Raw genomic sequence first — 57,246 nt, 5'->3', positions numbered from 1 at the left:
CGGACGGTCGGCGGCGAGCACCCTGGTCAGCGCGAGGCGCTGGCGTTGACCGAGCGACAGGCCGGCGCCGCCCGCACCGACGACGGTGTCCCAGCGCTGCGGCAGCTCGTCCAGCACGGCGTCGAATCCGGTGGCGGCGCAGGCTGCTTCGAGGGCCGCCCCGCGATCCGCGTCGGCGGCGGCCCGCGCGCCGAGTAGTTCCAGGTTCTCCCGCAAGGTGCCCGGCACCAGCACCGGCCGCTGCGGCAGCCAGGCCACCCGCGCCCACCACGACTCGGCGTCCAGCTCTCGCACATCGGTACCGTCGACGAGCACGCTCCCGATCTCCGGCCGCACGAGACCGAGCACGGCGAGCAGCGCCGTGGACTTCCCGCTCCCATTGGGACCGGTCAGGACGGTCACCGCGCCCGGACGCAAGACCGCCGCGAGCCCCTCCGGAGCCAAGCCGTCCCGTGTGCGCACACCCAAGTCGCGAATCGCTATGCGACCGAGCGTCTTTCGCTCCTGCGTCGGGCCGGTGGGCAACTCCTGCTCACTCGGTCTGCCTGCGCTTCCGACATCAGGACGGACGCCCGCCCCACCCTCGGCAGCGCCGCCCGAATGCGCGGGACGGTCGACCACCGAGTCGGGGACTCGTTCCACATCGGCGGGCTCGATGCCAACGGCCGCCGCCGACGCGCCATCGGCGCCGCCGATACCCGCCGAACCCTCGGCAGCATCATCCGCGCCCGCCGACCCGTGGACCGATTCCACCCGTCGGATAGGCGCGCTGCCTGCGGCCGCCGCCGAGCCGCGCGCTTCGCCCGGCTCCAGAATCGCGAACGCCTTGTCGGCCGCCGCCATCCCGTCCTGTGCCGCGTGAAACCGCTCGCCGACCATCCGCAACGGCAGGTACACCTCCGGCGCGAGAATGAGCGCGACCAACCCGGCGTAGAGGCTCATCCCGCCGTAAACCAGGCGCAAGCCGATGGACACCGCGATCAACGCCACGCTCAGCGTCGCGAGCAGCTCCAGCACCATCGAGGACAGGAACGCGATCCGCAGCGCCCGCATGGTGCGCGATCGCAGCGCGTCGCCGAGCTCGTGGACGCGCTGCGCCATGGTGCGACCTCGCGCCGAATCACGGCCGCCCGCATGATTCACGCCGACCGAGCCCACATCCCGCTGCGCCGACTCCGCGTCCTGCTGCGCACGAGCCGAACCGGTCCCCGGTCGAGCCACCGCAGGACCGGCGTCCGACCGGGCCGCGTGGTCCACGCCGCCCTCCCGCCCCAGCGCGCGCAACGTCGGCATCCCGGCGAACAGATCCAGCAGCTGATCCGACAACCGCGTCGTCGCCGCCAGCGTCGCCGCAGCGCGTCCCTGCGTGAGCAACCCGATCAGCACCATGAAGATCGGAATGAGCGGCAGCGTGACCAGCGCGATCCCACCGGAAACCAGATCGTGCATCGCGATGACGGCCAGCACGATCGGCGGCACCAGCACCGCGAGCAGCAGCGCGGGCAGGTAGCCGCTCAGATACCCGCGCAACCCGGACAGACCCGTGCCGACCACCACCGCGAGTTCGGTTCTCCGGCTCTCCAATTCACGCGGAGCCAGCCGGGCACCGGCCGCGAGCACTTCCGTCTCGAGCTCCGCGACGACATCCGCCGCGGCCCGGTGCGCCACCCTGGCCTGCACCCAGGTCGCCAGCACCCGGGCGCCGATCGAGCCCGCCAGCACCGCGATTTCGACCGTCCACGAACCGAATCCGCGCGCACCCGGGTCGGTGATGACGCCGGCCAGCACCCTGGCCAACGTCACCGCGGTGACCACGATCGACACCGTGATCACCCCGGACAATCCGACGCTCAGCACCAGATACCTGCGGGCCGAGCGGGCATATCGCCACAGGCGCGGGTCGAAGGGCGGACGTGCCATGGCCGATCAGTCCTTCACCGGCCCCAGCGGCAGCCCGGTGTGCGCCGGAATCTGCTCCACCGTCAGGCGTTTGCGGAATACCCAGTAGGTCCACGCCTGGTACCCGAGCACCACGGGCGTGACGATCACCGCGGCCCAGCTCATCACCTTCAGCGTGTAAGGCGTCGAAGAGGCGTTGTCGATGGTGAGGTGGAACGCGTCGCTGATGGTGGAGGGCAGCACATTCGGAAACAGCGAGCCGAACAGCAGCACCGTCGCGGCGCCGATGGCGAAAGTCGTTCCGGTGAACGCCCACCCGTCGCGTCCGGCGAACACGGCGACGGCCGCGACGACCAATCCGAGCACCGCGACCCCCAACGGAATCCAGGTCCACCCGGCGCCGTAGGCGAGCTGCGTCCAGACGCCGAACCCGGCGACGACCAGCGCGGTCGGGGCGAGCAGCAGCCGCGCGAGGCGCACCGAATCGGCCCGCACCTCGCCACCGGTCTTGAGGCTGACGAAGATCGCGCCGTGCAGCAGGAACAGCAGACCGGTGGTCAGCGCGCCCAGCAGCGCGTACGGGCTGAACAGATCCGCCGCCGAGCCGACGATCTGCTTGTCCGCGTCCAGCGGCACCCCGCGCACGATGTTGGCGAACACCCAGCCCCAGGCGAACGCGGGCAGCCAGGAGCCGATGCCGATGCCGATGTCGCAGCGGGCCCGCCAGGCGGGATCGTCGATCTTGGCGCGGTATTCGATGGCGCAGATGCGCAGGATCAGCGCGACGAGGATCAGCAACAGCACGAAGTAGAACCCGGAGAACAGGCTGGCGTACCACTCAGGGAACGCCGCGAACATCGCGCCCGCCGCGGTGATCAACCACACCTCGTTGCCGTCCCACACCGGGCCGATGGTGTTGAGCACCACGCGCCGCCTGGTGTCGCTGCCCTTGCCGAGGATCGGCATCAGCATGCCGACGCCGAAGTCGAAACCCTCCAGCACGAAGTAGCCGGTGAACAGGACGCCGATCAGGACGAACCAGAACTCTTGCAGACTCATCGTCGGGCTCCTCAGTACGCGAACGAAAGCTGTTCGACGGCAGGTTCTTCGGTGCGCCCGCGCTCACCGGGGCCACCGGTGTCGCCGGGGCCCGCCGGCTTGTGCGTTGGCTGCTCCGGCCCGGCGATCACGTACCGCCGCATCAGGTAGAACCACACCACCGCTAGCACGCCGTAGAGCAGGGTGAACACCACCAGCGAGGCGACCACGGTGCCCGCCGCGTGGTCGGAGACGCCCTGCTGCACCGTCATTCGCAGGGCGGGGTCACCGGTCGGGTTCGGCACCACCACCCAGGGCTGGCGGCCCATTTCGGTGAACACCCAACCCGCGCTGTTGGCCAGGAACGGCGTCGGAATGGCCAACAGGCTCAGCCACGAGTACCAGCGCTGATCGGGCACCCTGCCGCGCCTGGTGAGCCACAGTCCGACGAGCACCAACACCATCGAGCCCGCGGCGAGACCGATCATGGCTCGGAACGACCAGTAGGTGACGAAGAGGTTGGGCCGGTAATCGCCGGGGCCGAACTTTTCGATGTAGGCCTTTTGCAGATCTTGGACGCCGTCGAGGGTGACGTCGGTGAACTCGCCCTCGGCCAGGTACGGCAGCACGTACGGCACTTCGATCACGTGGGTGACGCTGTCGCAGTTGTTGTGCGTACCGACGGTGAGCACCGAGAAGTGCGGATCGGTCGCGGTGTGGCACAGCGATTCGGCCGAGGCCATCTTCATCGGCTGCTGCTCGAACATCAGCTTGCCCTGGACGTCGCCGGTGAGCACCAGCGCGATGCCGGAGACCACGATCACCCACATGCCCGCGCGTCCGGCGGGGCGCCACATGGTGCGCGCTTCGGTGGCCTTGGCCGGATCGCCGCTGCGCGCGTTACGCACCATCCACCAGCCCGCGATGCCCGCCACGAAGGTGCCCGCGGTGAGGAACGCGCCGGCGACCACGTGCGGGAAGGCAGCCAGCGCGGTGTTGTTGGTCAGCACCTCCCAGATGCTGGTCAGCTCGGCGCGCCCGCGCTCGGGGTTGTACCTGGCGCCGACCGGGTGCTGCATGAACGAGTTGGCGGCGACGATGAAGAAGGCGGAGGCGTTCACGCCGATGGCGACCATCCAGATCGCGCCCAGGTGAAGCAGTTTCGGCAATCGCGTCCAGCCGAAGATCCACAGGCCGATGAAGGTCGACTCGAGGAAGAAGGCGACCAGCGCCTCCAGCGCCAGCGGCGCGCCGAACACGTCGCCGACGAAGCGGGAGTACTCGCTCCAGTTCATGCCGAACTGGAATTCCTGCACGATGCCGGTGGCGACGCCGAGCGCGAAGTTGATCAGGAACAGTTTGCCGAAGAACTTCGTCAGCCGGTACCAATGGTCCTTGCCGGTGATCACCCACGCCGTCTGCATGCCCGCCACGAGCGGCGCGAGACCGATGGTGAGCGGGACGAATATGAAGTGGTAGACGGTCGTGATGCCGAACTGCCAACGTGAGATGTCCAGAACACTCATCCGACCCTCCAGCCTTACTACGACGTGTCGTAGTAAATGCTACGCGGCGGGGTCCGGCAATCAACGTGCGTTAGGACACGACACGCATGGGGAGCAGGCGGCTGTCCGCCTCGGCGAGGCGGACGTCACCTCACCAATCGCCGATGGCGCCCGCCCGATCGATACCGCGATCGACCAGCTCGATGATCTCCTCCGCGTTGTCCGGCGCCGACATACGCAAACCGTCCAGCGAATTCACCCGCGCGGCAAGGCTGATGCTGGAGACCAGCCAGATACTGTCGCAGGTCAGCAAATCCGCGGTGAAGAGCAGTTCGTAGCTGCACGTCCACCCGGCCTTCTGCGCCTCGCTGAACAGCGCGCGCTGCGTGACGCCGGGCAGCACACCGTTCTTCGCGGGCGGCGTGATCAGCTTCTTGTCGCGCGCGATCACCACCGTGGAACGCGGACCCTCCAGCACCCGGTTCTCGGTGCTGGTGAAGATCACGTCGTCGGCGCCCATCCGGTGCGCGAAACGCAGTGCGGCCATGTTCGTCGCGTAGGACAGCGTCTTGGCGCCGAGCAGCTGCCACGGCGCGGCCTGGGCCAGGTCGATCGAGATGCCGCGCGGCAGCGTCACCACCGAGATGCCCTCGGTGCGCGCCTTCGCCACCCGATCGGGCACCGGCACCACCAGCACATAGCAGGTCGGCACCGGGACCGCCGCGGCCAGATCGCCCGAGGTGACGCTGGATCGCGCGCCGGAGAGTTCGGAGTCCCGGCCGCGGGTCAGCACCAAGCGCATCATGCCCTCGCGCTCACTGCCCCACTCCTTCGCGGCGGTCTCGACGGCCTCGCGCCAGCGGCTCAGTTCGGGCTCGGGTAGCTCCAGCGCCTGCGCCGAGCGCCGTAGCCGGCCGAGGTGGAATTCGAGTGCACACGCGGTCCCGCCGCGCACCAGCACTGTTTCGAAGACGCCGTCGCCGCGCAGCACTCCGATGTCATCGGCGAACAGCAACGGCGCGTCCGCATCCTGGACGACACCGTCGAGTGTGACAAGAACCCGATCTACCATGCGTCGAGCGTAGGCGGTATGCGCTGCACTTGCCTATGTTTGCCGCCGCCTCGCGCGTGTCCGCGAGTCATCGGCGGACACGCCGCGCGCCGCGCCGTTCCGGCGGCGCTGCAACGGCCGCGACCAGGCGTCCACGGACCGAGTCCGGCACTACCACTACAGTGGAGAACGTGTCCGTGGTCGATGCACCCAGCCCTCTGCTTTCCCTTCCGGGCGCCGTCGCGGGTCCGCCCGGCACTCCGGACGCCACCGTCGCGTGGCATTACGGCAATCCCTTCGGCGAGCAGAAGGCCGCCGCGGAACGCGTCGCGGTCATCGATCGCTCGCACCGCTTCGTCCTGAGCATCACCGGCGCCGAGCGATTGAGCTGGCTGCACACCATCACCAGCCAGCACGTCGCCGACCTCGCCGACGGACGGTCCGCGGAGAATCTCGACCTCGATCTCAACGGTCGCGTGCAGCACCACTTCGTGCTCACCGACCTGGACGGCACGGTATGGGCCGACACCGAAGCCGATCACGGTCCGGCCCTGCTGGATTTCCTGCGCAAGATGGTGTTCTGGGCCGACGCCCAACCGCGCGAGGCCACCGACCACGCCGTGCTCAGCCTGCTCGGACCTCGGGTGCGCGAGCTGACGGACGCACTGGGCGTGGCCGATCTGCCCGGCGTCTACGCGGCCGTGCCGCTGACGGGCGGCGGCTTCCTGCGTCGCATGCCGTGGCCGACCACCGACTCCTTCGATCTGGTGATCCCCCGCGAGCGGCTGTCCGAGTGGTGGTCGAAACTCACCGAAGCGGGCGCCGAGCCCGCGGGCATGTGGGCCTTCGAGGCGCTGCGGGTGGCCGCGCTGCGCCCGCGCATCGGCCTGGACACCGACGAGCGCACCATCCCGCACGAGGCCCGCTGGATCGGCGGCGTCGACGAACACGGCGCCGTGCACCTGGACAAGGGCTGCTACCGCGGCCAAGAGACCGTGGCCAGGGTGCACAACCTGGGCAAGCCGCCGCGCCACCTGGTCCTGCTGCACCTCGACGGTTCCGCCGACGAGCGCCCCGCGCCCGGCGAGAACGTCACCGCGGGCGGTCGCACCGTGGGCAGGCTCGGCACCGTGGTCGACCACTACGAGCTCGGCCCGATCGCGCTGGCCCTGATCAAGCGCACGATTCCGGCCGACACCGCGCTCGTTGCCGGTCCGTGCGCCGCCGCCATCGACCCCGACTCGGTCCCCGCCGACGACGAGCCGCAAGCAGGCCGTCTCGCCGTCGACCGGCTACGCGGACGGTGATCCGCCCCACCTCGCTCGACGCCGAGCCTCGCGATTCCCACCAACTCGACGAAGGGAGCGGCGCCGATGCGCAGCGATGACACCGCCCGAGTGCTGGCGGTCTGCGTGGTGCACGCCGATCTGGAGGTGCCGACCAGGGTCGGCCGCACCGCCATCGACAAGCGACCCGTCGCGGGCCGAGTCGGCGTCCGCGCCCTCGGACTGGACGGCGACCACGTCTGCGACACCAAGCACCACGGCGGCGTGCATCAGGCGGTCTACGCCTACGCCGAGCACGACGCGCAGCGCTGGGCCGACGAACTCGGCAGGGAGCTGCCCGCGGGCTGGTTCGGCGAGAACCTGCGCATCAGCGGCCTCGAGGTGAGCGACGCCGTGATCGGCGCCCGCTGGGCGATCGGCGACACCCTGCTCGAGGTGAGCGCGCCGCGGGTGCCGTGCGCGACCTTCCAGCACTGGTCCGGCGAGGCGCAGTGGGTCAAGCGCTTCACGCTGCGCAGCAATACCGGCGCCTACCTGCGCGTCCTCACCGAGGGCACGATCGGCGCAGGCGATACCGTCGAGGTGGTGCACGTCCCCGGCCACGGCGTCACCGTGCGCGACGTGTTCACCGGCGCCGACATGGATCGCCTCGCCACCCTCCTCGAACACGAATCCACCATCTCCGACGACATCCGGATGCAGATCGACCGGCACGCCCGCCGGTACACCAACGCCGCCCGCGCCGCCGAACGGCGCGGCGATCTCTCGACGGGAGCCGCGCGATGAGCGAGCGAATCATGTGCCAGCACGCTTCGCGCATGCCGGAGTCGAGCGCCAGCGAGGTGAAGGCATGAGCGAACGCAGTGAGCGAATCATGTGCCAGCGCGCTTCGCGCATGCCGGAGCCGAGCGCCAGCGAGGTGGAGGCATGAGCGTCGAACTGGTCGAGGTCGTCCGCTCCGGATTCCGCGAATGCGTGCACCGCGGTTCCCTGGTGATCCTCGGCGCCGACGGCGAGCCGACGCATCAACTCGGCGAGGTGCACGTGCCGATCTTCCCGCGCTCGACCAACAAGCCCATGCAGGCGATCACCCTGTTGCGCAACGGTTTCGAGCCGGTCGACGACGCCGAGCTGGCCATCGCCACCGCGTCGCACTTCGGCGAACCCGATCACATCGCCCTGGTCGAGCGGCTGCTCGACCGGTTCGGTTTCCCCGAGACGGCGCTGGAGTGCCCGCCCGATCTGCCCTTCGAGGAGCGGGCCCGTGCCGCCGCGCTGACCCGTGAAGAACCGCGCCGGATCTACATGAACTGCTCCGGCAAGCACGCGGCGATGCTGGCGACCTGCGCGATCAACGGCTGGCCGACCGAGGGCTATCTCGACGAGGCGCACCCCTTGCAGCGGGCGTGTATCGCGAACGTCATCGAGATCACCGGCGAGCCGGAGACCGATCTCGGCATCGACGGCTGCGGCCTGCCCATCGTCCCGGTTTCGCTGATCAACCTGGCCCGCGCCTTCGCGACCATGGCCACCGCCGAGCCGGGCACGCCGCCGCGCCGAGTCGCCGACGCGATGCGCGCCAATCCGCGAGTGATTTCGGGCACGAACGCACCCGATTTGCTGGCCATGGCCGCGACTCCCGGCCTGGTGTGCAAGATCGGCGCCGATGGCGTGCACGCGGGTGCGTTGCCCGACGGCAGGGCCTTCGCGTACAAGATCGACGACGGGCACGACCGCGCGCGGATGCCCCTGACGCTGGCGATTCTGCAACGGATGGGCGTCGAGTGGACCGAGGCGCACACCGACCTTGCGGCCCAGCCGGTACTCGGCGGCGGCGCTCGAGTCGGGGTGATCCGGACAATTCCCGGCGTACTCTAACGACCGGACACACGGCGACAACCGGGCAAACGGGGTCCGTTCGGGAGTTCTTCCCCTACTCCTGGAAGCGCGACCGCCGGACACACGCTAAAGTGTCTGTCAGGAAGAGTATTAATTCGAACGGGGCCGCCAACAAACCCCAGGCCGCCCCGCAGTGACGCGAGGGGGTCAGCCATGGGCCGTGGCCGGGCTAAGGCAAAGCAGACCAAGGTCGCACGCGAGCTGAAGTACAGCTCAGCGCCGACCGACTTCGCGAGCCTTCAGCGCGAGCTCTCGGGAAGCCCCACCACCCAACGCAGTGGCGGTGTGCTGTCCGATGAGCATGACGCGGACGCGTCCTCGTCCCGCTGGGACGAGGACGATGACTACGACGACTGGCGCCGCTGACTCGGATAAAACGTCACGAAGGGGGAGGCCATCCGGGCCTCCCCCTTCGAACGTTGACACCGAGACAGGGACATCGCCTTAGAGGCTTGCCATACAACGAGATCAGCGTCCCGCATCCGATGGTGCGGGACGCTGATGTCGTATGAGCCGGGTACCACCGGCCGCGCGCCGATGATCCGAGCCGGCTGCCGAAGCCGCGGAGTCTCACGGCAGCCGGCGGCTACGGTCAGAAGCGCGGGTGCTCGCCGAGCAGCACGGCGCGGGCGGCGTCGGACTCCTTGGCCTTCTTCACGGTGCCGAGGGTCCAGCACTCGATGTGCCGGGCGGTGAGCACCGCGAGGGCGCGATCGACGTCTTCCGGAGCGACGACCGCGACCATGCCGACGCCCATGTTGAACGTCTTCTCCATCTCGGCCCGCTCCACCCGGCCGCGCTGGGCGATCATCTTGAACACCGGCGCCGGATTCCAGGTGCCGCGATCCAGCTCGGCCACCATGCCCGCCGGAATGACGCGCGCCAGGTTCGCCGCCAGCCCACCGCCGGTGACGTGCGCGAAGGTGCGCACATCGGTCTCGGCGACCAGCGCGAGGCAGTCCTTGGCGTAGATACGGGTCGGCTCGAGCAGCTCCTCACCGAGGGTGCGGCCGAACTCCTCCACATGCCCGGTCAGCGACATCCGGTCGATGTCGAGCAGCACCTTGCGCGCCAGGCTGTAGCCATTCGAGTGCAGACCCGAGGAACCCATCGCGATCACCACGTCGCCGGGACGCACCCGGTCCGGGCCGAGCACCGCGTCGGCCTCGACCACGCCGACACCGGTCGCGGACAGGTCGTAGTCGTCGGGATCCATCAGACCGGGGTGTTCCGCGGTCTCGCCGCCGAGCAGCGCGCAGCCCGCACGGACGCAGCCCTCGGCGATGCCGGAGACCAGCTCGGCGACCTTCTCCGGGACAACCTTGCCGATGGCGATGTAGTCCTGCAGGAACAGCGGCTCGGCGCCGCAGACGACGAGATCGTCGACAACCATCGCGACCAGGTCGAGGCCGACGGTGTCGTGCTTGTCCAACGCCTGCGCGACCGCGATCTTGGTGCCGACGCCGTCGGTGGAGGCCGCAAGCAGCGGTTCACGGTAGCCACCCTTGAGCGCGAACAACCCGGCGAAGCCGCCGAGCCCACCCTGAACCTCGGGACGGGTGGCCTTCTTCGCCAATGGCCCGAACAACTCGACTGCGCGGTCACCTGCCTCGATGTCCACGCCTGCCGCGGCGTACGAGGCACCACCAGTGGGGGTCTGTTCAGTCATTTTCGGTGAAAGCTCCAAACCGAATCGGCGGATAGATGCCTGCTCACGCTAGCCTATCCGCCTCTCCGAGCCTCTTGCCGGTCTTCAGTGCCGTAATCCTTGTGATGCCGGGCCGGCGGTTGGGGTCGGTGGCCGGGTTCTGGGCGTACCCGGTGAGTTACCCGGATTCTTACGAAATCAGTTGTCGCGTTTTCGTTCCTGTTCGCCGCTGATCATTGTGCCCGGTCCTTGGGGAAAACGGGGTGTGTTGGGCACGCTTCGGCGTCATGTGGCCGGCTCGGTGGGGTCCGGGTGAACGGTGCGTCCGATCCGGGTCCGATGACGCGGAGCCCGTTCCATCGGGTCCTGGCGGCGGGCCTGCCGAGCGCGCCCTCCGGGCGGCGCGGTTCACTCCGGCGGTCCAGGGGCGAACAGTGCGGCGGCCTCGGCTCGGCGTCTGCGCTGTTCGACCGGATCGGGCACTGGAACGGCGGCGACCAAGCGCCGGGTGTAGTCCTGGCGTGGGGATCGCAGGATCGCGTCTCGGTCACCCTGTTCGACTACCGCACCATCGCGCAGCACCACGATGCGGTCGGCGAGTTGGTCGACAACGGCCAGGTCGTGACTGATGAACAGGCACGCCCACCCGCACTCGCGCTGGAGTTGGGCGAACAACTCCAGCACCGCGGCCTGCACCGAGACGTCCAGCGCGCTCGTCGGTTCGTCGGCGACGAGCAGATCGGGGTCGAGCGCCAGCGCGCGCGCCAGGCTGGCCCGCTGACGTTGGCCGCCGGACAGTTCGTGCGGATAGCGCCGTTCCACGCCCGCGGGCAGGCGCACGTCGTCGAGCAGCGTGCGGACCCTGGCGCGGATCACCGCCTGTGTGCCGATCTTGTGCACGATCATCGGCTCGGCGACACAATCGCCCACGGTCATCCGGGGATTCAGCGAACTGGCCGGATCCTGGAAGACGAAACCGAACCGCCGCCGAATCGGCCGCAGCCGCCGCTGCGAGAGACCCGCGATGTCCTGGCCACGCACCCGCACCACCCCCGACGTGGGTCGCTGCAATGCCGCGACGCACCGGCCGATCGTGGACTTGCCCGACCCTGACTCCCCCACCAGCCCCACCGTCTCCCCCGCGGCGATGGACAGATTCACCCCGTCCACCGCACGGAACCGCGGGCGGCCGAAGGGTCCGGGAAACTCCACCACGAGATCGCAGACCTCGAGCACCGGTACTCGCGCACCGAGCCCGCTGGTCCCAGCCTCGACGTCGGCCCCGGCGCCTCCTCGGGTTCCGCCGCCCGCGACAGTCCCACCACTCGTGGCAGTCCCAGGCTCCGCAGCAGGCTCACCGCGCGCAGCACTCCCGGCGCCCGACGCGATCCCTGCGCCTTGGGCAGGCTCGGCGTCCGCGGCCGGTTCCGGCGATTGCGACGTATCGACCTGCGGCTCACTGCTTTTCACCCGCCGCGCGCCCAAATGCGGCACCGCCGCGAGCAACGCGCGGGTGTAGTCAGCCTTCGGCTCGGCGAAGAGTTCGTCCACCGGAGCCTGTTCGACGACCCGGCCCTCGCGCATCACGACCACCCGGTCCGCGAGATCCGCCACCACGCCCATGTTGTGGGTGATGAGGACGATCGCGCTGCCGAGGCGGTCGCGCAGATCGCGCAGCAGGTTCAGGATCTCGGCCTGCACGGTGACATCCAGAGCGGTGGTCGGCTCGTCGGCGATGATCACCTTGGGCTCGCAGGCGATGGCGATGGCGATCACCACGCGCTGCTTCTGCCCGCCGGAGAGCTGGTGCGGGTAGTAGTCGACGCGGTGCTCGGGATCGGGCAGACCGACCAGCCGCAGCAATTCGACGGCGCGCGCCGCGGCCGCCTTGCGCGACAGGTCGGTGTGCGCCCGCAGCGCCTCGGCGATCTGGAAGCCCACCGTGAACAGCGGGTCCAGCGCCAGCCCCGGCTCCTGGAACACCATGGCGATCGCCCCGCCGCGCAGCGCGGTGAGCTGGCGTTCGGACATCCCGGTGATCTGCTGTGCGCCGAGTGTCACCAGTCCGCGCACCCGCGCGGTCGACGGCAGCAGCCCCATGGCGGTGCGCGAGCTCACCGACTTGCCCGACCCCGACTCCCCCACGATCGCGAGCACCTCGCCGGGGAACACCTCGTAGGACACGTCGGCCACCGCGTGCACCGGGCCCGCGTCGGTGGCGAAGGTGACCGACAGCGCCTCGATGGACAGCGCGGGCCGCCGCTCGTCGCGCACTTCAGGCATGGTCGCCCTCCAGTCTCCTCGAATCTTCGTTCAGGGCAGCGGGTTCCGTCGGCTCGGCGCCGCCCGACTGCTCGGCATCGACGCTGTCCTGCACCGGCATCTCCGGTTCCCCGGTCGCGCCGATCACCACGTCGCTGCCCACCGCCACCGGCGCCGCGGTACGCCGGGTGCGCAGCAGTGGGTTGAGCACCTCGTTCAGGCTCTCGCCGACGAGCGTCATCCCGAGCACGACGAGCACGATGGCGGTGCCGGGGAAGACCGCCGTCCACCAGATTCCGTTGGACACCGCGGCCAGCGACTTGTTCAAGTCGAAACCCCACTCCGCTGCCTGGGTCGACTCGATGCCGAAGCCGAGGAAGCCGAGCCCGGCCAGCGTCAGGATGGCCTCGGCCCCGTTGAGCGTGACAATCACCGGCAGCGACTGGGTGACGTTGGCGAGGATGTGCCGGAACAGAATCCGCGCCGTCGACGCGCCGGTGACCCGGGCGGCGTCCACGTACGGCTCCTGCTTCACCGCCACGGTGGCGTTGCGCACCACCCGGAAGTACTGCGGCACGAAGATGGTCGTGATCGCCACGGCAGCGGAGAGCACGCCGCCGAACCCGCTGGACTCCCCGCCCGACACCACGATGGACACCACGATCGCCAGCAGCAGCGTCGGGAACGCGTACAGCGCGTCCATGACGGTCACCAGTACCCGGTCCACCCAACGCCCGACGTACCCGGACACCAGACCGAGCGGCACACCGACGAACAGCGAGAGCACGAGCGACACCACGATCACCCACAGCGCCGTTCGCGCGCCGTAGAGCACTCTCGAGAACACGTCCTCCTGCGCGACGGTGGTGCCGAACCAGTGCTGCGCCGAAGGAGGTTGGTACTGACCGAAACTCACGCCGTCCTCGGCCGTCTGCGCCAACCCGTAGGGCGCGAGCAGCGGCGCGAACACCGCGACGAACAGGAATCCCGCGATCAACACCAGACCGACGATCAGCGTGACGCGCTGCAAGCCCGCGGTCATCGAGAACAACCGAAGGCCGGGAAGTCCCCGGCGCGGCGCGAGCACGGGGGCGGGCTCGGTCACCAGTTCCGGAGCGGTCATCAGAACCTCACCCTCGGATCGATCAGCGCGACAAGGGCATCCACCACGAAGCTCATCACCGCGACGACCAGCGCGATGAACGCGACGATGCCCTGCACCGCAATGAAGTCGCGTGCCTTGAGGTATTCGGCGAGCTCGAAGCCGAGTCCCTTCCATTCGAAGGTCATCTCGGTGAGCACCGCGCCGCCGAGCATCATGGCGATGTACATGCCCATCACCGTGACGATCGGGATCATGGCGTTGCGCACGGCATGCCTGCCGGTGACCACCCGTGCGGACAGGCCACGCGCCCGCGCCGCGTCCACGTAGTCGCTGCGCAAGGTCTGGATCAGGTTGATCCGCACCAGCCGCAGAAACACCCCCGCGGTCAGCAAGCCCAGCGCGATCGCGGGCAGCACCGCGTGTTTCAGCACGTCGATCAGATAGGCGCTGTCGCCGTAGAGGATCGCGTCGACCACCATGATGTCGGTCTTCGGCGAGACGTGCTGCAGCCGCAGTTCCACGTCGGCGCTCGCCCGACCGGAGACCGGCAGCCAGCCGAGCCGCACCGCGAACAAAAGCTTGAGCAACAGTCCGACGAAGAACACCGGCGCCGCGTAGGCCAGGATGGCGAACAACCGCAGGGTCGCATCGCGCGCCGAATCCCGGTGCGTCGCGGCGTATCTGCCGAGCGGGACGCCGATCGCGAAGGCGACGAGCAGCGCCCAGCAGACCAGTTCCAGGGTCGCCGCGCCGCGGGTGGCGATGACGTCGGCGACCATCCGGTGGTCCTGGGTCTGCCCGAAATCACCGCGCGCGAGGCCCGAGAGATACTCCCAGTACTGCACGAGTATCGGCCGGTTCAAGCCCGCCGCCTCACGCCGCTGCTCGATCTGGTCCGGCGGCAGCCGCCCGCCCAGCGAGGCCTCGATCGGATCGCCGATCACTCGCATCAGGAAGAACACCGCGGTCACCAGGATCCAGGCCGTCACCGGGATCAGCAGCAGCCGCACCCCCAGGTACCTGGCCAGTGCCGGCCCGCGGGAATCCCCACCCGCCCGCGGCAGCGTGAACCGCCGGGCCCGCGGCGCGATCGCCGCGGGCCCGGTCCCCTCCGACGTCACTTGCTCAGCACCGTGTAGCGGAACTTGAACGACAGATCCAGCGTCTCCTCCATCCCCTGCACGCCGTTGGCCGCGACGCCGATCTGCTTGCCGGACAACAGCGGAACGATCGGCAGGAAGTTCTGCGCCAGATCGCGCTGCACCTGCTGGATCTGCTGGAGCCTGCGATCCCGGTCCGGCTGGGTCGCCTCACCGACCAGCTGCGCGGTGATGGCGGGATCCTCGAAGTGCGACTGCAGGAAGTTGTTGGGGCCGAAGAACGGCGAGAGGTAGTTGTCCGGGTCCGGGAAGTCGGGGAACCACCCGAACTGGTAGAGCGGATACGCGTCGCGCGCCCGTTCCCGTTGGTAGCTCACCCATTCCGTGGACTGGAGGTTCACCCGGAACAGGCCGGTGCCCTCCAGCTGCGCCTTGATCGCCTTGTATTCCTCGGTGCTGCTGGAGCCGTAGTGGTCGGGGTTGTACTGGAGGTTGAGCTCCACCGGTGCCGCGACGCCCGCGTCGGCGAGGAATTTCGCGGCCGCGTCCTTGTTCGGGCCCGCGCCGTAGATCTCCTTGAACGGTTCGGCGGCGCCCGGAATACCCTGCGGCACGGACGAATACGCCGGAACATAGGTGTCCTTGTATACGTCGCGTGCCAGCGCGGCCCGGTCCAGGGACGACGCGACCGCCTTGCGCACCGCCAGCTTCTGCTCCGGTGTGCCGCCGGGCATGGTGTTCATGTTGAAGACGATGTAGCGCAACTCGCCGCCGGGACCGTCCAGCACCTTGACCTTGTCGCTGCCGCGCAGACCCTCGATGTCGGTGGGCGTCAGCGAGCGGTAGCCTGCGTCGATCGCACCGCTCTGCAGGTCCAGCTTCATGTTGTCGGTGGTGGCGTAGTACTTCGCCGAGATGCGCGGCGTCTTCGGGGTGCCGAGAATGCCGCGGTAATCCGGATTCGCCTGGTACTCGACCAGTTTGTTCTTGTCGTAGCTGGTGATCGTGTACGGGCCGGAGTAGCCCTTGGCGCGCACCACGTCCTCGTCGGCCATCACCTTGTCGGCCGGGAAGACCTGCTCGTCCACGATCGGCCCCGCCTGGGTGGGCAGGATCGCCGGGAAGGTCTGGTCGTTGGGGACCTTCAGCGTGAAGGCGACGGTGCGGTCGTCGACCACATCGGTTTTGTCCAGGTTGCCGAGCAGCGAGGCGGGGCCGTTCGGGTCGTTGATGCCGAGCATGCGGTCGAAGGAGAACTTGACGCTCTTGGCGGTCAACGGATTTCCGTTGGCGAACTTCAGCCCGGCCTGCAACGTGCAGGTGTACACCGTCGGCGTGGTGAACTCGCACTTCTCGGCCGCGTCCGGTTTCGGGGTCGGGTCGCCGGGCGCGAAATTCAGCAGGTACTGGTAGATCTGCGTCTCGGCGACCAGCGATCCGTTGTCGTAGGCGGCGGCAGGATCGAGCGAGAAGATCTTGTCCGTGGTGCCGACGATCAGCCCGGCGCCGTCGTCTCCGTCGCCCGTCCGCCCAGATCCACAGCCCGCGAGCAGCGACGCCACCAGCGCCGCGAGCCCGACCGCCGCAATGCCTTTCGCTCGTCTCCGCCCGCCCGGCGTCCTCGAAACCCTCATCATCCGGCCCCACTTCTTCGAGCGCGCCGCACCGCGACACCTGGATCACAGGCCCGGTCCGGACGCGGTGAACTTCCGATATAGCTGGCGACCGTACCCACGAACCATTTCCGGCACATTGCATTTTCAAAAGAAAAATCACCGGGCTGCTATCGCCCGTCGCGAACCGTGCACGGCCACACCGGCATCGCCCGGTCGAATGTCCAAGAACGCGGAAAGAACGAGGTCGCGGCGTCTCGAGCATGCCAAGTCACACCGACGGACACCGTTGCGGCCTTACCCATTTCGGCGCTGAGCCAAACCTCGAGCAGTCGAACCCTCGAGCAGTCAAACCCTCGCGCGGCCGAACCATGACCGGCCGAACCACTGAGTGCGCCGGATCCCCGTCGCTATGCTCTCCGCACGGGGGATGGCGGACGACGCGCGGGAACTACGTCGCGCCGAGGCCGCGCGGGCCGCGAACCGACAGCGCGGGCTCGCCGGGAACTTCGCCGCCGTCACTGCCATGATCGACGCCCGCGTTCGGCGAATTCGCCGCAGCAGCGGAACTCGGCATCGGCACCGAGGGCGCGCTGTTCGACCGCTACTGGCTGGTCGAACTACGCCTCGCGGCCGCGATGCCCGCCGTGCTGAAGGTGCGCAAGAACGGCGCCTGGCAGTTCATCCGCTACGCCTACGACCATCTGCCGCGGATGGACATCCCGAAGGTGGGCCGGGAACCGGTCCCCACCGCCACGGAGCTCGACGCCGCGTTCGCGCGGTGGCTCGCCGATCACCTTCCGCGCTGAGCGGCCTTACGGCCTGCTGAGCGCGCTCGCGTTGGCGTTGTCGCCGAGCAGCACCGATTCCGGCTGACCCGTCAGCATGCCCTCCAGCAGGTTCTTGCCGATCGAGGCCTCCTGCGGCAGCGGGATCGGGTAGGTGCCGTCGAAGCACGCGCTACACAGGCGGGTGCGCGGCTGCTCGGTCGCGGCGATCATGCCCTCGGTGGAGATGTAGCCGAGGCTGTCGGCGCCGATCGAGCGGCGCACGTTCTCGACCATGTCGTCGTAGCTGTCGTCGGCGCCCGCGCCGTTGGCGATCAGCTCCGCACGCGAGGCGAAGTCGATGCCGTAGAAGCAAGGCCACTTCACCGGCGGCGAGGCGATCCGCACGTGGATCTCCACCGCGCCCGCCTCGCGCAGCATCCGCACCAGGGCGCGCTGGGTGTTGCCGCGCACGATCGAGTCGTCCACCACGATCAGCCGCTTGCCGCGGATCACCTCGCGCAGCGGGTTCAGCTTGAGCCGGATGCCGAGCTGGCGGATGGTCTGGCTCGGCTGGATGAAGGTGCGGCCCACGTAGGCGTTCTTCATCAGGCCCTGCCCGTAGGGCACGCCGGAACCCTGCGCGTAACCGACGGCGGCCGGGGTGCCCGATTCCGGCACCGGGATCACCAGGTCGGCCTCGACCGGATGCTCCTTGGCCAGCCTGCGGCCGATCTCGACGCGGGTCGCGTGCACCGAACGGCCCGCGATGGTGGAATCTGGCCTGGCCAGGTACACGTATTCGAAGACGCAGCCCTTGGGCTCGGGGTTGGCGAAGCGCATCGAACGCACGCCATCGGCGTCGATCGCCAGCAGTTCGCCCGGCTCGATCTCACGGACGAAGGCCGCGCCGACGATGTCGAGCGCCGCCGTCTCGCTGGCAACGACCCAGCCACGCTCGAGCCTGCCGAGGCAGAGCGGACGCACGCCGTGCGGGTCGCGCGCGGCGTAGAGGGTGTGCTCGTCCATGAAGGTCAGGCAGAAGGCGCCCTTCAGGGTGGGCAGCAGCTTCATGGCCGCCTGCTCGATGCTGGAGTCGGCGGCGGCGTGCGCGAGCAGCGCGGTCATCACGTCGGAGTCGGAGGTCGCGCCGACCGGCTGCGGGCGGCCACCGGAGACCGGATTGCCGATCAGCCCGAGTTCCCGTGCGCGGCTTGCCAGTTCGGCGGTGTTGACCAGATTGCCGTTGTGTCCAAGCGCGAGCCCGGAACCGACCGCGGTGGTGCGGAAGATCGGCTGCGCGTTCTCCCACGTCACACCGCCGGTGGTGGAGTAGCGGCAGTGGCCGACGGCGATGTGGCCAGGCATGGCGGCCAGCGTCTGCTCGTCGAACACCTGCGAGACCAGCCCGAGATCCTTGAAGACCAAGATCTGCTGACCGTCCGATACCGCGATGCCCGCCGCCTCCTGGCCGCGGTGTTGCAGGGCATAGAGGCCGTAATACGTGAGCTTGGCCACGTCCTCGCTCGGCGCCCAGACACCGAAGACACCACACTCCTCGCGCGGCTCGTTCTCGTCCTCATCGGGGGTGGCTGCGAGGTTGTCGACCGATACTTCGGCGTTGGTCACCGTTTGCTCCCTGTTCGGGCGGGCTGGGGGCACCAGTCATTCTACGGGTGAAAGTTCGAGGGCGATCACGGCCACTGCATCCCGGCAGCAATTCCCGTGTCGATCACCCGAAAGCCCAGGGCGACGGCGGTACCGTCCATTCGTGGCGACCCCGGACAGCACCAGCGGTACGGAACCGAACGCTCGGCGGCTCGACCGTCGTTCACTACTGCGCATGGTGGCCTCCCCCGTGGTGGTGCTCACCCTGCTGACCACCCTGCTCGGCATCATGTACCTGGATTACGTCATCGATCCCGAGCAGAATCTGCACGACTTCCCCATCGCGCTCGTCAACCAGGACGTCGGCGAGACGATGGGCGCGCCGGGGCAGCAACAGCGGGTGAATTTCGGCGACGAAGTGGCCGAGGGGCTGCGCGAGTCCATACCTGCCGACAAATTCGATCTGCGGGTCCTCGGGATCACCGAGGCCGGGCGGCAGATGCAATCCGGCGAGATCTACGGCGCGATCATCATCCCGAGCGACTTCAGCAAGCGACTCGGCATCCTCGGTGTCGGCAGCGTGGTCCCCGGCGACATCGAACAGCCCATCATCACGTTGCAGACCAACCCGCGCATGGGCGCGTACGCCTCCTCGATCGTCATCCGCGTCGGCGACACGGCGTTCCCCCAGGTGAACAAGAAGGTCGGCGAGCAGCTGACCCAGCAGGTGCAGTCCCAGCTCGCGCCGCCTGAGGGCGGGCAGGCGCCGGAACTCAGCGGGGCCACCCGCATCGCGCTGGCCAGCCCGCTACAGCTGATCGTCGAGCAGTACCACCCGCTGCCCGGCCACACCGGACAGGGCCTCACCGCGTTCTTCTACGCACTTTTGCTGCTGCTCGCCGGCGTGATCGGCTCGATGACGATCCACACCATGGTGGACGCCGCCCTCGGCTTCGTGCCCACCGAGTACGGCCCGTGGTACGTCCACTACCCGCCAACCCCGATATCCCGGTTCAAGACCCTGCTGATCAAGTGGGGCGTGATGATCCTCATGGCGAACGTCGTCTCGCTGATCTATCTACTGGTGGCCAAGGGGCTCGGCATGCCGATCAACGAACCGTTTTCACTGTTCGTCTACGGCGCGTTCGCGATCACCGCGGTCGGCATCACCGGCCTGTCGATCCTCGCGGCCATCGGCTCGGCGGGATTGCTGGTGAACCTGATCCTGTTCATCGTGCTCGGCCTGCCGTCCTCGGGCGGCACGGTGCCGATCGAGGCGACGCCCAAGTACTTCGGCTGGCTGGCCCATTTCGAGCCGATGCACCAGGTGTTCCTGGCCGTCCGATCGATCCTGTACTTCGACGCCAGGTGGTCCGCGGGGCTGGCGCGGGGCGTCTGGATGACGTTGGCCGGGCTGATCATCGGGCTCGTCCTCGGGGCGGTCGTCACCCGCTACTACGACTACAAGGGCCTGCACCGCGGCAGTTCCGCACCCGCCACCGCGTAGTTGCCGGTCGTCACTATCGGACGGTCGCGAGCCATACCCGCATGAACTGGGAGCCACCGAGACGCAGTAGGTCGTCCGAGCCGAAAGGCAGTTCGCTCGAATCAGTCGGCCGCTGGGCGCAGGATCGGCAGCCAGTGCGCGACCTCGGCGGCCCGGCTGCCGGAGGCGGTGAGCGCTCCGGAGCGGACCGCGGCGTCGAAATCGAGCAGGCCGGTGGCCAGCAGCAGCCAGGTGCGCGGATCGGTCTCCACCACATTGGGCGGGGTGCCGCGGGTGTGGCGCGGGCCCTCGATGCACTGCACCGCGACGAACGGCGGGACCCGCACCTCGACGGAATGGCCCGGCGCGTTGGCGGCCAGCGTCCGCACAGTTGTCCTGACCGCCGCCGCCAATTCGGGGCGGGTTGGCTGAGCAGCTGTCTCGTCGCGCAGCCACGCGCCCACCGCGGCCACCGCCGACCGCGTCTCCGCCGGATCCACCGTCGCTCGTCGTCCCACAGCGCCGAGATTACCGAGCGAGATCGAGAGCCAGATCGGAGCGCCGCCTCCTGATTTCGCTCAGGAAGCCCAGGGACCGATGCCGCCGACCTTCTCGATCCGGACGCGGGTGAGGAATCCTTCCGGCGCGTCCTCGGGCGGGAAGGGCACGCCGGGTGCCATCGTCCGCGCGAGTTCCTTCAGCAGCTCCGGCGCACCGCCCTCGACGATGCGGGCCGTGCCGGTGACCGTCAGGTACGGCGTCATGATCTCGCCGCGTTCCCTGGAGACGACGGTGAGCGCGACGCGGCCGTCGCGCCGCACGTTGCGGACCTTCTTGTACTCGCCGAGGTGTGCGGTGACGAGCTCGTCGCCCTCGGGAGTCGATTGCAGCGCGACCCAGACCAGGCTCACCTGCGGGCTGCCGTCGGGATTGAGCGTGACCAGCGTGGCGTCGGCACCGGATCCGATCAGTGCGCGCGCGGCGTCATCGAGTTTCACGAGTTGATCCAACACCCACCCGCCGCGTGCATTCCCGATTTCACCGCGCCGACGCGCGGGACTACGGCATGGGCCGTGGGAGCGCGAGGCGGGTCGCGACCACGCCGCCCGCGTTCATCGCCCAGTGCAGCATCGCCGGGGCCGTCGTACTGCCGGTCTTTCTGCGCAGCAGGCCGAGGATCGCGCCGCCGACGGCGGTGACCAGAACCGTCGGCGCGATAGGCTGCAGGCCCGCGCGGGCCGGATGGATGTGCCACAGGCCGAAGGCGGCGGCGCCCAGCAGATGGCCGAGGCGTGAGCCGAAGGTGTCGTCCAGCAAGGGTTCCAGCGTGGAACGGAAGATCAGCTCCTCGCTGTAGACGGTGCCGACCGGGATGTGCACGGCGACCCATTCGAGGTCCGAGACCTCCTGTCCCACGGGAGCGAGGTCGCGCAGCACGTCGCGCAGAGCCGGAATGGACACGGCCGCACCGTAACCGGCGAGAACGAGGGCTCCGGCGCACGCGCCGACCGCGAGCCCACGGCCCGACCACCAGTGGGACCGCCCGCCGAACGCGAGCCCGTATCCGGTCGCGAAGCACGCGTTGGCCGCGGTGCGTCCGCGTTGATCGATTCCGAGACCGGGCAGCATCCGATTGCTCCACAGCAGCGCGAGGCCGATGCCCGCAAGCGCCTTCGACACCGGCCCGAGACTCACTTGGTCTCCCGCTCGAATTCCTCCGCCGACTCCAGCTGGAACCGAATCCGTTCCGCCAGTTGGCCATTCCAACCGGGCGGCGCCGCGATAGCGCCCCAGCCGTCCAGCACCAGGCTGCCGTATCGGTGCCCGTGCCCGTCCGAAACGCCCTGCGCATTGGTGAGATCCGCGGCGACCTGCCAGAAGGTGACGAACGGCGCCCATCGCATCTGCGAGGACACGTCGGCGCCGCGCGGTTCCGAGAGCCAATCCGGTTGGGAGAAGATCAGATCCGTCGACCACCAGACGATCGGATCCGAGGGGTGCATCAGGTAGGCGATGCGCGGCGCCCGCCACTCGGTGTCGGGACGCGCGAGATCGCCTGCGTCGTCGGCGAATCGGACAACCAGCCCGTCGGCGTACACCGGCTCCACCTCCCTCGACCCCGGGTCGCGCCGCTGCACGAACTGCCGCCACAGGCGGTTCGAATTCGGCGGACCGACCCATAGTGCGCCGTCCACCTTGGCGCGCAGATCGGCGAGCCCGTCGAACGCGGCCTCCGACCCCTGTGAGCCGAGGCTCTCGCCATACACCAGCAGCTTCGGTCGCGACTGCGGCGGACGCGCCGACCAGCGCTCGTACACCGCGTCGAAGAGCCCCTTGCTCGCCGCGGCCGCCTTGCCCCGGTCCGCGAGGAACGACAGCACACTGGGCAGATACGAGTACTGGGTCGCGACGATGGCGGTGTCGCCGCCGTACATGTACTCGATCGCGCCCGCCGCCATCGAATTGACCCAGCCGGTGCCCGTGGTGGTGACCACAACGAGCGCCTTGCGGTCGAAGGCTCCGGTGCGCTCCAGCTCGCGCACCGCGAGCGCGTCCTGGTCTGCCTCGCCGTCGGTCGACTCCAGCCCGACATAGACCCGGATCGGTTCGCGCGCCGGCTGCCCGGTGACGGCCGCGATGCGGCTCGCCGACGGTCCGTTCGAGACGAACCAGCGTCCCTCGAAGCCCAGCGTCTCCCATTTCGCCAGCGATGCCGGGCTCCCCGAGCGCTCGGGTTGCTGCGGCTGCACCGCGTTGGCCGAGGTGTGGTCGTTGCGCACGCTGAACGCCGAGTTGGCGACCGTGAAGAAGGCCTCGGTGGCCACGCCGTTGAACAGCGTCACGACCAGCACAACGAGCACCAGCGCCCCCGCGGTAGGGGCCAGCTCGCGCGGCACCCGGACCCATTGGTTGAGCTGCCTGGCCAGGAACAGGATGATCTCGCGCACGGTCCGATAGACGGCGACCACCGCGACGCCCACCGCCACGCTCAACAGTCCGGTGCGCAGATAGGCCGGGGTAGTGGTCCCCTCCATGCCCATCAGCGCGGTGATCTCGCGCTGCCAGCGGGCCGACTGCACCAGCATCAGCGCGGCGGCCACCGCGGAGGAGACGAGCACCGCGGACTTCAGCGCGTAACGCACCCGGGTCGGCGGCCCCGGAATCTTCAGCCGCGGCCGCACCCAGAGCCGGAACAGCCATTCGAACATGCACCCGAGGCCGTAGCCGATCGCCGCGTTGACGCCCGAGATCAGGCCCTGGAACAGCCAGTCCCTCGGCACCAGCGAGGGCGTCACCGACAGCGCGAAGAAGACGGTGGCCACGATCAGACCGACGTAGTTCAGGTCGATGATGTCCTCGGCGCGCCGCACCACGACGACGCCGCGGGTACGCAGCTTCGTCAGGGTGTCGGCCTTCTCGAGCACTCGAACAGTATGGCGCTCCGCACCGACGGCCGGGCGGGTTGCCCGTACCGGCACGCCATGACGCGGGCGCACATCACAGCCGCGTCGCGCGGCGATTACCCACCGCGCTCGAGTAGTTGTACGGGGTCGCGCATGCCGTCCGCCCAGCAGACTCGTTACCTATGAGCACACCTAACGCAGCGCCGAAAGCCACGTCGGCCTACGTCGCGCAGGCCGCGATCGCGTTCGGCATCAGCTTGTTCGGGGCGGGCGTCGGCATCTTCTACCTTCCGCTGGACGTCTGGCAGCGCGGCTTCCTCGGGATGACCGTGCTGTTCCTGGTGACCAGCACCTTCACCCTGGCCAAGGTGGTCCGCGACCAGCACGAGGCCAGCACCACCACTAGCCGCATCGACGCCGCGCGGATGGAAAAGCTGATGGCCGAACACGATCCGTTCAAGAATCCCTGACCGGCGACAGACGACGCCCGCCTGGGCGAGCCCGGCGACGAGGGGTCCGGGCCCGCTCCAGGCGGGCGTTCGTCCTGCTAGCGCTCTCGGCGGGTCAGATCGCGCTGGCTCCGAACAGTTTCGGCAGCGTGCTCTCGTAGGCTTCGCGCAATTCCGCCATGGTCACCGAGAATTGGCCCTGGACCTCGACGGAATCCGAGCCCTGGTCGACGACGCCGATGCGCACCCACGGCAGCTCGCGCGCGTCGCACATCTTGGTGAACCGGGTCTCCTCCGACCGCGGCACCGCGACGAGCACCCGGCCCGCCGACTCGGAGAACAGCGTGACGAACGGGTCCGCGCCCTCGGGAAGCAGAATGCGGCAACCGGTTTCGCCCGCCAGCGCGGCCTCCACCACGGCCTGCGCGAGGCCGCCTTCGGACAGGTCGTGCGCGGCGCTGATCATGCCGTCGCGCGAGCCCGCGGTCAGGATCTCGGCGAGCAGCTGCTCGCGCGCGAAATCGACCTTGGGCGGCTCGCCGCCGAGGTGATCGTGGGCGACCTGCGACCAGATGGAGCCGCCGAACTCGTCGCGGGTCTCGCCGAGCAGGATCAGCGTCTCGCCCGGTTCGAGGCCGAGGCCGGTCGGAATGCGCCGGTGCACGTCGTCGATGACGCCGAGCACGCCGACGACCGGCGTCGGCAGGATGGCGTCCTGGCCGGTCTGGTTGTAGAAGCTGACGTTGCCACCGGTGACCGGAATGCCAAGCGCCACACAGCCGTCCGCGAGGCCGCGCACGGCCTGCTGGAACTGCCACATCACGCCGGGGTCCTCGGGCGAGCCGAAGTTGAGGCAGTTGGTGACGGCCTTCGGGGTCGCGCCGGTGGTGGCGACGTTGCGGTAGGCCTCGGCAAGCGCGAGCTGCGCGCCGGTGTACGGATCCAGCTTGGTGTAGCGGCCGGAGGCGTCGGTGGCCAGCGCGATGCCGCGGCCGGTCTCCTCATCGATCCGGATAACGCCCGCGTCGGCGTGCTCGGCGAGCACCGTGTTGCCGCGCACGTAGCGGTCGTACTGCTCGGTGATCCACTTGCGGCTGCACAGCTGCGGGCTGGAGATCATCTGCAGCAGGGTCGCGCGCAGCTCGTCCGCGGTCTTGGGACGCGAAAGCCGGTCCGGGGTGTCGGCGATCAGCGCGTCCTGGTAGTCCGGGCGCTGCACCGGGCGCTCGTACACCGGGCCCTCGTGCGCGACCGTGCGCGGCGGCACGTCCACCACGGTCTCGCCGTGCCAGGTGACCACGAGGCGGTCGCCATCGGTGACCTCACCGATGACGGTGGCGAGCACGTCCCACTTGTGGCACACCGCCATGAACGCCTCGACGTTCTCGGGAGTGACCACGGCGCACATGCGCTCCTGGGATTCGCTGGACAGGATCTCCGCGGGCGTCATGTTGGCGGCGCGCAGCGGCACCTTGGTCAGGTCGATGTGCATGCCGCCGTCGCCCGCGGCCGCGAGTTCGGAGGTGGCGCAGGACAGCCCGGCGCCGCCGAGGTCCTGGATGCCGACGACCAGCTTGGCCGCGTACAGCTCGAGACAGCACTCGATGAGCACCTTCTCGGTGAACGGGTCGCCGACCTGGACGCTGGGCAGCTTCTTGCGGCCCGCGCCCGACTCGTCACCGGAGAAGGTGTCCGAGGCGAGCACGGACACGCCGCCGATGCCGTCGAGGCCGGTGCGCGCACCGAAGAGAATGATCTTGTTGCCGGTGCCGGAGGCGAAGGCCAGGTGCAGGTCCTCGACCCGCATCACGCCGGCGCACAGCGCGTTGACGAGTGGGTTGCCCTGGTAGGAGGCGTCGAAGACGGTCTCGCCGCCGATATTGGGCAGGCCGAGTGAGTTGCCGTAGCCGCCGACGCCGCGGACCACGCCGTCCACCACACGCCGGGTGTCGGCCGCGTCGGCCGCGCCGAAGCGCAGCTGGTCCATCACCGCGATCGGGCGCGCGCCCATCGCCATGATGTCGCGCACGATGCCGCCGACGCCGGTGGCCGCGCCCTGGTACGGCTCCACGTAGGAGGGGTGGTTGTGGCTCTCCACCTTGAAGGTGACCGCCCAGCCGTCGCCCACGTCGACGACGCCCGCGTTCTCGCCGATGCCCGCGAGCATGGACTCGCGCATCTCGTCGGTGGTGGTCTGGCCGAAGTAGCGCAGGTGCACCTTGGAGGACTTGTAGGAGCAGTGCTCGCTCCACATCACCGAGTACATCGCCAGCTCGGCGTCGGTGGGCCTGCGGCCGAGGATCTCCTTGATGCGGGCGTACTCGTCGTCTTTGAGACCCAGCTCTTTGTACGGTTGCGCCACATCGGGGGTTGCTGCGGCTGCACTGACGGTGTCGACCTGCGGAGTCACGGAGTACCAGGGTCCTTTCGGCCGGGCCTTTGGGGTCGGCAAGCCGGCGGAGCCGGCGGGGTGGGGTTAACACTGTGGGTCGGCAAGCCGGCGGAGCCGGCGGGGTGGGTTGACACGGGGTCGGCAAGGTGGGCGGACGCGCGCGGCGCAGCGACGAGCGTTGTCACTGGTTGCGGCGAGATGCCTGGCACTCAGTCTAGAGGGCGGGTGGCACCGGCCCGCAGGTGAGGGGCTCGGCCGCGATCATGGAGTGGATTGCCGACGACGAGGCGGCGCGGCGACCCGATCCGACTGTGCTCTCGATCATGGTCGCTGGATCGTTGCCCGAGACCGGCGCCCGCACCGATTCGAGCCGCCGATTCCCCTGTCAGCGGGCGAGATCGGCGGGCGGTCGTCGCGGGTTGCGGTGTCCGGGGCGACCCGGAGACCGCCTCGACGCCCCGATACTCTGTCGGGGTGCGTGAACGATCGGGGGTCGCGAATTCGGCCGAGCAGCAGGCTGCCACGGAGGATGCGCGCCCCGGCGTCGCGGATGCCGCGACCGGCTCGTCGCCGCGTTCGCCGCTGTCGTCCGATCAGATGCGCTGGCTGGCCGCCGCGTTCGGGTTGTTCCTGATCTCGGCGGTGGTCTCGCTGCTCGTCCACTGGTGGAACGGGTACATCGATCTCCAGGTCTATCGCAACGGCGCGCGGGTGTGGCTGGACGGCGGCGAGCTGTACGGCCCGATGCCGCCGGTGTTCGGCATCGGCCTTCCTTTCACCTATCCCCCGCTGGCCGCGCTGTTCTTCGCGCCGCTCGCGCTGATGCCGCTGGTATTGGCCGAGGTGCTGGTGCTCGCCACCTCGATCGCCGCACTCGGCATCACGCTGTGGCTGGTACTGGCCAGGATCCGGCCGGAACTCGACCGGCTGACCGTGCTGCCCTTGGTGATCGCCGCCGTCGCGGCGGCGGGCTTCCTCGAGCCGGTGCGCCAGACCTACGGCTTCGGCCAGATCAATCTGGTGCTGATGGCCGCCATCGCGCTGGACTGCCTGGCGCGCAGGCCGTTCTGGCCGCGCGGCATGCTCATCGGAATCGCGGTGTCGGTCAAACTGATTCCCGCGGGCTACCTGCTGTACTTCCTGTTGCGCAAGGATTGGAAGGCGGCGGGCACGCTGGTGGCGTCGGCGATCGGCGCGGTCGGCCTCGGATTCCTGCTGTTCCCGCGCGATTCGGTGGAGTACTGGTTCCGCACGCTGGCCGATACCGGCCGCATCGGCCCGCCGTACTTCGCGGGCAACCAATCACTCAAGGGCATGGCCTTCCGGCTCGGCGTCTCCGATTCCGCGGCCACGCTGATCTGGATCACCCTCTCGCTGGTGGCGATCGCACTGGCCGCGATCTGGATGCGCCGGCTCATCGAGGCGGGAGCGACCGTGGCGGCGCTGCTGGTCAATGCCGCCGCGGTGCTGCTGGTCTCGCCGGTCTCGTGGTCGCACCACTGGGTCTGGGTCGCGCCCGCGCTCCTCGTGGCCGCCGACGCCATCGTGCGAATTCGGGAGGGTCGCGCGCGAACCCCGCGCGGACGCTGGTTCACCACAACCGTCGCCGCCTTCACAGTGCTGTTCCTCATCGGCCCCCAATGGCTGCTGCCCCATTCGAAAGACCGAGAACTCGACTGGGCCTGGTGGCAACAGCTCCTCGGCAGCAGCTACGTCCTCGTGACTTTCGCGGTCTTCGTCGTCGCCGTGATCACCTACCGCCCGGCTGTGACTCGCATCGCCGAAACCGCACCGGCGAAAGCCTGATTCGCATCACGATTCTCGTGGACCTACGACTTCAAAGTTCCCGACTGAAGGCGCCTCGATCATGACTTCGGTGGCATTGCCCGACCGCCTTCGCCCCGACGTCGAAGTGCTGTGGGACTACAACCAGATGCATCAGCGAGTGGGCTCGGCCGACGTCGGGATCGGCCTGGGCAGCCATGATCTGAGCGTGGCCACTTGGGCCGCAGCGCTGTACCGGCAACACACATTCCCGATCGTAGTTTTCAGCGGAGGGAGCTCTCCGACGACGATAGGCGCCTTTCCCCGAGGTGAGGCTGTGCACTATCGCGAGCATGCGATGGACATGGGCGTCCCGGAGAGCGCCATCCTCATCGAACCCGCTGCGGCCAATACCGGCGAGAACATCACGTTCACACGCGCCCTGCTACAACAGAACGGGCGTCTCGACTCGATCGAGTCCGTGGTATTCATCTGCCGCCCATACCAACAGCGCCGCCGAGCCCAGGGTGATAGGTGGGGGCGCGCTGAAGCCCGCCGCGTTCGTCGAGCGAGACGCGCCGACAACAGGTCGCTCAACCCATCAGCTGGTGGAGCAGCTCGCTGAACGACCGGTGTGGGAAGGTCGCCACGTCGCCCGGAACATCGTTGGCTTCATCAGGTCTCGCGCCGAGCACATCGCCAGCTCTGGTCCCGCCCACGGCAAGGCTCAGCCCGCCGGGTGGCGGGCAGCCCACTACTCCACCGGCGTGAGGAACGCCGCCAGCGCCGCCGCGTAGGCGGGAACGTCGTTCGCGCCCATCAACTCTCGCGCCGAATGCATCGCCAGTTGGGGCGCGCCGACGTCGACCGTCGGCATGCCGGTGCGCGCAGCGGTCATCGGGCCGATGGTGGAACCGCAGGGCAGGTCGGCGCGGTGGACGTAGCGCTGCAACGGGACGGCCGCCTGGTCGCACGCCAGGGCGAACGCGCCCGCGCCGGTGGCGTCGGTGGCGTAGCGCAGGTTCTGGTTGACCTTGAGCACCGGCCCGCCGTTGATCTCGATGCGGTGCGCGGGCTCGTGCCGCTCCGGGTAGTTCGGGTGGGTCGCGTGCGCCATATCGCCGGACGCGCAGATCGAACCGGCCAGCGCCGCCAGGTATTCGGCGCGGCCGCCGCCGCGCGCAAGCACGATCCGCTCCAGCACGGCGGGCAGCAGATCGGACTGGGCGCCGCGGTCGGACTGACTGCCGACCTCCTCGTGATCGAACATGGCCAGCACCGGCACCGACGCCCCCGGATCGTCGACGGCGGCCAGGAACGCGCGCAGCCCGGCGTAGCAGGTGCCCTGGTTGTCCAGCCGGGGCGCGCTCACCAGGTCGCTGTCCCGCCCGACCAGGCCGCTCGGCGCCAGCACGTGCGTCATCAGCTCCCAGCCGAGTACCGCGGCCGGGTCCACCTCGACGTGCTCGGCGACGAAGGCGAGGAACGAGCGCGGCACGTCGCCGACGCCCCACACCGCGTTCACGTGCCGCTGCGGGTCCAACGTGACGCCGCGCCGGTCCTCGGAGAGGTGGATGGCCAGCTGCGGCACCCGCAGGATCGGATCATCGATACGAATCAGCTGCTCGCGCAACGAGTTTCCGTCACGCACCGTCAGCCTGCCCGAGATGCCGAGCTCGCGGTCCAGCCACGAGTTCAGCCAGGCGCCGCCGTACGGTTCGAGCCCGACCAGCTGCCACCCCGCGGACGCCAGATCCGGGTGCTGCTTCACCCGCAGGTTCGGGCTGTCGGTGTGCGCTCCGACAACGCGGAACGGTGCCGCGGCATTGCCGGTCCCGACCCAAGCGACCAGCGAACCGCCGCGCACCACATAGCGGCGTCCGGTCGACTCGGCGGGCCACACCGCGGCCTCCTCGAGGCGGGTGAAGCCGTGTGCTTCCAGCTCCAGCGCGACCGTGCGGACCACGTGGAACGGCGAGGGCGAGTCATCGATGAACGCACACAGACCTTCGGCCGTGGCGGCGGTGGTGGAAACGGGCATGGACCGATCCTAGAGAGCCGCCGCGCCGGTCGTAGTCCCGCGCCGTGCGGCACGGGGCGCGCCGTGCGGCAACTTGTTCCGATATCGGACTTATCGGGCAATTGACAGCAGCGGTAATACCGCTGTAGCCCTGCGGTAATCCCGCCGACGCGCCGAAACGAAAATGCGCGAAACGCCGCTAGACTGGCTGACGGCGCGGCGAACGAGAACATCCAGCAAATCTCGCGCGCAGAACGGGGTTCGCATGACATTGTCGGGCGGGCGGCACCACGATGTCGTCGAGATCGTCAACATCGCACCGTTGCGCGGCCCAGGGGCCATCATCGGACCCTCCTGTGTCGCGGCAGCGAACCTGGCCATAGCCGAAATCAACAGCGGGACCGGAATTCTCGGCCGCGAAGTGTGTGTCACCACGATCGACGCCGGCAGCCCGCCGCAGCGCGTGTACGACGAGGTGTCGGCCTTGCTGGCGACCGGCATGGTGCACGCCGTCACCGGAATCCCGATGCCGGAGAATCGCTCCGGCATCATGCGAGCCGCGGCCGGTCGCGCGCCCTGCCTGTTCGGCGTTGGCCACGACGGGCTCGCCGCCGAAGAGCCGGGAGTCTTCATGATCGGCGAGCACCCCGGCATCCAGACCATGGTCGCGGTGGATTGGCTCTATCGGGAGTTCGGCGCCCGGCGCTGGGCGGTGGTGGCCAGCGACTACCTGTGGTCCCGCCGTATCGCGCCGATGCTGCGCGAGATCCTCGCACCACGGCACACGGTGGTCGCCGAACACTTCGTGCCGTTGGGCGCAGAGGATTTCGGCGCGGTGCTCGACGACCCACGACTGGACACGGCCGACGGAGTGATCCTGCTGCTCGTCGGTGCCGACGCCGCCCGATTCAACCGGGCGTTCACCGCGGCGGGACGCGCCGACCGGCAGTTCCGCACCGGCCCAACCATCGACGAAAACGTCCTGCTGGCAGCCGGACTCGACGCGAACCGCAATGTCTACGTGCCCTCCGGCGTGATCCCCGACCGGCACAGCGCCGACGATCGCGATCTGCTGGACCGATACCTGCGGCTGCACCACGGATTCGCCCCCACCTTCAGCCGATTCGCCAACGGCGTCTACCGCTCCCTGCACGCGCTGCGCACCGCGGTCGACACCGCGGGCTCGTTCGAGACGGCGCGCATCCACGGCGCGCTGGCGGACCGCGCGGTGCTCGAAGGGCCTTACGGCGCGTTCACCTTTCGCGGCGATCAGATCGTGCGACCGACCTTCGTGGCTCGTGCGGCGGGCGTCGACTTCGAGACGCTCACCGTAGTGTGACTCAGGCCTCGGCCACCAGCTCCAGCAGCCGCTTCAGCTCGGCGTAGCGCCGCGCGCCGATCTTGGTTTGCAGCTGCCGCTCGGCGATCTCCTCCTCGGCACTCACCGACGCGACCAACTCGGCTCCCAGCCTGCTCAGCCCGATCAGGATGCGCCGCCGATCCTCCTCCGCGGCCACCCGGAAGATCAGGCCGCGCTCGGCGAGGCAGTCGGCGTGCCTGGTGGCCGACGATGGCGCCAATTGCGAACGATTGGCCAATTCGCTCATGGTGATGCCGTTTTCGGTCGACAGGTTGCACAGCATCGACCACTGATCCGGCGAAAGTTGCCGTGCGCTCAGAGCCGCGTCGAGGTGACGTAGCCAACGGCGCTCGGCGGCACGCAGCGCCCCATGCAGCGTGCCATATCCGCTTAGAATGGTCGTCATTGATTTCCCCGCCTGCTTTTGAATTTCGCTCGAACCAGAAGAAGAGTACCGAATGTCAGCGGTCGGCGAGAGCCCAGACGGCGTAATAGAGATCCTGAACATCGTTCCCATGCAGGGACCTGGCGGGATCTTCGCGCCGTCCTGCGATGCGGCCATTTCGCTCGCCGCATCCGAAATCAACCGTGGCACCGGAATTCTGGGACGCGAAATTCGTACCACGAATATCGATGGCGGCAGGCCGCCGGACGAGGTCGCCACCGAGGTGGCCGCCCTGCTGGCCACCGGCATGGTGCAAGCCGTCACCGGCTGGCACACCTCCGCCGTGCGCCGGGCGGTGGCCAAGGCGAACGACGGGCGCGTCCCGTATCTCTTCGCGGTCAGTCACGAGGGCCTGCCCGACGAGCTGCCCGGCGTGCTGCTGGTCGGTGAGCATCCGGCGGGCCACACCGTCGCGGCGGTGCGCTGGCTCGGCAGGGAACTCGGCGTGCGCCGCTGGGCCATCATCGGCAACGACTACATCTGGCCGCGCGAGACGGCGAAAGCGGTGCGGCGCAGCCTGTTCGACCCCGGCGCCGTGGTGCTGGAGCGGTACGTCCCGCTCGGCACGCCGAGCTTCGTCGACTTCCTCAGCCATCCCGATCTGGACCGCGCCGATGGCGTCATCATCCTGATGGTCGGCGCCGACGTCTCGCGTTTCAACCGTCAGTTCTGCGCCACGGGGCGAGCCGCCGACCAACTACGGGTCAGCCCGGCCGTCGACGAGAACGTGCTCCTCGCCGGCGGAGCCGAAGCGAACCACAACCTCTACGTGCCGTCCAGCTTCTTCCTGAACGACAAGCTCGCCGACGGCTTGGACCGCAAGGCCCGCTACCGAAGAATGCACGGCAGTTTCGCGCCCGCGCTCACCACCTTCAGCAACGCCACCTACGAGGCCATCCACGCCCTGCGCGGGCTGGCCGAGACCGTCGGCTCGCTGGACGTGCCGAGCCTGCAGGGCGCGCTGGCCGACGGCGTGCGTTTTCAGACGCCGGGCGGTCCACGGGGGTTCGTCGGCAACCAAGCCATCCAGCCCGGTTACCTGGCGCGGGCCGAAGGCGTCGAGTTCGAGCTCATCGACCGCATCTGGTGAAACGAAAAGACCCGAGCCGACCCGGCTTTCGAAGCGGGTGGGCTCGGGTCGAAGCGTCGCGTCAGGCCGAGACCAGAGTGTCCAGCACCGAGAGGAACAGTCCGAGACCGTCGTCGCTCGGGCCGGTCAGCGGCTCGGTGGCGTGCTCGGGGTGCGGCATCAGGCCGACCACCCGGCCGTTGGCCGAGGCGATGCCCGCGATGCCGCGCTGCGAGCCGTTCGGGTTGTCACCCGAGTAGCGGAAGACCACCCGGCCCTCGCCCTCCAGCTCGTCGAGCACGTCGGCCGAAGCCTGGTAGCGGCCCTCACCCGACTTGAGCGGGACGAGGATCTGCGCGCCCGGCTCGTAGCGGGAGGTCCACGCGGTGGACACCGACTCGACGGTCAGCCATTCGTCGCGGCAGACGAAGTGCAGGCCCTCATTGCGGGTCAGCGCGCCCGGCAGCAGCCCGGCCTCGCACAGCACCTGGAAACCGTTGCAGATGCCGAGCACCGGCATGCCCTTGCCCGCGGCCTGCACGACCTTGCCCATCGCCGGCGCGAACCGGGCGATGGCGCCCGCGCGCAGGTAGTCCCCGTAGGAGAAGCCGCCGGGCACGACCACCGCGTCGACCTCCTTCAGGTCGGCGTCGGCGTGCCACAGGCTGACCGCCTCGGCGCCGGCGAGACGCACCGCGCGCGCGGCGTCGACGTCGTCGAGCGTGCCGGGAAACGTGATGACCCCGATGCGCGCCGTCATGGGAGGCGAACCACCTTCCACTCCTCGATCACGGTGTTGGCGAGCAGGCCTTCAGCGATCTGCTCGAGCTCGGCGTCGCTGACGCTGTCGTCCACGTCGAGCTCGAATCGCTTGCCCTGCCGCACATCAGCGATCCCGGCGAATCCCAGGCGCGGGAGCGCGCCGACAATGGCCTGCCCCTGCGGATCCAGGATCTCGGCCTTCGGCATCACCTCGACCACGACTCGTGCCACGCGTTGCTCCTCAGGTGGTATGCGGGGGTTACCTGAGCAGCGTAGTTGCTCCGGTTGCGCGAGCTACCTGCGGGGTCGGGTGAAAATCGGCACGCTGCCAATAGCATGGCGGCATGCGCATAGCCCATTTCGGCCACTCCTGCATCCTCGTCGAACTGCACGGCACGAAGGTGCTCTTCGATCCGGGCATCTTTTCGCACGGTTTCGAGGGCATCACCGGCCTGGACGCGATCGCGATCACCCACCAGCACCCCGACCACATCGACCCGAACCGCATCGACGCCTTGATCGAGGCCAACCCGAACGCCCGCCTGCTGTCGGACCCGCAGACCGCGACCCAGCGCGGCGACCGGTGGGAGGCCGTGCACGCGGGCAACGTGCTGCGGCTCGGCGATCTGCAGATCACCGGCGGCGGCGGCAGGCACGCGGTGATCCATCCGGACATCCCGGTCATCGACAACACCGTCTTCCAGCTCGGCACCGCCGACGACCCCGCCCAGCTCGTGCACCCAGGCGACTCGCTCTGGGTCCCGCCGGTGCAGGTCGGCGTGCTGGCCATCCCCGCTGCGGCGCCGTGGATGCGGATCAGCGAAGCAGTCGACTACCTGCGCGCCGTCGCCCCGCGCACGGCCCTGCCCATCCACTTCGGCATCATCCACCCGGATGCGCGCGGCATCTACTTCAGCAGACTCACCGAAATGCGCCCCCCCGAAACCGAATTCACCGTCCTCGAACCAGAGCACCAGCGCGACTTCTGACCTTCTTCGCAGACCTTCCACACGCTTCGCAGGGCCTGTGACCTCTGCGAAGCGTGTGAAGTCTCTGCGAGGTCAGCGTCGGTAGGTGGTGAGGAAGAGCGCTTCGGCGAGGGCCATGTGTTCGATCTCGGAGGGAGCCACGCTTTCGTTGGGGGCGTGGATCAGGCACTTCGGCTCCTCGACGCCGATCAGCATGATCTCCGCATCGGGGTAGGTGTCGGCGAAGACGTTGCACAGCGGGATCGAACCGCCCTGGCCCTGGGTGGTGGTCGGCCGACCGTAGGAGGCGGCCAGCGCCGCGTCCATGGCGGCGCGGGCGGGGCCGCCGCTCGCCGACCGGAACGGCGCTCCCATGCCCTCCAGCTCGATCGTGAGCTCGGCGTGCAGCGGGGTGTTCGCCTCCAGGTGCGCGACCAGCGCCCGGTGCGCCGCCTCCGGCGCGATGCCCGGCGGAATGCGCAGGTTCAGCCGGGCGCGGGCCGCGGGCTGGATCGCCGCGGAGGAGCCGACAACCCGCGGCGCGTCGATACCGAGCACGGTGAGAGTCGGCCGGGCCCAGAGCATTTCGGCGACCGTGCCGTCACCCGCCAGGTCCACGCCGCCGAGCACGCCTGCGTCGATGCGGAAACGGTCAGGATCGTATTGCACACCGTCCCAGGGCTGCCGATTGTCCAGCCCGGCCACGGTGGTGTTGCCGTCGGCGTCGCGCAGCGTGGCGAGCACGTGGATCAGCGTGGCGAGCGCGTCCGGCGCGGCTCCGCCGAACATGCCCGAATGCAGCGGCCCGGCAAGGGTTTCCACGGTCACCAGCACGTTGACATTGCCACGCAGCGTCTCGGTGAAGGTCGGCACGCCGAGAGCGAAGTTACCGCAGTCGCCGATCACGATGGCGTCGGCGCGCAGCAGATCCGGGTTGTCGACGACGAATTTCTCCAGCCCGCCGGTGCCCTGCTCCTCCGAGCCCTCGGCGACCAGCGTGACACCAACGGGTAGCTCGGATCCGATGGCGCGCAAGGCCGTCAGGTGCATGACGATATTGCCCTTGCAGTCCGCCGCGCCGCGCCCGTACCAGCGGCCGTCCTTCTCGGTGAGCTCCCAGACCGGCGTGCGCCACGCCGCCTCGTCCAGCGGCGGCTGCACATCGTAATGGCAGTAGAGCAGTACCGTCGGCGCTCCGGGAGGCGCTGGACGCGAGGCGATCACGGCCTTGCTGCCGTCCGCCGTCTCGTGCACCCCCACCCTCGTCAGCCCGACCGCGGCGAACGCGTCGGCCACCCACTGCGCGGCGCGCTCGCACTCCTCCGCGGGGAACTGCCTCGGGTCGGCCACCGACTTGAACGAAACCAATTGGGCCAGATCGCGTTCGGCCTGCGCCATCAGCCCCGCGACGCGCGAGCGCAGATCGGCGGTATGCGGATCGTCGGAAGTCATGGGCAGCGGCCTCGCTTCATCGTGTCGTCCAGCTTCGATTCGCACCTCGTCGAGGTTAGTGCCGAGCCGGTCCGCACGGCGCAGGCCGATTCGACGGCGAACACCGTATCGCGCCCGCAGCTCACCGGCCGGTTGCCGGGCCGGGCGCGCCGTTGGCGATGCCGCCCGATCCGGCGCCGAGCACCGGCGCGTTCACGCCCAGCTGCCGCACGTCTGCCTGGATCCGCCGCAGCCCACGTCGGCCCATCCTCACCGATGCTGTCCGCGAATCTTTGCGAAAGCCCTGGTCAGCACACATCCGTGTGAACACCGCGCCGATACATGCCGGCACGGATATCCGAAGCGGACGAGCGCGGCGGCGAGAGCCGGATATCGGAGCGGCCCGCGCCAGTAGCCGCTCAGCATTCACCACGTCGCCTCGAATTGGCCGCTTGTACAACCCATTCATTGCAGAATGAGGTCGGCAACCGATCCGTGGCAATCTATGAGCAGCCTTGCTGGGAGGCCCTGATGCCCGCTGCACCGGAATTCGACGATCTGTTCGCACTGCCCGCTATCGACCACCCCGCGCCCAAAGAACGCTTCCCCGCGAAGGAGACGATTCCGCAGGTCGCCTATCAGATCGTGCACGACGAACTGCTGCTCGACGGCGTCTCGCGGATGAACCTCGCCACCTTCTGCACCACCTGGGTGGACGACCAGGCGCGCAGGCTGATGAGCGAGTCGCTGGACAAGAACATCGTCGACAAGGACGAGTACCCGCAGACAGCCGAGCTGGAGCGCCGCTGCACGAGCATGCTGGCCGACCTCTGGCATGCCCCGGATCCCACGACCACTCTGGGCACCTCCACCACCGGGTCCAGCGAGGCCGCGATGCTGGGCGGGCTCGCCGCGAAATTCCGCTGGCGCAAGCGCGGCGGCACGGGCACGCCGAACTTCGTGTGCGGACCGGTGCAGGTCTGCTGGGAGAAGTTCGCCCGCTACTTCGACGTCGAGATCCGGCAGGTCCCGCTGCGCGACGACCGGCTCACCTTGCACCCCGACGACGTCGCCGCGCACTGCGACGCGAACACCGTCATGGTGGTGTCCAACTTCGGTCAGACCTACACGGGATTGTTCGAGGACGTCGCTGGCATCGCTCGAGCGCTGGACGACCTGCAAGCCAGTAGCGGCCTGGACATCCCGCTGCACGTCGACGCGGCGAGCGGCGGCTTCCTCGCCCCGTTCACCGCCCCCGACCTGATGTGGGACTTCCGCCTGGAACGGGTGAAATCGATCAACTCCTCCGGCCACAAGACCGGTCTCGCCCCGCTCGGCGCGGGCTGGGCCATCTGGCGCACGGCCGACGATCTGCCCGCGGAGCTGATCTTCGACGTCGACTATCTCGGCGGCAGCATGGCCACCTTCAACCTCAACTTCTCCCGGCCGGGCGGCCAGGTGATCACGCAGTACTACGACTTCATCCGGCTGGGCAGGCTGGGCTACACCCGATTGCAGGAGGCGATCTACCGGGTCGCCGGGCACCTGGCGGACGGGCTGACCGCGTTCGACGGATTCGAGCTGATCCACGATGGCGACCCGAATCGCGGCATCGCGGCGGTGTGCTGGCGGCTCACCGGCACACCGGGTTTCAATCTCTACGACCTGTCCGACCGGCTGCGCACCCGCGGCTGGCTGATCGCGGCGTATCCGCTGCCGCCCGACCGCGGTTCGGAGACGGTGATGCGCGCGGTCGTCCGGCACGGTTTCACCCACGACATGGTCGATCTGCTGCTCGCCGACATCGACCGCTGCGTGCGGCAGCTGGGCAGCCATCCGCTGAAGGTCCCGCTGACCAGGGCCGAGGCGGGCGGCTTCACCCACAACGCGAAACCCAAGGTGCCCGGCACCAAACCCGCCGCGACGACCCCGAACCCGGACTCCGCCCAATAGGCGTACCCCGCCTGCGCTCCGGCTGCGCGCCCGGCCAATGGACTTCGTCCGATAGGCGTACCTCCGCCCGCGACCGGGCCGCACCCAAACTTCCGACGAACCTCGCCGTCAGGCGGAGGTACGCCCGCCGCCGTCGATCGCCAATACCTGGCGGCGGACGTACCTCGGCCCGCGACCCTCAGGCCGCGCGCATCAGGTCGAACGGCTCCCAGCGGTATACCTCGCTGACCGCGCCGTGGAACAGCGCCAGATCCACCGCGTCCAGCATCGCCTGGCGCGGACCCGAGCGCTGCAACTGCGCCGCGGAAACCGCCAAGCGCAACACTCCGCCGCGTCGCGCGATGCGGGCCGCGCCCATCACCAAGGCCCGGCACCACCACGGCTCGGCGCGGAAGCCCTCGCCGATGCCGTAGACGCGCGCCTTCTGCGCCGCGTTGCGCTCCAGGTCGAGGATCGAGGTGAGGCCGAGCGCGACGCGGAAGCCCGTCTCCGGCAGCGCGGCGATGGCGCCCGCCGAGGCGTCCCAGCGCGGCGCGGCGAACAGCCGGGTGCGCAGCTCCACCTGCTCGAGCACCCGGTCCGCGGCGGTGAGCCGCAGCTTGGCCTCGTGCTTGGGCAACGTGGAGAACTCCGCCCTGCGCCGCTTGGTCGCCGCCTGGTCGTAGCCGTGCAGCACGATGGCGTCCCCGCGGGCCCGCCTGCCGCGCAGCCACGCCTGCGTGGCCGGGTCGTCGACCAGCCGGTACTTGCCCTTCAATCGCGGCGCCACCAGCAGCGACAACCGCACGTCGCGACGATCCATCTCGGCGGCGAATTCGATCGCGGCGTCTCGAGTGGTGTCCCGAATCCCCGACACGGACACGATCAGCTCAGCGTTCATGAACCAACGATGCCGGACGCACATGTCATCGACGTGCAGCCCATATGACCAGACGACGAACACCGTCGAACGGTCACACGTGCTCGCTCGCAGCAGGGCGAACATCGTCGTGACCCTACAATCCGGAGGGGTGAAAGCAGCCCTGCTCGCCGCGCTCGCCATGCCGTTCCTGCTCGCGCCCGCGGTAGCGCTCGCGGACCCCGACGCGCCGCCACCGATCTTCAACCAGGACGAGAAGTGCGCGGCGACACAGGGATTCGTCGACAAGGTGCGCGAGCAGCAGCCCGAGGCGACGCCGGAGCAGATCGCCGACGCCTACATCGCCGTCCTGGACTCGCGCGGCGCCTACCGCGGCATCGAGCACGTCCGGGACCGCGACCGTCAGACCTTCCTCGACCTGATGGCGGCCTGCCGACTCTGATCGGCAGACCGCCGCGACGGTCCCAGTGGCGCTGCCGGACGCAGTCCGTCGTCAGCCCGCGCACGGCCGGAGCGAAGGCGGAGGTACGCCTACTCCTCGGCGAGCCCGACCGTGTCGAGCACCCAGGCGTGCTCGAAGGCCACTTCCTTCCACTTCTCGTAGCGGCCGCTGACGCCGCCGTGGCCCGCGCTCATCTCGGTCTTGAGCAGCAGCGGCGCGTCGCCGGTCTTGGTCGCGCGCAGCTTGGCCACCCACTTGGCCGGCTCGACGTAGAGCACTCTGGTGTCGTTCAGGCTCGTGACGGCCAGGATCGCCGGGTAGTTCTTGGCCTCGACGTTCTCGTACGGCGAGTAGGACTTCATGTACTCGTAGACGTCCTTGTCCGCCAACGGATTACCCCACTCGTCCCACTCGATGACGGTGAGCGGCAGCGAGGGGTCGAGGATCGAGGTCAGCGGGTCGACGAACGGCACGTTCGCGAGGATGCCGCGGAACAGCTCCGGCGCCAGGTTCGCCACGGCGCCCACCAGCAGCCCGCCCGCGCTGCCGCCGTCGGCGATCATCCGATCGGCGGCGGTCACACCGGTGTCGATCAGGTGCCGGGCGGAGGTCACGAAGTCGGTGAAGGTGTTCTTCTTGGTGAGCGTCTTGCCGTTCTCGTACCAGAGCCTGCCCATCTCGCCGCCGCCGCGCACGTGCGCGACCGCGAACACCATGCCGCGATCGAGCAGCGACAGCCGCGCCACCGAGAAGGACGGATCCATGCTGGCCTCGTATGAGCCGTAGCCGTAGAGCAGCAGCGGCTTCGGCTCGCCCTCGGCCACCGCGCCCTTCTTCCACACCAGCGAGATCGGGACCCGGGTGCCGTCCGCGGCGACCGCCCAATCCCGGCGCTGCTCATAGTCGTTCGCGTCGTAGCCGCCGAGCACCGGCTGCTCCTTGCGCAGCAGCAGCGCGCCGGTGGACGGCACGTAGTCGAACACCTGCATCGGGGTGATGAACGAGGTCAGGCCGATGCGCAGGGTCGGCTGTGCCCACTCCGGGTTGGCGCCTGCGCCGACCGCGAAGAGCTCCAGATCGAATTCGAGTTCACGCCGCTCGCCGTAGCCGGACGCGGTGAGCGGCCACACCGTCACCCTGGTCAGTGCCTCGCGACGGTAGCTCAGCACCAGGTGGTCGGCGAACGCGTCGACGTCCTCGAGCCGCACGTCGTCGCGGTGGCCGATGAGCAGCGTCAGGTTCGACGGGTCGTCGACCGGCGCCTCGGCGAGCACGAAGTTCTCCGCCTTGACGCCGTCGACGACGTCGTTGTGCAGGATCAGGAAGCGGTCCGCGCCGCCGATCACGGCGTGCTCAGCCGAGTACTCGACGCCCTCGCGCCGCGGCATGAGAATCCGGAACTCGCCCTCGGGGTTGTCGGATTCGAGTACCCACCCCTCGGTGGTGATCTTGGAGCCGACCCAGATCATCAGGTACTTCTCCGAGCGGGTCGAGCCGATGCTCACCCAGTACCGCTCGTCGGGCTCGTGGAAGACCTTCACGTCGGACTCGGTGGCGGCGCCGAGCCGGTGCCGCCACACGGTGTCGGGTCGCCACGACTCGTCCACCGTCTGATAGAAGACGTGACTGCCGTCCAGCGACCAGGTCGCGCCCGGCGCGGTGCCCGCGATCTCGTCGGCGAGCGGCTCACCGCTGCGCAGGTCCTTGAAACGCAGGGTGTAGCGCTCGTCGCCGACGGTGTCGACCGAGTAGGCGAGCAGGTGGCCGTCGTGGCTCACCGAGAACGCGCCGAGCGCGAAGTACGCGTGGCCCGCGGCCAGCTCGTTGCTGTCCAGCAACACCTGTTCGCCGGGGATCTCGCTGTCGGCCTCGAGCCGCGGCGGGGTCCACGCGTCGATGCCGTCGGCTTGCGCGTCGATCGGGCAGCGGCAGTGCACGCCGTACTGTTTGCCCTCGTAGCTGCGCGAGTAGTACCAGAACTCGCCCATCCTGGTCGGCACCGAGAGATCGGTCTCCTGGGTGCGCGACTTGATCTCCTCGAAGATCTTCTCGCGCAGATCCTGCAGGTGGGCGGTCTGCGCCTCGGTGTAGGCGTTCTCCGCCTGGAGGTGGGAGATGACCTCGGGGTCCTCCTTGTCCCGCAGCCACTCGTACTCGTCGACGAAGACGTCGCCGTGATGCACCCGCTCGGTAGGCACCGTCTTGGCGATCGGCGCCGCCACCACACTTTCGACAGACATGCGAACCACCCTACTTGCGGGTCGTCGAATGCTCGGCTCGGTGGAACTCCGGCGGCGGCGCCTCGCCGCCCGCGGCACGGATGACGCCGTCGAGCACCTCGCAGGTGCTGTGCAGATCCCGCAGCGCCCGGTCGATCCTGGCCCGCTCTTCGGCCAGCTTCCGCACCAGGAACGGGGTGGCCGCGGCGCTCGGCGTGCCGTCGGTGTCGTGGATGCACGGGAGCAGCTCGGCGATGGTGTCGCTGGTCAGCCCGGCCGCGAACATCTCCTGAATCCGGTTGACCCGGTCCACGGCCGCCTCCGGGTATTCACGCTGCCCGCCGGAGCTGCGTGTCGCGGCGAGCATGCCCTTGTCCTCGTAGTACCGCAGCGATCGGACGCTGACGCCGGTCCGCTCGGCCAGTTCCCCGATACGCATGTTCGACTCCTCGCCCCAACTGCTCTTGACCTGACATTGATGTCAGGTCATAGCGTACGCGGCATGCAGCTTTTGACGCCCTACCGCAACCACGAACTGGCCCTGCCGAACCGGATCGTCATGTCACCGATGACCCGGTTGCGCTCGCTGCCGGACGGCTCCCCCACCTCCGACGTCGTCGACTACTACGCCCAGCGCGCCACCGCCGGGCTGATCATCACCGAAGGAATCTGGCCGCATTCGACCGGACAGAGCGAGGCGTGGGCTCCCGGTTTGCAGACCGAAGCCCACGTCGACGCCTGGCGCCGGGTCACCGCCGCGGTGCACGCCAACGGCGGACGGATCTTCGCGCAGCTGATGCACGGCGGCCGCAAGAACCATCCGCGCGGCCGCATCGACGGGTCGTGGCCCGCGGGCCCCTCCGCGGTGATCGATCCGGATCGCGTGCATCTGATCGAGGGCGGCAAGGCCGATCCGATCACACCGGGAGTATTGAGCCGGGACGACATCACCGCGATCATCGGCCAGTACGCCGCGTCCGCCCGCAATGCCATGGCCGCGGGCTTCGACGGCGTCGAAATCCACGGTGCCAACAGCTATCTAGTGCACCAGTTCCTCGGCGACAACACCAACCTGCGCACGGACGAATACGGCGGTTCGATCGACAACCGGATGCGGGCGCCGCTGGCCATCGTGGACGCGGTGGCCGAGGCGATCGGCGCGCGTCGCACCGCCGTCCGGCTCTCGCCCGGCAACCCGCAATTCAATATGCGCGAGGACAATCCGGGGCCGCTGTACCGGAAGTTGGTGGACGAACTGGATCGTCGCGAGCTCGCCTACCTGCACCTCATCGACAACGACGACTATCCCGCGCTGAAGGATCTGCGACCGCGCTGGCGCGGCACGCTGATCGCGAACATCGGCGAGAACCGCGAGCCGACCGCCGCCGAAGGAGCGGAAGCGGTGCTGCGCGACGGCGTCGCCGATCTCGTCTCGTTCGGGCGGGCCTTCATCGCCAATCCCGATCTGGTGGAACGGATCTCGCGCGGCCTGCCACTGGCTCCTGTCCGCGAGGAAGGGCTGTACGGGCGAGACGCGAAGGGCTACACCGACTATCCGGCGTGGTCGGCGAGCGAGCTGTCCCGGCTGTGAACGCGACGCCCGGCGCGATCCGATTCGCGCCGGGCGGTTCAGGCGCCGATGGCCGGGGCCAGGGCTTTCACGCCTTTCACCGACCCCCGGCGGGCTCCGTCCGCGCCAGCGCCCCGCGGATGGACCCGGCCAGATAGTCCAGGTCAGCGCGGCGCGGACTGGTCGGACGCCCGCGCAATCCGAACCCGTCGCCAGGCGTACGCGGGATGACGTGCAGGTGCACGTGGAACACCTCCTGCCCCGCCGTCACGCCGTCGGCGAGAAAGAAATTGACCCCGTCACACCCCACTTCGCTCTCTCGCAACGCCCCCGCCAGCCGCTGCCCCACCTGAAACAGCTTCCCCCCGACCACCGGATCCAGCTCCGCGAGACACCGCGCCGCCACCCTCGGCACCACCAGCAAATGCCCCGGCGTCATCGGCCGAATATCCATGAACGCGACAACATCGTCGTCCTCGTACACCTTGGAAGCAGGCGCCCGCCCGGCAATGATGTCAGCGAAAATCGTGTACGGATCCACACCGCACCTTAACCGCCGCAGCCACCCCGATCGGAGCGAAGACCCGACGCACCGCGCCTACGAGGTCGGCAGGACACCCGGTCACCAATTGCCTTGGCCAAGTGGCGGCGATGCGGTTGAATCGCGCCGGCCCCTGGTGGAAGTGGTCCCGGGTCCTGGTCGGACGGCCAGCATCCGGGTTCCGCGTGAACCCGGCTCTTCATCGGACGTTGGGCAGCCGGGTGTTCGCGTTGTCTGAAAGCCCCTCGCGCCCTACAGGATCGGGGACGGGGTGTAGCGGGCGGCTTCGGGGTAGGCGTCGACAAGCTTCTGGACCTGGGCGATGACGTCGGCGGCCTGGGCGCCCGCGGCGCCGATGAAGGCGGACTTGTCGGCCAGGGCGGCGTCGAGGGCCGCGCGGTCGAGGGGGAGGCGGTGGTCGACGGCGAGGCGGTCGAGCAGGTCGGGCTCGCGGCCCTGTTCGCGCATGGCGAGGGCGACGGCGACGGCGTGCTCCTTGATGACCTCGTGCGCGGTCTCCCGTCCGACGCCCGCGCGGACCGCGGCCATCAGGATGCGGGTGGTGGCGAGGAACGGCAGGTAGCGGTCGAGCTCGCGGGAGATCACCGCCGGGTAGGCGCCGAACTCCGCGAGCACGGTGAGGAAGGTTTCCATCATGCCGTCGATGGCGAAGAACGCGTCCGGCAGCGCGACGCGGCGCACCACGGAACAGAACACGTCGCCCTCGTTCCACTGCGCGCCCGCGAGTTCGGCGGCCATCGAGGCGTAACCGCGCAGCACCACCTGCAGACCGTTGACCCGCTCGCACGAGCGCGTGTTCATCTTGTGCGGCATGGCCGAACTGCCCACCTGACCGGGCTGGAAGCCCTCGGTGACCAGCTCGTGGCCCGCCATCAGCCGGATGGTGTGCGCGAACGAGGACGGGCCGGCACCCACCTGCACCAGCGCGGAGAGCACATCGTGGTCGAGCGAGCGCGGGTAGACCTGACCCACGCTGGTGAACACGGTCGCGAACCCGAGGTGCCTGGCCACCTGCTGTTCCAGCGTGGCCAGCTTGGCCGGGTCACCGCCGAGCAGGTCGAGCATGTCCTGCGCGGTGCCCATCGGGCCCTTGATGCCGCGCAGCGGATAACGGTCGATGAGCTCGCGCAGCCGCGTCAGCGCGATCAGCAGTTCGTCGGCGGCCGAGGCGAAACGCTTGCCGAGGGTGGTGGCCTGCGCCGCCACGTTGTGCGAGCGGCCCGCCATGACCACGGTCTGGTACTCGGCCGCGCGCTCGGCCAGCCGCGCCGCGATGGCCACACCGTGCGCGTGCACGTGCTCGAGCGAGAGCCGGATCTGCAGCTGCTCGACATTCTCGGTGAGGTCGCGGCTGGTCATGCCCTTGTGCACGTGTTCGTGCCCGGCCAGCGCGTTGAATTCCTCGATGCGCGCCTTCACGTCGTGCCGGGTGACCCGCTCACGCTCGGCGATGGACGCGAGGTCGACGCGGTCGATCACCCGCTCGTAGTCGGCGATCACCCCGGCCGGGATGTCGATGCCGAGTTCCGACTGTGCCCGCAGCACCTCCAGCCACAGCCGCCGTTCCAGCACGATCTTGTGCTCGGGCGACCACAGGTGCACCAGTTCGGGACTGGCGTAACGGGTGGCGAGGACATTCGGGACGAGACTCACGTCTGGTCAGTCTAGTGCTCGGAACCTGTCGACTTGCTGCGGCGTCGCCGGGGCGACGATATCGATGACTTCGAGCAGCGCGCCGCGCGCCATTCGCCGGGGTTCCGGGCTGTTTTCGCTCAGTGCCGCGACCACCGCGCCGTCCACCACCGCGACCACCCTGCGCAGCTGTTCGGGCCGCACCAATCGGTCCGAACGCCGCAGCACGTCGGCGAGCAGCTCGTCGAGCTGGGCCCGTAGCCGTAGCTGGACCTCGCGTAGCTCTGGGTGTCGCGCCGAGGCCACCGAACGCTCGTAGCGGGCGATCAGCTGACCGCGCGCGCCCTCGTCCTGCCCGTCGGCGCCGACCAACAGGTCGAGCACGAGGTCGACGGTCGCCTCGGCGCCGCGGCGGCGGTGACTGACCTCGCCGACCCTGCGGCGCATCGCGTCCAGCTCCGCGTTCCCGCTGAACTCGACCGCGCGGGCGATCAGGTCTTCCAGGGATTCGAAGTAGTACGTGGTCGACGCGAGCGGTAGGTCCGCCCGCGTGGCAACCGAGCGATGCCGCACCGCATCGAATCCGCCTTCGAGTAACAACTCGGCGGCGGCCGCTACCAGGGCCTGGCGACGCCGTTCGCCTTTCGGGGTCGTCGCGGTTATCACCGTGCCATCGTGCCAGTCGTCATCAGTTCATCCGTGCGAAATCGATTGTCGAAACCCAGCAAAGGTTGTTTTACCTCATCTGGGCGTTCCCGGTGCCGAACTGTGGAAACTTGTTGTCGGACATAAGGATCAGGCGCGCAGATAGTACCCGAGCCGGAGCAGCGCCGCCTCGATGTCCGCGGTGGCTCCCGCAAAGGAGAAGCGAACGGTGCGGCGCCCGGCCACGGTGTCGAAGTCGATACCGGGCGCCAGCGCGACCCCGGTGTGCTCGAGTACCTCGGCGCACCACTTGCGCGAATCGTCGGTGAGATGGCCGATGTCGGCGTAGGCGTAGAAGGCGCCGTCCGCGGGCGCGAGATCGGTGATCCCGAGTTTCGGCAGCCCGTCCAGCAGCAGCCGCCGGTTCACCGCGTAACGCCGGACGTGGCCGTCGAGCTCGGTCTTGGCCTCCGCACCGAACGCGTGCAGCGCCGCATACTGGGAGACAGCGGGCGGGCACACCGTCATGTTGGAGGCCAGCCGTTGCAGCGCGGGCCGCAGCCTGCTCGGCGCGAGCATCCAGCCGAGCCGCCAGCCGGTCATCGAGAAGTACTTGGAGACCGAGCCGATGACCACGGATTCGCGGGAGGTCTCCCACGCGGAGGAGGTCTGCGCGTCCGAGCCCGTGGTCTCGTAGGTGATCCCGTGATAGATCTCGTCGGAGATCAACAGTGTCCCGTGCGCGTCGCACCACCGGGCCAGCGCGGCGAGCTCGGCGGGGGCGATCATCGTCCCGGTCGGATTGGCCGGGCTGGCGACCACCAGACCGGCGGGCGGCTCGGGCAACGCGTCGAGCATGGCCACGGTCGGCTGGAACCGGGTCTCGGGGCCGCAGTCCAGTTCGACCACACGGCAGCCGAGCGCGGTGAGGGTATTGCGGTAGGCCGGATAGCCGGGCCGAGCCACGACCACGGTGTCGCCGACGTCGAAGGCGGCGAGGAAGATGAGCGTGAACGCGCCGGACGAGCCGGTCGTCACCACCACCTCGTCGGGGTCGACGTGGTAACCGTAACTGTCCCTGTGGTGTTCGGCGATCGCCTCGCGCAGCTGAAGGATGCCGAAAGTCTCTGTGTAGCCGAGTAATTCGGCGTCGATCGCGGCCTTGGTCGCGCGCAGCACCGGGGCCGGGGCAGGCGTCGACGGCTGGCCGGCCGCGAGCACGAGCACGTCGCCGTGGGTTCGGGCGCGCTCCGCGGCGGCTTTCCAGACATCCATCACGTAGAAAGGTGGAATGGTCGACCGGCGAGATTCTCCAGACACCCGACAGACGGTAGACCTTCGCGCGCCACGGCATGTCGGCAACGCTCGGCTTTCGCCGAACAGCTTTCCCTGCCGACATCTGCCCGCATCCGCGCCTCCGGCCCGCGCGCGCCACTAAGGTCGGCGTAATGCTTGAGAAGGCTCGCCGCGCGGGGCTCGAGCGGATACGCGGAGTGGGTGGCATCGGTGTCATTCCGCCGGATTGGCGTGCCGAAAAGCGGGAGCTATGGTCCGATTCGCGGGAGCTATGGACCGAGCAGAAGCGGCAGGACTATCGCGCTTCGCTGCGCAAACATCGGGTGCTGATCGCCGGGCTGATCGCGACGCTGCTCCTGGCCGGCGCCGACACACCGTTCGACTGGGGCGTCAGCGAGCGCACCCCCGGCCCGGACGATGCGCTGCGCGTCTTCTTCGCCCACCCGCAGGAAATGCAGTCCACCCCGCCCTCGGCACGCCGCTACCTCAACGCCATCGCCAACGGTGAGCGCCGCCGCGAGCAGGCGGTGGTCGCGGCCGCGGCGCGGGCGACATTGGAACGCGCGAAGGCCGAGGCCGCCGCCGCTGCCGCGGGTGAATGGCAGCCGTGGATGGGCGGCACCGCCCCGCTGCCGCCCGGCTCGATCCTGCCCGGCATCGGCGGCTACGTGCTGCCGACCCGGGGCACATTCACCTCCGGATTCGGTTCTCGCTGGGGCACTTTCCACAACGGCATCGACATAGCGGCCCCCATCGGCACCCCGATATACGCGGTCGCCAACGGCACCGTGATCGACGCGGGCCCCGCCCAGGGTTTCGGCCTGTGGGTCCGCATCCGCCACGACGACGGATCCATCACCGTCTACGGGCACATGTACGACTTCTTCGTCTCCGTCGGCGAGCGCGTGCCCGCGGGCATGCAGATCGCCCGCATGGGCAACCGCGGCGACTCGACAGGCCCACACCTGCACTTCGAGGTGATCGTCGGTGGCCAGCACGTCGACCCCCGCGCCTGGCTCGCCCTACACGGCCTGACCTTCTGACCCGGCCCAGCCGCCTGACCCTGCCCAGCCGCGCGAACTTCGCAGACCGTTTGCACGCTCCGCAAGGGCTGCACCCTCTGCGAGGCGTGTGATCGCCCTGCGAAGGAGGCGGTTACTGCGTGGGGACGGCGATGCGGTGCTCGACGGCGGCGAGGCCGATGTCGGTGCGGTAGTGGCTGCCGGGGAGCTTGATCGAGGCGATGCGGTCGTAGGCCTTGGTGCGGGCCTCGGAGAGATCGGCGCCGACGCCGACGACGCTCAGCACCCGGCCACCCGAGGAGACCAGTGCGCCGTCTTCGCGCAGCGACGTACCGGCGTGCAGCACGGCGGCGTCGTCCTGTGCGGCCTCGCCCACGCCGGTGATCACGTCGCCGAGACGCGGGCGGCCCGGGTAGTTCTCGGCGGCGATCACCACGGTGATGGCCGAACCGTCCCGCCAGCGCGGCGCGGCGACCTCGGCGAGAGTGCCGGTGGCGGTGGCGTTCAGCAGTTCGCCGAGCGGGCTCTCCAGCAGGGCGAGCACCGCCTGGGTCTCGGGATCGCCGAAGCGGCAATTGAATTCGACCACGGCGGGGCCTGCGGCGCCGATCGCGAGTCCGGCGTAGAGGAGCCCGGAGAACGGGCAACCGCGGCGCACCATCTCGGCCGCGACCGGCTTCACCACGTCCTCGACGATCGCGGTGAGAGTCTCCTCCGGCAGCCACGGCAGCGGCGTGTACGCGCCCATGCCTCCGGTGTTGGGGCCGGTGTCGCCGTCGCCGACGCGCTTGTGGTCCTGCGCGGGCAGCAGCGGCACCACCGTCTCGCCGTCGACCAGGCAGAACAGCGAGACCTCAGGTCCGTCGAGGAACGATTCCAGCAGCACCGGGTGGCCCTGCTCGAGCAGTTCGGCACCGTGATCGCGGGCCGCGAGGCGGTCGGCGGTGACCACGACGCCCTTGCCCGCGGCCAGGCCGTCGTCCTTCACGACCCAGGTGGGACCGAAACGATCCAGCGCGGCGTCCAGCTCGGCGGGGTTGTCGACGACCTCGCTGTGCGCGGTGCGCACACCGGCCGCCGCCATCACATCCTTGGCGAATGCCTTCGAACCCTCGATCCTGGCGGCCGCGGCCGACGGGCCGAAACAGGCGATGCCTGCGGCGCGCACCGCGTCGGCGACGCCGAGCACCAGCGGCACCTCGGGACCGATCACGACCAGGTCAGCGGACAGTTCGGTGGCCAACGCGACGACGGCCTCGGCCGAGGACGGGTCCACCGGACGCACCTGCGCGTGCTGCGCGATGCCCGCGTTGCCCGGCGCGGCGTAGAGCGCGCTCACCGCGGGGTCGCGGCGCAGGCTGAGGACGAGGGCATGTTCACGGGCTCCGGAACCGATGACGAGTACGCGCACGGGCAACAGCTTAGGTGAAGCGACTACCGGCCTCGCCGGGCATCGGCCTTCTGGACCTCCGGCGTTCGGCGGCCGTTCGCCCATCGTTCGACCAGCGACAGCCGATCGATCGCGAATTCGATTGCCGCCTTTCGTCCGTCGCGGCCGCGGCCCGTGGATCATGGGTGAGGAGGGTTCGGACGATCCGCCGAACCGTCTCCCGCCACCGCGAAGGACGTACAGATCATGGGTCTGATCGACGGACTGATGGGCAACGCCGGGCGCATCGATCCCGGCCAGGCGCAGCAGGAGTACGCGAAGCTGCTCGGCAACGGCGAGCAGATCTATTCCGCCTACCTCCTGGTGCGCGACGCCATCCTCTTCACCAACCGCCGCCTGATCCTGGTGGACAAGCAGGGCCTGTCCGGCAGGAAGGTGAGTTATCACAGCATCCCCTACCGCTCGATCACCCATTTCGCGGTGGAGACGGCAGGCACCTTCGATCTGGACGCCGAGCTCGTCATCTGGATCGCGGGCACGCACGAGCCGCTGCAGAAGCGGTTCAACCGGCAGGTCGACATCTACGAGGTGCAGGGCCTGCTCTCGCACTTCGTGGCGGTGTAGCGCGCGGCCGTCCGCGGACTACGCTGCGGACATGGCTTCCGTCTTCAGTGCGATCATCGCCGGTCAGATCCCTGGTCGATTCGTCTGGCAGGACGACGAGTTCGTCGCCTTCCTGACCATCGCGCCGGTCACCCAGGGGCACACGCTCGTGGTGCCGCGCAAGGAAATCGACCAGTGGCAGGACATCGATGCCGACACCTTCGCGCGCTTCAACGGCGTCGCGCAGCAGATCGGCAAGGCCGTGCGGGCCGCGTTCGACGCGCCCCGCGCCGGCCTGCTCATCGCCGGGCTCGAGGTGCCGCACCTGCACGTACATGTCTTCCCTGCCTACAGCCTGGGGAACTTCGACATCTCCAGTGCCGACCCGAACCCGTCGCCCGAGTCGCTGGACGAGGCGCAGGCCAAGATCAAGCAGGCGCTGCGGGATCTCGGCCACGGCGCCAACGTGCCGGACTGAACGAGTCGCGCGACGCGGGCTCGTCCCAAAGCCCAAGGGCGCTCGGTTGCGAACCGAGCGCCCTTTTTCGTTCAGCGGACCCGACTGAATCGCACCGGCTTTCATGACTGTTCGATTAAGGCCCTTGTCCAGCGCGCGTGCTGCTCTACACTTTAATCAGTTAGCGGTGCCGTTGCGCGAAGACGGCTTTCAGACGTTGAAGCTTCGCACGAAACGAGTGGTGTCATGGTTGATAGCCACATCCAGTTCCCTTCTCTGGCAACAGTATCGAAGGACGAAGCGCCGCTGCGGAGACCTCTGCTCCCCGACCATCCGGGTTGCCTCGCCACCGACCGACCACCCGTCGTCGGCGGAGCGCGCACTGCCTGATCGTGCTCGACCGGGCGGATCGCGTCGGATGGAGCGACGTGAACGCCGGTGGCACTTGGGCATACCGCACTTGTCGAGGTTCTCGACGGCAACGCCGTCACCTCCCTGCGGATCTCGGCCGCGATGTGGTCGTCCACAGGCTCTTCGGCTCGGCCGTGCTGAACGGCTGGGGATCGGCACCAACGAAACGAAGGGGCAACGATGGTCACAGCAGTGGATTACGCAGCACGGCAGATCGATCCGCGAGCCATCAGGGACGCCGGGCACATCGCGGTGCTCGCCTACGTCTCGACGTCGCGGCCTGGCTCGAACTTCGGGGCCAAACCGCTCACGCGCGAATACGCCGACCGCATTCGCGCCGCGGGTCTGGACATCGTCTCGATCTGGCAGTACGGCAAAACCGGCAACGCGAGCGCTCCTTCGGATTACACCCTCGGCTACGACGGCGGCGCCCGAATGGGACAGGAGGCGCTGCAACGCCACTTCGCCGCGGGCGGGCCCGGCTACTGCCCGATCTACTTCGCCGTCGACGAGGACATCGACGAGGAAACCTGGAACACCAAGGCCGTGCACTTCTTCCGCGGCGTGAACAACGCGATCGGCCAGGAGTGGACCGGCGTCTACGGCCACGACGAGGTGTGCCTGTGGGCCATCCGGGACGGCGTCGTCGGCCGGTCGACCACGCCCGGCCGTCACTGGGCCTGGCAGACCAAGGCGTGGTCGGAAGGCGATATCGCCGAAGGTATTTCGCTGTATCAGCGGATCGTCGACACGCCGACGAACCCGGGCCCGGTCATCGACGGCACGTCCGTCGACGTGAACGACGTCTACGCCGCGGACTACGGGCAATGGTCGCTCGACCGTGCGCCGCGGCCCGTGACCGAACCGGAGTACGTCGAGCTCGACCGCATGGGCAATTCACGCAGCAGCCGGCACGGCGCGCGCGTCACCAACTTCCTGCTGCACACGCAGGAGGGCAACGGCACCGCCGAGTCGCTGGCGAACTATCTGAACAATCCCGCCAACAGCGTCTCCTACCACTACACGCTGCGCGACGGAATCGTCTGCGACGTGGTCGATACCGACTACGCCAGCTGGAGCGTCCTCGACGCGAACCCCTTCACCATCAACCTGTGCTTCGCGGGCTCCCGCGCCGGATGGAGCCGAGCGCAGTGGCTGGAGCGCGAGAACGATGTCCGGATCGCGGCCTGGCTCGCGGTCCAGGACGCGCGCAAATACGGCTTCGAGCCGGTCGTCATCCCGCCGCCGTACTGGCGCGGGGAAGGCATCTCGGACCACAAGTACGTCACCGAGGAGCTAGGGATCGGCACGCACACCGACGTCGGCTACAACTTCATCTGGGATCGGCTGGAGACGTTCGTCAACGAGTACACGGGCGGCGGACCGCCTCCGGGGCAGGGCAACGCCATCGATGACGCCGCCGCTGCCGCGCCGTGGCTCGGCCGCAGACTCACCCAGGGCGAGATCCCGACTCCGGACGGCGTCGGCCGCCGGGCGGAATTCGAGAACGGCCAGGTGTACTGGCATCCGGAAACCGGCGCGCACGCCATTTCCACGGAGTTGTTCGGGAAGTTCGCCGAACTCGGCTGGGAGGCGGGCGCGCTCGGCTGGCCGATCACCGGCCGGACCGTGCTGACCGACGCGGACGGCGTGCAGCTCGGCGAGGTGCAGGGTTTCCAGCGCGGCGCGCTGTACCTGCGCTACGGAGCGGGTCGTCCGCCGGTGTGGGTGCACGGCGCGATCCGCGATCGGTGGAACCGCTCCGGTTTCGAGAACGGCGATCTCGGCTGGCCCGTCGCCGACGAACAGGAGTTCGACGGTGGCGCGTATCAGCGCTTCGAGCACGGGACCATCTACTGGCCTGGCCGAAGAAACACGGTCGCGCTGCTCCACAACGACGGTCCCGACACACCCATCGCGGACCGCGACTGAGCCTCTACCACTGAGCTCAGCCGCGAAGCGGATGCAAAAAGAGCGCCCGGCTCCACGAACCGAGCGCCCTCTCTGTCGAACGAGCCCCCTGTCAGGATTGAACTGACGACCTTTCGCTTACAAAACGACAGAGCCTCTACCACTGAGCTCAGCCGCGAAGCGGATGCAAAAAGAGCGCCCGGCTCCACGAACCAAGCGCCCTCTCTGTCGAACGAGCCCCCTGTCAGGATTGAACTGACGACCTTTCGCTTACAAGGCGAGTGCTCTACCACTGAGCTAAGGAGGCGAGAAGCGGTGCCAATCATAGCCGAGCCTGCCCGCCGCGTGGCACCGGCTTTTACGGTGCCACGCGGTGAGGTTCAGCGAGAGTTCCCGGCGCAGTATCGAATACTGCGGTTCAGGACTGGGCGCCCTGTCGGGCCGCGTCGTCGGCGGCCATCGCGTCACGCAGGCTCTTCGGACGCATGTCGGTCCAGTTCTTCTCGACGTACTCGACGCAGGCAGCGCGGCTGTCCTCACCGAACACGACGCGCCAACCGGCCGGAACCTCGGCAAAGGCTGGCCACAGGGAATGCTGTTCCTCGTCGTTGACCAGGACGAAGAAGCGGCCGTCTTCGTCATCGAAGGGGTTGGTGCTCAATTTCACCTCACTGGATACTGGCGCTGTGTACGGGATCGACTCCAGGGTCTGTCCGGCGCGGCGCCCGTGTGCGAATCACGGGCCGTTCGCCGGAAGACTCCCCGAGCGTTGTGTCGACCCTAGCAAGGGAGACGTTACGCGTAGGCAGTTACCTCAGGCCGCGAAGAAATCAAGGAGGATCTTGTTGACCCCCTCCGGGCGCTCCAGGTAACCGAAATGTCCGGCGTCGGGGATCTCCTGGTAGCGGGCGCCGGGGATGGCCTCGGCCACCTCCCTGGTGAGGTACGGGGGGATCATCCGGTCGTCGGCGAATCCGACTGCGAGGCAGGGCACCGAGATCGCGCGGTAGGCCTGCACGCGGTCGAAATCGTGGTCCATCTTGCGCTGGGCGCGGATGCCGGGGGTGACCGGACCGCCGGTGAATTCGAACAGGTCGAGCCAGTCGCGTGCGGTGTTGGTTTGGGCCATGGTGGCGGGTGACAGGTTCATCACCGCGGTCACCGCGGCCTCGTACTTCGGCGGCAGCTTGACCCCGCTCGCGTCCAGGTCGTGCTCGCCGAGCGAGAGCGTCTTCTGGAACTGGTCGAGCCGCCCGTGCCCGGCCATGAACACGGCCTTACGCACCAGGTCGGGCCGGGCCAGCGCGAGTTCCTGGGCGACCCGCGCGCCCATCGAGGTGCCGACCACCAGCGCGGGGCCCTCGTCCAGCAGTTCGATGAGCCCGGCGGTGTCGGCGACCAAGTCGTCGATGGTCATGCCGGACGCCGCCTCGAAGGAGGGCGCGATGCCCCGGTTGTCGAAGGTGCAGACCCGGTATCCGGCGGCGAGCAGCGCGGGCACCTGGTGCAGCTCCCAGACCCGGCCGGGGCTTCCCGTCCCCATGACCATCACGACGAGCGGCCCGCCGCCCTTGACGTCGGCGCCCTTCGCCCGGTCGCCCTTGACCTGGTAGTTGAGGGAGATTCCGTTCACCGTCGCCAGCGGCATTGTCGACCCTTTCGTGGAGTTGATGCTGCGCCACCACGGTATAGGCACAGGGGGTGCGGGTGCACCAGGCACTCTGGATTCGCGGGATACTGGTGCGGCGACGCCGATTCGACCGCGTGAACAGGCTCTGAAGCCTTGGGGGGCGGAGTCGCTTACCATTGACATTCGCACGCAGAGCGTATTCAGCCGGGAGGACGAGAAGATGGCCGCGAAGGGCAGCGCGAACGATATCGCGGACGACGAACTGGAACCACTCGCCGACGAGACCGCACGTCAGGCGCAGCGGGTCGTCGCGGCCTACGCCGAGGACGCCGACGAATGCCGGATGCTGCTGTCGATGCTCGGCATCGGTCCGAACAACCGCGGCGAGTAACGCCCAGCCACTCACTCGACGACAACGGCGCCGTCGACTCGACAGACCAACTCCAACGCCGAATCAGCGACGCGTGACCTAGGCGTGAGCGACGGGCCAGGCGACAGCAGCCCGCGTGACCGCAAGGACACCGCGAGCGCCGCCAACCAAATAAGGATGCGTGAGTGGACCGATGACCGAACAGCAGTCCGACGACTCCCAGCACGCCCAGTCCGAACTACCCGAACCCGACCCATCGGAGCCCGGCGCCATGCGCGCCGGATCGATCGCTCCGGAAGGCGCGGGTTCGGGTTTCGTCGTCGTGGCCAACCGATTGCCTGTCGATCTGGAGAAACTGCCCGACGGCAGCACCCGCTGGAAGCGCAGTCCCGGCGGCCTGGTGACCGCTTTGGAGCCGGTGTTGCGCAACAACAAGGGCGCGTGGGTCGGCTGGGCGGGCGTGCCCGACGTCGATGTCGATCCGATCATCGAGGACGGCCTCGAGCTGCATCCGGTGCCGCTGTCGGCGCAGGAGGTCATCGACTACTACGAGGGCTTCTCCAACGGCACGCTGTGGCCGCTGTACCACGACGTGATCGTCCGGCCGATCTACGACCGGAGGTGGTGGGCCGCCTACGTCAACGTGAACCGCAGGTTCGCCGAGGAGACCGCGAAGGTGGCCGCCGAGGGCGCGACGGTGTGGGTGCAGGACTACCAGCTCCAGCTGGTGCCCAAGATGCTGCGCATGCTGCGGCCGGACCTGACCATCGGCTTCTTCCTGCACATCCCGTTCCCGCCGGTCGAGCTGTTCATGCAGATGCCGTGGCGGACCGAGATCATCGAGGGTCTGCTCGGCGCCGATCTGATCGGTTTCCACCTGCCGGGCGGCGCGCAGAACTTCCTGTTCCTGGCGCGGCGACTGGCCGGGCAGCCGACCTCGCGCGGCGCCGTGGGTGTGCGTTCCAAGCTCGGCGTGGTGCAGGTGGGTTTCCGCACCGTGCGGGTCGGCGCGTTCCCGATCTCGATCGCGTCGGCCGAGCTCGACGAGCACTCGCGGAGTCGCTCGATCCGGGAGCGGGCCGCCAAGATCCGCGCCGAGCTGGGCAATCCGAAGAACATCCTGCTCGGCGTCGACCGGCTCGACTACACCAAGGGCATCGACATCCGGCTCAACGCGCTGGAGGAGCTGCTGATCGACGGCCGCGTCGACCCCGCCGAGACCGTCATGGTGCAGCTGGCCACCCCGAGCCGTGAGCGCGTCGAGAGCTACATCCAGATGCGCGGCGACATCGAACGCCAGGTCGGCCGGATCAACGGCGAGTTCGCCAGGGTCGGCTACCCGGTGGTGCACTACCTGCACCGCCCCATTCCGCGCGACGAGCTGCTCGCCTTCTTCGTCGCCGCCGACGTCATGCTGGTGACCCCGCTGCGTGACGGCATGAACCTGGTGGCCAAGGAGTACGTCGCCTGTCACAGCGGCCTCAACGGAGCCCTGGTGCTCAGCGAGTTCACCGGCGCCGCCGCCGAACTTCGCCAGGCCTACCTGTGCAACCCGCACGACCTGGACAGCGTGAAGGACGCCATCGTCTCCGCCCTGGAAGACAACCGCGACACCAAACGCCGCCGCATGCGCTCCCTGCGCCGCCAGGTCCTCGCCCACGACGTGGACCGCTGGGCCCGCGCCTTCCTGGACGCCCTTGCCCAGGACCAGGTAGCGGGCAGCGCCCTGCTCACCGACGAAGACGTCTACCCCGAGTCCGAAAGCCCCACCCGCTGACACAAGCGTTTGCCCCGGGGCACGGAAAACCCCAGGTAAACGCACCATCCCCGCCCTCCCAGCCACCCCCGGGGCGAGTCTTACGAGCCCGTTCGCGGCCCGTCTCGCGTCCGAGCGTTCGAGTCGCAATCACCCGAGGTGGGGGACGCGCACGCGCGGTAGCGAG

At 68.9% G+C, this 57,246-nt stretch carries 52 protein-coding genes and 2 tRNA genes (1 of these 54 only partly in view); 21 read left to right on the top strand and 33 right to left on the bottom strand.

Annotation, left to right across the window (positions count from 1 at the left end; translation table 11 throughout):
* From AB0H50_RS21785 to AB0H50_RS21770, 4 genes are all read right to left on the bottom strand, one after another.
* Positions 1-1,920 carry the 5' portion of an ATP-binding cassette domain-containing protein gene (locus AB0H50_RS21785; RefSeq protein WP_357455504.1) on the bottom strand. It extends 195 nt beyond the left edge of the window, so the window shows 1,920 of its 2,115 coding nt (coding positions 1-1,920); the start codon lies at positions 1,918-1,920; its stop codon lies beyond the left edge, outside the window.
* Between the two features lie 6 nt (positions 1,921-1,926).
* Entirely contained in the window at positions 1,927-2,958 is a 1,032-nt protein-coding gene (gene cydB, locus AB0H50_RS21780) for a cytochrome d ubiquinol oxidase subunit II (RefSeq protein WP_357455501.1), read from the bottom strand.
* A gap of 11 nt (positions 2,959-2,969) precedes the next feature.
* On the bottom strand, positions 2,970-4,463 hold the full coding sequence (locus tag AB0H50_RS21775) for a cytochrome ubiquinol oxidase subunit I (protein ID WP_357455498.1): 1,494 nt from the start codon (positions 4,461-4,463) through the stop codon (positions 2,970-2,972).
* 130 nt (positions 4,464-4,593) lie between these two features.
* Complete coding sequence (locus AB0H50_RS21770; protein ID WP_357455496.1) at positions 4,594-5,514, bottom strand: aminodeoxychorismate lyase; 921 nt, start codon at positions 5,512-5,514, stop codon at positions 4,594-4,596.
* 170 nt (positions 5,515-5,684) lie between these two features.
* Between AB0H50_RS21770 and AB0H50_RS21765 the strand changes: the two genes are divergently transcribed.
* The 4 genes from AB0H50_RS21765 (at position 5,685) to AB0H50_RS21750 (ending at position 9,044) form a co-directional block, all read left to right on the top strand.
* A complete protein-coding gene (locus tag AB0H50_RS21765) occupies positions 5,685-6,800 on the top strand; it encodes a folate-binding protein (protein WP_357455494.1) in 1,116 nt (371 codons plus the stop codon).
* Positions 6,801-6,866: 66 nt separating this feature from the next.
* On the top strand, positions 6,867-7,565 hold the full coding sequence (locus AB0H50_RS21760; protein ID WP_357455491.1) for an MOSC domain-containing protein: 699 nt from the start codon (positions 6,867-6,869) through the stop codon (positions 7,563-7,565).
* Positions 7,566-7,706: 141 nt separating this feature from the next.
* On the top strand, positions 7,707-8,657 hold the full coding sequence (locus tag AB0H50_RS21755; RefSeq protein ID WP_357455488.1) for an asparaginase: 951 nt from the start codon (positions 7,707-7,709) through the stop codon (positions 8,655-8,657).
* Positions 8,658-8,831: 174 nt separating this feature from the next.
* Positions 8,832-9,044, top strand: a complete 213-nt coding sequence (locus AB0H50_RS21750) for a DUF3073 domain-containing protein (RefSeq protein ID WP_357455487.1) — start codon at positions 8,832-8,834, stop codon at positions 9,042-9,044.
* Positions 9,045-9,270: 226 nt separating this feature from the next.
* On the opposite strand, the gene purM is transcribed toward AB0H50_RS21750, so the two are convergent.
* From purM to AB0H50_RS21725, 5 genes are all read right to left on the bottom strand, one after another.
* Positions 9,271-10,347: a phosphoribosylformylglycinamidine cyclo-ligase gene (gene purM / locus AB0H50_RS21745; protein WP_357455484.1), complete on the bottom strand. Its 1,077-nt coding sequence runs from the start codon at positions 10,345-10,347 to the stop codon at positions 9,271-9,273.
* A 387-nt stretch (positions 10,348-10,734) separates the two neighbouring features.
* Positions 10,735-12,609, bottom strand: coding sequence for an ABC transporter ATP-binding protein (locus AB0H50_RS21740; RefSeq protein ID WP_357455482.1), 1,875 nt, complete (start codon positions 12,607-12,609; stop codon positions 10,735-10,737).
* On the bottom strand, positions 12,602-13,630 hold the full coding sequence (locus tag AB0H50_RS21735; protein ID WP_357456111.1) for an ABC transporter permease: 1,029 nt from the start codon (positions 13,628-13,630) through the stop codon (positions 12,602-12,604). Before AB0H50_RS21735 ends, AB0H50_RS21740 begins: the two co-directional genes overlap by 8 nt.
* 80 nt (positions 13,631-13,710) lie before the next feature.
* Positions 13,711-14,721, bottom strand: a complete 1,011-nt coding sequence (locus AB0H50_RS21730; protein WP_357456108.1) for an ABC transporter permease — start codon at positions 14,719-14,721, stop codon at positions 13,711-13,713.
* Positions 14,722-14,810: 89 nt separating this feature from the next.
* Positions 14,811-16,427, bottom strand: coding sequence for an ABC transporter substrate-binding protein (locus AB0H50_RS21725; RefSeq protein ID WP_357456105.1), 1,617 nt, complete (start codon positions 16,425-16,427; stop codon positions 14,811-14,813).
* 617 nt (positions 16,428-17,044) lie between these two features.
* On the opposite strand from AB0H50_RS21725, the gene AB0H50_RS21720 reads away from it, so the two are divergent.
* Positions 17,045-17,215, top strand: coding sequence for a hypothetical protein (locus tag AB0H50_RS21720; RefSeq protein WP_357455479.1), 171 nt, complete (start codon positions 17,045-17,047; stop codon positions 17,213-17,215).
* A 6-nt stretch (positions 17,216-17,221) separates the two neighbouring features.
* Here AB0H50_RS21720 and purF read toward each other — a convergent pair whose 3' ends face one another.
* A complete protein-coding gene (purF, locus tag AB0H50_RS21715; protein ID WP_357455476.1) occupies positions 17,222-18,802 on the bottom strand; it encodes an amidophosphoribosyltransferase in 1,581 nt (526 codons plus the stop codon).
* A 214-nt stretch (positions 18,803-19,016) separates the two neighbouring features.
* Between purF and AB0H50_RS21710 the strand changes: the two genes are divergently transcribed.
* A complete protein-coding gene (locus AB0H50_RS21710; RefSeq protein ID WP_357456102.1) occupies positions 19,017-20,288 on the top strand; it encodes a DUF3533 domain-containing protein in 1,272 nt (423 codons plus the stop codon).
* Positions 20,289-20,389: 101 nt separating this feature from the next.
* Here the strand turns inward: AB0H50_RS21710 and AB0H50_RS21705 are convergent, their stop codons facing one another.
* The 4 genes from AB0H50_RS21705 to AB0H50_RS21690 all read right to left on the bottom strand — a co-directional run bounded on the left by AB0H50_RS21705 (position 20,390) and on the right by AB0H50_RS21690 (position 23,692).
* Positions 20,390-20,785 carry a sterol carrier family protein gene (locus AB0H50_RS21705; protein WP_357455473.1) on the bottom strand — a complete coding sequence of 132 codons (396 nt, stop codon included), beginning with the start codon at positions 20,783-20,785 and terminating at the stop codon, positions 20,390-20,392.
* A gap of 60 nt (positions 20,786-20,845) precedes the next feature.
* Positions 20,846-21,265 carry a PPOX class F420-dependent oxidoreductase gene (locus tag AB0H50_RS21700; protein ID WP_357455470.1) on the bottom strand — a complete coding sequence of 140 codons (420 nt, stop codon included), beginning with the start codon at positions 21,263-21,265 and terminating at the stop codon, positions 20,846-20,848.
* A 61-nt stretch (positions 21,266-21,326) separates the two neighbouring features.
* Positions 21,327-21,947 (bottom strand): CPBP family intramembrane glutamic endopeptidase, encoded by a 621-nt coding sequence (locus AB0H50_RS21695; protein ID WP_357455467.1) that lies wholly within the window; start codon positions 21,945-21,947, stop codon positions 21,327-21,329.
* A gap of 11 nt (positions 21,948-21,958) precedes the next feature.
* Positions 21,959-23,692 carry an alpha/beta hydrolase gene (locus AB0H50_RS21690; RefSeq protein ID WP_357455464.1) on the bottom strand — a complete coding sequence of 578 codons (1,734 nt, stop codon included), beginning with the start codon at positions 23,690-23,692 and terminating at the stop codon, positions 21,959-21,961.
* 161 nt (positions 23,693-23,853) lie between these two features.
* Here AB0H50_RS21690 and AB0H50_RS21685 point away from each other — a divergent pair, with 161 nt between their 5' ends.
* Positions 23,854-24,141: a YiaA/YiaB family inner membrane protein gene (locus tag AB0H50_RS21685; RefSeq protein ID WP_068055861.1), complete on the top strand. Its 288-nt coding sequence runs from the start codon at positions 23,854-23,856 to the stop codon at positions 24,139-24,141.
* A gap of 94 nt (positions 24,142-24,235) precedes the next feature.
* Here the strand turns inward: AB0H50_RS21685 and purL are convergent, their stop codons facing one another.
* Positions 24,236-26,530 carry a phosphoribosylformylglycinamidine synthase subunit PurL gene (purL, locus tag AB0H50_RS21680; RefSeq protein ID WP_357455461.1) on the bottom strand — a complete coding sequence of 765 codons (2,295 nt, stop codon included), beginning with the start codon at positions 26,528-26,530 and terminating at the stop codon, positions 24,236-24,238.
* 456 nt (positions 26,531-26,986) lie between these two features.
* Here purL and AB0H50_RS21675 point away from each other — a divergent pair, with 456 nt between their 5' ends.
* Both AB0H50_RS21675 and AB0H50_RS21670 read left to right on the top strand, forming a co-directional pair.
* Positions 26,987-28,318: a glycosyltransferase 87 family protein gene (locus AB0H50_RS21675; protein ID WP_357455458.1), complete on the top strand. Its 1,332-nt coding sequence runs from the start codon at positions 26,987-26,989 to the stop codon at positions 28,316-28,318.
* Between the two features lie 70 nt (positions 28,319-28,388).
* Entirely contained in the window at positions 28,389-28,901 is a 513-nt protein-coding gene (locus AB0H50_RS21670) for a YdcF family protein (RefSeq protein ID WP_357455455.1), read from the top strand.
* A gap of 129 nt (positions 28,902-29,030) precedes the next feature.
* Here AB0H50_RS21670 and AB0H50_RS21665 read toward each other — a convergent pair whose 3' ends face one another.
* The gene (locus AB0H50_RS21665) at positions 29,031-30,317 is read right to left on the bottom strand and encodes a M18 family aminopeptidase (RefSeq protein ID WP_357455452.1); all 1,287 of its coding nucleotides are present in this window, start codon (positions 30,315-30,317) and stop codon (positions 29,031-29,033) included.
* A 244-nt stretch (positions 30,318-30,561) separates the two neighbouring features.
* On the opposite strand from AB0H50_RS21665, the gene AB0H50_RS21660 reads away from it, so the two are divergent.
* On the top strand, positions 30,562-31,635 hold the full coding sequence (locus tag AB0H50_RS21660; protein ID WP_357455451.1) for an ABC transporter substrate-binding protein: 1,074 nt from the start codon (positions 30,562-30,564) through the stop codon (positions 31,633-31,635).
* 1 nt (position 31,636) lies between these two features.
* Here AB0H50_RS21660 and AB0H50_RS21655 read toward each other — a convergent pair whose 3' ends face one another.
* Positions 31,637-32,173: a MarR family transcriptional regulator gene (locus AB0H50_RS21655; RefSeq protein ID WP_357455448.1), complete on the bottom strand. Its 537-nt coding sequence runs from the start codon at positions 32,171-32,173 to the stop codon at positions 31,637-31,639.
* Between AB0H50_RS21655 and AB0H50_RS21650 the strand changes: the two genes are divergently transcribed.
* Complete coding sequence (locus AB0H50_RS21650; RefSeq protein ID WP_357455445.1) at positions 32,172-33,191, top strand: substrate-binding domain-containing protein; 1,020 nt, start codon at positions 32,172-32,174, stop codon at positions 33,189-33,191. The two genes, AB0H50_RS21655 and AB0H50_RS21650, sit on opposite strands and share 2 nt — an antisense overlap.
* Positions 33,192-33,252: 61 nt before the next feature.
* Here the strand turns inward: AB0H50_RS21650 and purQ are convergent, their stop codons facing one another.
* Together purQ and purS are read right to left on the bottom strand one after the other, a co-directional pair.
* Positions 33,253-33,930: a phosphoribosylformylglycinamidine synthase subunit PurQ gene (gene purQ, locus AB0H50_RS21645; RefSeq protein WP_357455442.1), complete on the bottom strand. Its 678-nt coding sequence runs from the start codon at positions 33,928-33,930 to the stop codon at positions 33,253-33,255.
* The gene (gene purS / locus AB0H50_RS21640; RefSeq protein WP_067841963.1) at positions 33,927-34,163 is read right to left on the bottom strand and encodes a phosphoribosylformylglycinamidine synthase subunit PurS; all 237 of its coding nucleotides are present in this window, start codon (positions 34,161-34,163) and stop codon (positions 33,927-33,929) included. The genes purQ and purS overlap by 4 nt, the downstream gene beginning before the upstream one ends.
* A 113-nt stretch (positions 34,164-34,276) precedes the next feature.
* On the opposite strand from purS, the gene AB0H50_RS21635 reads away from it, so the two are divergent.
* Positions 34,277-34,921: an MBL fold metallo-hydrolase gene (locus AB0H50_RS21635; protein ID WP_357455440.1), complete on the top strand. Its 645-nt coding sequence runs from the start codon at positions 34,277-34,279 to the stop codon at positions 34,919-34,921.
* 72 nt (positions 34,922-34,993) lie between these two features.
* Here the strand turns inward: AB0H50_RS21635 and AB0H50_RS21630 are convergent, their stop codons facing one another.
* The gene (locus AB0H50_RS21630) at positions 34,994-36,352 is read right to left on the bottom strand and encodes a dipeptidase (protein ID WP_357455438.1); all 1,359 of its coding nucleotides are present in this window, start codon (positions 36,350-36,352) and stop codon (positions 34,994-34,996) included.
* A 121-nt stretch (positions 36,353-36,473) separates the two neighbouring features.
* Entirely contained in the window at positions 36,474-36,599 is a 126-nt protein-coding gene (locus AB0H50_RS21625; protein WP_357455436.1) for a hypothetical protein, read from the bottom strand.
* Between the two features lie 263 nt (positions 36,600-36,862).
* Here AB0H50_RS21625 and AB0H50_RS21620 point away from each other — a divergent pair, with 263 nt between their 5' ends.
* Positions 36,863-38,284, top strand: a complete 1,422-nt coding sequence (locus AB0H50_RS21620; protein WP_357455433.1) for a glutamate decarboxylase — start codon at positions 36,863-36,865, stop codon at positions 38,282-38,284.
* A gap of 178 nt (positions 38,285-38,462) precedes the next feature.
* Here the strand turns inward: AB0H50_RS21620 and AB0H50_RS21615 are convergent, their stop codons facing one another.
* Positions 38,463-39,164 (bottom strand): DUF2334 domain-containing protein, encoded by a 702-nt coding sequence (locus AB0H50_RS21615; protein ID WP_357455430.1) that lies wholly within the window; start codon positions 39,162-39,164, stop codon positions 38,463-38,465.
* Positions 39,165-39,294: 130 nt separating this feature from the next.
* On the opposite strand from AB0H50_RS21615, the gene AB0H50_RS21610 reads away from it, so the two are divergent.
* Positions 39,295-39,585: a hypothetical protein gene (locus tag AB0H50_RS21610; protein WP_357455427.1), complete on the top strand. Its 291-nt coding sequence runs from the start codon at positions 39,295-39,297 to the stop codon at positions 39,583-39,585.
* Positions 39,586-39,674: 89 nt separating this feature from the next.
* Here the strand turns inward: AB0H50_RS21610 and AB0H50_RS21605 are convergent, their stop codons facing one another.
* A complete protein-coding gene (locus AB0H50_RS21605; protein WP_357455424.1) occupies positions 39,675-41,825 on the bottom strand; it encodes a S9 family peptidase in 2,151 nt (716 codons plus the stop codon).
* Between the two features lie 10 nt (positions 41,826-41,835).
* The gene (locus AB0H50_RS21600; RefSeq protein WP_357455420.1) at positions 41,836-42,243 is read right to left on the bottom strand and encodes a MerR family transcriptional regulator; all 408 of its coding nucleotides are present in this window, start codon (positions 42,241-42,243) and stop codon (positions 41,836-41,838) included.
* 63 nt (positions 42,244-42,306) lie between these two features.
* Here AB0H50_RS21600 and AB0H50_RS21595 point away from each other — a divergent pair, with 63 nt between their 5' ends.
* Positions 42,307-43,395 (top strand): alkene reductase, encoded by a 1,089-nt coding sequence (locus tag AB0H50_RS21595; protein ID WP_357455417.1) that lies wholly within the window; start codon positions 42,307-42,309, stop codon positions 43,393-43,395.
* A 76-nt stretch (positions 43,396-43,471) separates the two neighbouring features.
* Here the strand turns inward: AB0H50_RS21595 and AB0H50_RS21590 are convergent, their stop codons facing one another.
* The 4 genes from AB0H50_RS21590 to AB0H50_RS21575 form a co-directional block, all read right to left on the bottom strand.
* Positions 43,472-43,915 (bottom strand): HIT domain-containing protein, encoded by a 444-nt coding sequence (locus tag AB0H50_RS21590; protein ID WP_357455414.1) that lies wholly within the window; start codon positions 43,913-43,915, stop codon positions 43,472-43,474.
* A 252-nt stretch (positions 43,916-44,167) separates the two neighbouring features.
* Positions 44,168-45,589, bottom strand: a complete 1,422-nt coding sequence (gene purB / locus AB0H50_RS21585) for an adenylosuccinate lyase (RefSeq protein WP_357455411.1) — start codon at positions 45,587-45,589, stop codon at positions 44,168-44,170.
* A 6-nt stretch (positions 45,590-45,595) separates the two neighbouring features.
* The gene (locus tag AB0H50_RS21580) at positions 45,596-46,234 is read right to left on the bottom strand and encodes a TetR family transcriptional regulator (RefSeq protein ID WP_357455408.1); all 639 of its coding nucleotides are present in this window, start codon (positions 46,232-46,234) and stop codon (positions 45,596-45,598) included.
* 129 nt (positions 46,235-46,363) lie between these two features.
* The gene (locus AB0H50_RS21575; RefSeq protein ID WP_357455406.1) at positions 46,364-47,533 is read right to left on the bottom strand and encodes a pyridoxal phosphate-dependent aminotransferase; all 1,170 of its coding nucleotides are present in this window, start codon (positions 47,531-47,533) and stop codon (positions 46,364-46,366) included.
* A gap of 128 nt (positions 47,534-47,661) precedes the next feature.
* Here AB0H50_RS21575 and AB0H50_RS21570 point away from each other — a divergent pair, with 128 nt between their 5' ends.
* Positions 47,662-48,552 (top strand): M23 family metallopeptidase, encoded by an 891-nt coding sequence (locus tag AB0H50_RS21570; RefSeq protein WP_357455404.1) that lies wholly within the window; start codon positions 47,662-47,664, stop codon positions 48,550-48,552.
* A gap of 112 nt (positions 48,553-48,664) precedes the next feature.
* On the opposite strand, the gene purD is transcribed toward AB0H50_RS21570, so the two are convergent.
* Entirely contained in the window at positions 48,665-49,942 is a 1,278-nt protein-coding gene (gene purD, locus AB0H50_RS21565) for a phosphoribosylamine--glycine ligase (RefSeq protein WP_357455401.1), read from the bottom strand.
* Positions 49,943-50,167: 225 nt separating this feature from the next.
* Here purD and AB0H50_RS21560 point away from each other — a divergent pair, with 225 nt between their 5' ends.
* From AB0H50_RS21560 to AB0H50_RS21550, 3 genes are all read left to right on the top strand, one after another.
* Positions 50,168-50,545: a PH domain-containing protein gene (locus AB0H50_RS21560; RefSeq protein ID WP_068055805.1), complete on the top strand. Its 378-nt coding sequence runs from the start codon at positions 50,168-50,170 to the stop codon at positions 50,543-50,545.
* 31 nt (positions 50,546-50,576) lie between these two features.
* Positions 50,577-51,002: an HIT family protein gene (locus tag AB0H50_RS21555; protein WP_357455398.1), complete on the top strand. Its 426-nt coding sequence runs from the start codon at positions 50,577-50,579 to the stop codon at positions 51,000-51,002.
* Positions 51,003-51,572: 570 nt separating this feature from the next.
* Entirely contained in the window at positions 51,573-53,324 is a 1,752-nt protein-coding gene (locus tag AB0H50_RS21550; protein ID WP_357455395.1) for a glycoside hydrolase domain-containing protein, read from the top strand.
* 85 nt (positions 53,325-53,409) lie between these two features.
* On the opposite strand, the gene AB0H50_RS21545 is transcribed toward AB0H50_RS21550, so the two are convergent.
* From AB0H50_RS21545 to AB0H50_RS21530, 4 genes are all read right to left on the bottom strand, one after another.
* Positions 53,410-53,473 (bottom strand) — tRNA-Thr (locus AB0H50_RS21545).
* 65 nt (positions 53,474-53,538) lie between these two features.
* Positions 53,539-53,610 (bottom strand) — tRNA-Thr (locus AB0H50_RS21540).
* Positions 53,611-53,721: 111 nt separating this feature from the next.
* Positions 53,722-53,964, bottom strand: coding sequence for an MbtH family protein (locus AB0H50_RS21535; protein WP_011207082.1), 243 nt, complete (start codon positions 53,962-53,964; stop codon positions 53,722-53,724).
* A gap of 153 nt (positions 53,965-54,117) precedes the next feature.
* A complete protein-coding gene (locus AB0H50_RS21530; RefSeq protein WP_357455392.1) occupies positions 54,118-54,951 on the bottom strand; it encodes an alpha/beta hydrolase in 834 nt (277 codons plus the stop codon).
* A 202-nt stretch (positions 54,952-55,153) separates the two neighbouring features.
* Between AB0H50_RS21530 and AB0H50_RS21525 the strand changes: the two genes are divergently transcribed.
* Both AB0H50_RS21525 and AB0H50_RS21520 read left to right on the top strand, forming a co-directional pair.
* Positions 55,154-55,324, top strand: coding sequence for a hypothetical protein (locus AB0H50_RS21525; protein WP_357455390.1), 171 nt, complete (start codon positions 55,154-55,156; stop codon positions 55,322-55,324).
* Positions 55,325-55,574: 250 nt separating this feature from the next.
* Complete coding sequence (locus AB0H50_RS21520) at positions 55,575-57,080, top strand: trehalose-6-phosphate synthase (RefSeq protein ID WP_357456099.1); 1,506 nt, start codon at positions 55,575-55,577, stop codon at positions 57,078-57,080.
* Positions 57,081-57,246 lie beyond the last annotated feature (166 nt).

Origin of the sequence: Nocardia sp. NPDC050793 (genome assembly GCF_040654065.1) — a bacterium.
Taxonomy (GTDB): domain Bacteria; phylum Actinomycetota; class Actinomycetes; order Mycobacteriales; family Mycobacteriaceae; genus Nocardia.
Note: the sequence above shows the minus strand (reverse complement) of the source record. Positions and strands in the feature narration are given on the sequence as shown.

Coding starts and splice junctions, on each gene's coding strand:
- AB0H50_RS21735 (WP_357456111.1), bottom strand. CDS start 13,630: ATGACCGCGGGCTTGCAGCGCGTCACGCTGATCGTCGGTCTGGTGTTG.
- AB0H50_RS21630 (WP_357455438.1), bottom strand. CDS start 36,352: ATGACTTCCGACGATCCGCATACCGCCGATCTGCGCTCGCGCGTCGCG.
- AB0H50_RS21740 (WP_357455482.1), bottom strand. CDS start 12,609: ATGCCTGAAGTGCGCGACGAGCGGCGGCCCGCGCTGTCCATCGAGGCG.
- AB0H50_RS21570 (WP_357455404.1), top strand. CDS start 47,662: ATGCTTGAGAAGGCTCGCCGCGCGGGGCTCGAGCGGATACGCGGAGTG.
- AB0H50_RS21600 (WP_357455420.1), bottom strand. CDS start 42,243: ATGCGTATCGGGGAACTGGCCGAGCGGACCGGCGTCAGCGTCCGATCG.
- AB0H50_RS21685 (WP_068055861.1), top strand. CDS start 23,854: ATGAGCACACCTAACGCAGCGCCGAAAGCCACGTCGGCCTACGTCGCG.
- AB0H50_RS21595 (WP_357455417.1), top strand. CDS start 42,307: ATGCAGCTTTTGACGCCCTACCGCAACCACGAACTGGCCCTGCCGAAC.
- AB0H50_RS21560 (WP_068055805.1), top strand. CDS start 50,168: ATGGGTCTGATCGACGGACTGATGGGCAACGCCGGGCGCATCGATCCC.
- AB0H50_RS21625 (WP_357455436.1), bottom strand. CDS start 36,599: ATGGGCCGACGTGGGCTGCGGCGGATCCAGGCAGACGTGCGGCAGCTG.
- AB0H50_RS21755 (WP_357455488.1), top strand. CDS start 7,707: ATGAGCGTCGAACTGGTCGAGGTCGTCCGCTCCGGATTCCGCGAATGC.
- AB0H50_RS21770 (WP_357455496.1), bottom strand. CDS start 5,514: ATGGTAGATCGGGTTCTTGTCACACTCGACGGTGTCGTCCAGGATGCG.
- cydB (WP_357455501.1), bottom strand. CDS start 2,958: ATGAGTCTGCAAGAGTTCTGGTTCGTCCTGATCGGCGTCCTGTTCACC.
- AB0H50_RS21555 (WP_357455398.1), top strand. CDS start 50,577: ATGGCTTCCGTCTTCAGTGCGATCATCGCCGGTCAGATCCCTGGTCGA.
- AB0H50_RS21725 (WP_357456105.1), bottom strand. CDS start 16,427: ATGAGGGTTTCGAGGACGCCGGGCGGGCGGAGACGAGCGAAAGGCATT.
- AB0H50_RS21665 (WP_357455452.1), bottom strand. CDS start 30,317: ATGCCCGTTTCCACCACCGCCGCCACGGCCGAAGGTCTGTGTGCGTTC.
- AB0H50_RS21760 (WP_357455491.1), top strand. CDS start 6,867: ATGCGCAGCGATGACACCGCCCGAGTGCTGGCGGTCTGCGTGGTGCAC.
- AB0H50_RS21710 (WP_357456102.1), top strand. CDS start 19,017: ATGGTGGCCTCCCCCGTGGTGGTGCTCACCCTGCTGACCACCCTGCTC.
- AB0H50_RS21720 (WP_357455479.1), top strand. CDS start 17,045: ATGCCCGCCGTGCTGAAGGTGCGCAAGAACGGCGCCTGGCAGTTCATC.
- AB0H50_RS21775 (WP_357455498.1), bottom strand. CDS start 4,463: ATGAGTGTTCTGGACATCTCACGTTGGCAGTTCGGCATCACGACCGTC.
- purQ (WP_357455442.1), bottom strand. CDS start 33,930: ATGACGGCGCGCATCGGGGTCATCACGTTTCCCGGCACGCTCGACGAC.
- AB0H50_RS21650 (WP_357455445.1), top strand. CDS start 32,172: ATGCAGGGACCTGGCGGGATCTTCGCGCCGTCCTGCGATGCGGCCATT.
- AB0H50_RS21655 (WP_357455448.1), bottom strand. CDS start 32,173: ATGGGAACGATGTTCAGGATCTCTATTACGCCGTCTGGGCTCTCGCCG.
- AB0H50_RS21550 (WP_357455395.1), top strand. CDS start 51,573: ATGGTCACAGCAGTGGATTACGCAGCACGGCAGATCGATCCGCGAGCC.
- AB0H50_RS21605 (WP_357455424.1), bottom strand. CDS start 41,825: ATGTCTGTCGAAAGTGTGGTGGCGGCGCCGATCGCCAAGACGGTGCCT.
- AB0H50_RS21635 (WP_357455440.1), top strand. CDS start 34,277: ATGCGCATAGCCCATTTCGGCCACTCCTGCATCCTCGTCGAACTGCAC.
- AB0H50_RS21750 (WP_357455487.1), top strand. CDS start 8,832: ATGGGCCGTGGCCGGGCTAAGGCAAAGCAGACCAAGGTCGCACGCGAG.
- AB0H50_RS21660 (WP_357455451.1), top strand. CDS start 30,562: ATGACATTGTCGGGCGGGCGGCACCACGATGTCGTCGAGATCGTCAAC.
- AB0H50_RS21615 (WP_357455430.1), bottom strand. CDS start 39,164: ATGAACGCTGAGCTGATCGTGTCCGTGTCGGGGATTCGGGACACCACT.
- AB0H50_RS21525 (WP_357455390.1), top strand. CDS start 55,154: ATGGCCGCGAAGGGCAGCGCGAACGATATCGCGGACGACGAACTGGAA.
- AB0H50_RS21620 (WP_357455433.1), top strand. CDS start 36,863: ATGCCCGCTGCACCGGAATTCGACGATCTGTTCGCACTGCCCGCTATC.
- purM (WP_357455484.1), bottom strand. CDS start 10,347: ATGACTGAACAGACCCCCACTGGTGGTGCCTCGTACGCCGCGGCAGGC.
- AB0H50_RS21520 (WP_357456099.1), top strand. CDS start 55,575: ATGCGCGCCGGATCGATCGCTCCGGAAGGCGCGGGTTCGGGTTTCGTC.
- AB0H50_RS21530 (WP_357455392.1), bottom strand. CDS start 54,951: ATGCCGCTGGCGACGGTGAACGGAATCTCCCTCAACTACCAGGTCAAG.